General features: G+C 60.7%; 41 protein-coding genes and 2 pseudogenes (1 of these 43 only partly in view). 18 read left to right on the top strand and 25 right to left on the bottom strand.

From position 1 onward, the window contains the following. The 5 genes in view from ACXAG8_RS13665 to ACXAG8_RS13685 are tightly spaced (at most 8 nt apart) and all read right to left on the bottom strand, a layout consistent with a single transcriptional unit that may run on beyond the window. Nucleotides 1-743, bottom strand: the 5' portion of a protein-coding gene (locus tag ACXAG8_RS13665; protein ID WP_475226429.1) for a fumarylacetoacetate hydrolase family protein. It extends 112 nt beyond the left edge of the window; the window shows 743 of its 855 coding nt (coding positions 1-743); it begins with the start codon at nucleotides 741-743; its stop codon lies beyond the left edge, outside the window. Between the two features lie 3 nt (nucleotides 744-746). Then, entirely contained in the window at nucleotides 747-2,219 is a 1,473-nt protein-coding gene (locus ACXAG8_RS13670; protein ID WP_475226432.1) for an NAD-dependent succinate-semialdehyde dehydrogenase, read from the bottom strand. After that, the gene (hpaD, locus tag ACXAG8_RS13675) at nucleotides 2,216-3,199 is read right to left on the bottom strand and encodes a 3,4-dihydroxyphenylacetate 2,3-dioxygenase (RefSeq protein WP_475226436.1); all 984 of its coding nucleotides are present in this window, start codon (nucleotides 3,197-3,199) and stop codon (nucleotides 2,216-2,218) included. Before hpaD ends, ACXAG8_RS13670 begins: the two co-directional genes overlap by 4 nt. Continuing rightward, on the bottom strand, nucleotides 3,199-4,710 hold the full coding sequence (gene hpaE, locus ACXAG8_RS13680) for a 5-carboxymethyl-2-hydroxymuconate semialdehyde dehydrogenase (protein ID WP_475226440.1): 1,512 nt from the start codon (nucleotides 4,708-4,710) through the stop codon (nucleotides 3,199-3,201). The genes hpaD and hpaE overlap by 1 nt, the downstream gene beginning before the upstream one ends. Before the next feature lie 8 nt (nucleotides 4,711-4,718). Continuing rightward, entirely contained in the window at nucleotides 4,719-5,108 is a 390-nt protein-coding gene (locus ACXAG8_RS13685; protein WP_475226444.1) for a 5-carboxymethyl-2-hydroxymuconate isomerase, read from the bottom strand. Nucleotides 5,109-5,204: 96 nt separating this feature from the next. On the opposite strand from ACXAG8_RS13685, the gene hpaR reads away from it, so the two are divergent. Further along, nucleotides 5,205-5,669 (top strand): homoprotocatechuate degradation operon regulator HpaR, encoded by a 465-nt coding sequence (gene hpaR, locus ACXAG8_RS13690; protein ID WP_475226448.1) that lies wholly within the window; start codon nucleotides 5,205-5,207, stop codon nucleotides 5,667-5,669. On the opposite strand, the gene fahA is transcribed toward hpaR, so the two are convergent. The 10 genes from fahA to ACXAG8_RS13740 form a co-directional block, all read right to left on the bottom strand. Continuing rightward, nucleotides 5,666-6,904, bottom strand: coding sequence for a fumarylacetoacetase (fahA, locus tag ACXAG8_RS13695; RefSeq protein WP_475226451.1), 1,239 nt, complete (start codon nucleotides 6,902-6,904; stop codon nucleotides 5,666-5,668). The two genes, hpaR and fahA, sit on opposite strands and share 4 nt — an antisense overlap. A 13-nt stretch (nucleotides 6,905-6,917) precedes the next feature. Then, the gene (gene maiA / locus ACXAG8_RS13700) at nucleotides 6,918-7,547 is read right to left on the bottom strand and encodes a maleylacetoacetate isomerase (RefSeq protein WP_475226454.1); all 630 of its coding nucleotides are present in this window, start codon (nucleotides 7,545-7,547) and stop codon (nucleotides 6,918-6,920) included. Continuing rightward, nucleotides 7,544-8,893: a homogentisate 1,2-dioxygenase gene (gene hmgA / locus ACXAG8_RS13705; protein ID WP_475226458.1), complete on the bottom strand. Its 1,350-nt coding sequence runs from the start codon at nucleotides 8,891-8,893 to the stop codon at nucleotides 7,544-7,546. The genes maiA and hmgA overlap by 4 nt, the downstream gene beginning before the upstream one ends. Beyond that, nucleotides 8,890-9,087: a DUF2783 domain-containing protein gene (locus tag ACXAG8_RS13710; RefSeq protein ID WP_475226463.1), complete on the bottom strand. Its 198-nt coding sequence runs from the start codon at nucleotides 9,085-9,087 to the stop codon at nucleotides 8,890-8,892. Before ACXAG8_RS13710 ends, hmgA begins: the two co-directional genes overlap by 4 nt. Nucleotides 9,088-9,090: 3 nt before the next feature. Then, on the bottom strand, nucleotides 9,091-10,704 hold the full coding sequence (locus ACXAG8_RS13715; protein WP_475226467.1) for an FAD-dependent oxidoreductase: 1,614 nt from the start codon (nucleotides 10,702-10,704) through the stop codon (nucleotides 9,091-9,093). A 106-nt stretch (nucleotides 10,705-10,810) separates the two neighbouring features. Next, nucleotides 10,811-11,761 carry an MBL fold metallo-hydrolase gene (locus ACXAG8_RS13720; RefSeq protein WP_475226472.1) on the bottom strand — a complete coding sequence of 317 codons (951 nt, stop codon included), beginning with the start codon at nucleotides 11,759-11,761 and terminating at the stop codon, nucleotides 10,811-10,813. 29 nt (nucleotides 11,762-11,790) lie between these two features. Then, the gene (locus ACXAG8_RS13725; protein WP_475226477.1) at nucleotides 11,791-13,146 is read right to left on the bottom strand and encodes an aminotransferase class III-fold pyridoxal phosphate-dependent enzyme; all 1,356 of its coding nucleotides are present in this window, start codon (nucleotides 13,144-13,146) and stop codon (nucleotides 11,791-11,793) included. Continuing rightward, nucleotides 13,143-13,802, bottom strand: coding sequence for an HAD-IA family hydrolase (locus tag ACXAG8_RS13730; protein ID WP_475226482.1), 660 nt, complete (start codon nucleotides 13,800-13,802; stop codon nucleotides 13,143-13,145). The genes ACXAG8_RS13725 and ACXAG8_RS13730 overlap by 4 nt, the downstream gene beginning before the upstream one ends. Further along, entirely contained in the window at nucleotides 13,799-15,286 is a 1,488-nt protein-coding gene (locus tag ACXAG8_RS13735; protein WP_475226486.1) for an aldehyde dehydrogenase, read from the bottom strand. The genes ACXAG8_RS13730 and ACXAG8_RS13735 overlap by 4 nt, the downstream gene beginning before the upstream one ends. A gap of 148 nt (nucleotides 15,287-15,434) precedes the next feature. Next, a complete protein-coding gene (locus tag ACXAG8_RS13740; protein ID WP_475226490.1) occupies nucleotides 15,435-16,229 on the bottom strand; it encodes an IclR family transcriptional regulator in 795 nt (264 codons plus the stop codon). Between the two features lie 118 nt (nucleotides 16,230-16,347). Between ACXAG8_RS13740 and ACXAG8_RS13745 the strand changes: the two genes are divergently transcribed. The 7 genes from ACXAG8_RS13745 to ACXAG8_RS13775 all read left to right on the top strand — a co-directional run bounded on the left by ACXAG8_RS13745 (nucleotide 16,348) and on the right by ACXAG8_RS13775 (nucleotide 23,684). Next, nucleotides 16,348-17,283, top strand: coding sequence for a tripartite tricarboxylate transporter substrate-binding protein (locus ACXAG8_RS13745; protein WP_475226498.1), 936 nt, complete (start codon nucleotides 16,348-16,350; stop codon nucleotides 17,281-17,283). Nucleotides 17,284-17,390: 107 nt separating this feature from the next. Then, a complete protein-coding gene (locus ACXAG8_RS13750; RefSeq protein WP_475226506.1) occupies nucleotides 17,391-17,930 on the top strand; it encodes a tripartite tricarboxylate transporter TctB family protein in 540 nt (179 codons plus the stop codon). A 7-nt stretch (nucleotides 17,931-17,937) separates the two neighbouring features. Further along, nucleotides 17,938-19,437: a tripartite tricarboxylate transporter permease gene (locus ACXAG8_RS13755; RefSeq protein WP_475226513.1), complete on the top strand. Its 1,500-nt coding sequence runs from the start codon at nucleotides 17,938-17,940 to the stop codon at nucleotides 19,435-19,437. After that, nucleotides 19,430-20,707, top strand: a complete 1,278-nt coding sequence (locus ACXAG8_RS13760; RefSeq protein ID WP_475226522.1) for an aspartate aminotransferase family protein — start codon at nucleotides 19,430-19,432, stop codon at nucleotides 20,705-20,707. Before ACXAG8_RS13755 ends, ACXAG8_RS13760 begins: the two co-directional genes overlap by 8 nt. Further along, complete coding sequence (locus tag ACXAG8_RS13765; RefSeq protein ID WP_475226527.1) at nucleotides 20,704-21,654, top strand: homoserine kinase; 951 nt, start codon at nucleotides 20,704-20,706, stop codon at nucleotides 21,652-21,654. Before ACXAG8_RS13760 ends, ACXAG8_RS13765 begins: the two co-directional genes overlap by 4 nt. Before the next feature lie 3 nt (nucleotides 21,655-21,657). Next, complete coding sequence (locus ACXAG8_RS13770; RefSeq protein ID WP_475226531.1) at nucleotides 21,658-22,899, top strand: Tm-1-like ATP-binding domain-containing protein; 1,242 nt, start codon at nucleotides 21,658-21,660, stop codon at nucleotides 22,897-22,899. Beyond that, nucleotides 22,896-23,684, top strand: a complete 789-nt coding sequence (locus tag ACXAG8_RS13775; protein WP_475226536.1) for an SDR family NAD(P)-dependent oxidoreductase — start codon at nucleotides 22,896-22,898, stop codon at nucleotides 23,682-23,684. The genes ACXAG8_RS13770 and ACXAG8_RS13775 overlap by 4 nt, the downstream gene beginning before the upstream one ends. Nucleotides 23,685-24,044: 360 nt before the next feature. On the opposite strand, the gene ACXAG8_RS13780 is transcribed toward ACXAG8_RS13775, so the two are convergent. Beyond that, nucleotides 24,045-24,863: a sulfotransferase family protein gene (locus ACXAG8_RS13780; RefSeq protein ID WP_475226543.1), complete on the bottom strand. Its 819-nt coding sequence runs from the start codon at nucleotides 24,861-24,863 to the stop codon at nucleotides 24,045-24,047. A gap of 143 nt (nucleotides 24,864-25,006) precedes the next feature. Between ACXAG8_RS13780 and ACXAG8_RS13785 the strand changes: the two genes are divergently transcribed. Beyond that, nucleotides 25,007-26,584, top strand: coding sequence for a DUF5928 domain-containing protein (locus ACXAG8_RS13785; RefSeq protein WP_475226550.1), 1,578 nt, complete (start codon nucleotides 25,007-25,009; stop codon nucleotides 26,582-26,584). Nucleotides 26,585-26,623: 39 nt separating this feature from the next. Here the strand turns inward: ACXAG8_RS13785 and amaB are convergent, their stop codons facing one another. The 3 genes from amaB to ACXAG8_RS13800 all read right to left on the bottom strand — a co-directional run bounded on the left by amaB (nucleotide 26,624) and on the right by ACXAG8_RS13800 (nucleotide 29,615). Continuing rightward, entirely contained in the window at nucleotides 26,624-28,135 is a 1,512-nt protein-coding gene (gene amaB / locus ACXAG8_RS13790) for an L-piperidine-6-carboxylate dehydrogenase (RefSeq protein WP_475226556.1), read from the bottom strand. Between the two features lie 3 nt (nucleotides 28,136-28,138). Next, nucleotides 28,139-29,245, bottom strand: coding sequence for a saccharopine dehydrogenase family protein (locus ACXAG8_RS13795; protein WP_475226562.1), 1,107 nt, complete (start codon nucleotides 29,243-29,245; stop codon nucleotides 28,139-28,141). A 109-nt stretch (nucleotides 29,246-29,354) separates the two neighbouring features. Continuing rightward, nucleotides 29,355-29,615, bottom strand: a complete 261-nt coding sequence (locus ACXAG8_RS13800) for a hypothetical protein (RefSeq protein WP_475226566.1) — start codon at nucleotides 29,613-29,615, stop codon at nucleotides 29,355-29,357. A 483-nt stretch (nucleotides 29,616-30,098) separates the two neighbouring features. Here ACXAG8_RS13800 and ACXAG8_RS13805 point away from each other — a divergent pair, with 483 nt between their 5' ends. The 9 genes and pseudogenes from ACXAG8_RS13805 to ACXAG8_RS13845 all read left to right on the top strand — a co-directional run bounded on the left by ACXAG8_RS13805 (nucleotide 30,099) and on the right by ACXAG8_RS13845 (nucleotide 38,220). Beyond that, nucleotides 30,099-30,536, top strand: a complete 438-nt coding sequence (locus ACXAG8_RS13805) for a hypothetical protein (protein ID WP_475226572.1) — start codon at nucleotides 30,099-30,101, stop codon at nucleotides 30,534-30,536. A gap of 66 nt (nucleotides 30,537-30,602) precedes the next feature. After that, nucleotides 30,603-30,767: pseudogene (locus ACXAG8_RS13810) on the top strand (IS6 family transposase); the annotation flags it as partial. Between the two features lie 603 nt (nucleotides 30,768-31,370). Further along, nucleotides 31,371-32,438, top strand: coding sequence for an L-idonate 5-dehydrogenase (locus tag ACXAG8_RS13815; protein WP_475226581.1), 1,068 nt, complete (start codon nucleotides 31,371-31,373; stop codon nucleotides 32,436-32,438). Then, nucleotides 32,435-33,874: a mannitol dehydrogenase family protein gene (locus ACXAG8_RS13820; protein WP_475226589.1), complete on the top strand. Its 1,440-nt coding sequence runs from the start codon at nucleotides 32,435-32,437 to the stop codon at nucleotides 33,872-33,874. Before ACXAG8_RS13815 ends, ACXAG8_RS13820 begins: the two co-directional genes overlap by 4 nt. Beyond that, the gene (locus ACXAG8_RS13825; protein ID WP_475226597.1) at nucleotides 33,867-34,364 is read left to right on the top strand and encodes a TRAP transporter small permease; all 498 of its coding nucleotides are present in this window, start codon (nucleotides 33,867-33,869) and stop codon (nucleotides 34,362-34,364) included. The genes ACXAG8_RS13820 and ACXAG8_RS13825 overlap by 8 nt, the downstream gene beginning before the upstream one ends. Before the next feature lie 2 nt (nucleotides 34,365-34,366). Beyond that, complete coding sequence (locus ACXAG8_RS13830; protein WP_475226604.1) at nucleotides 34,367-35,659, top strand: TRAP transporter large permease; 1,293 nt, start codon at nucleotides 34,367-34,369, stop codon at nucleotides 35,657-35,659. A 29-nt stretch (nucleotides 35,660-35,688) separates the two neighbouring features. Then, nucleotides 35,689-36,690 (top strand): TRAP transporter substrate-binding protein, encoded by a 1,002-nt coding sequence (locus ACXAG8_RS13835; RefSeq protein WP_475226611.1) that lies wholly within the window; start codon nucleotides 35,689-35,691, stop codon nucleotides 36,688-36,690. Between the two features lie 127 nt (nucleotides 36,691-36,817). Then, complete coding sequence (locus ACXAG8_RS13840; RefSeq protein ID WP_475226618.1) at nucleotides 36,818-37,705, top strand: MurR/RpiR family transcriptional regulator; 888 nt, start codon at nucleotides 36,818-36,820, stop codon at nucleotides 37,703-37,705. A gap of 95 nt (nucleotides 37,706-37,800) precedes the next feature. After that, nucleotides 37,801-38,220 carry a hypothetical protein gene (locus ACXAG8_RS13845; RefSeq protein WP_475226626.1) on the top strand — a complete coding sequence of 140 codons (420 nt, stop codon included), beginning with the start codon at nucleotides 37,801-37,803 and terminating at the stop codon, nucleotides 38,218-38,220. A 70-nt stretch (nucleotides 38,221-38,290) separates the two neighbouring features. Here the strand turns inward: ACXAG8_RS13845 and ACXAG8_RS13850 are convergent, their stop codons facing one another. The 6 genes and pseudogenes from ACXAG8_RS13850 to ACXAG8_RS13875 all read right to left on the bottom strand — a co-directional run. Next, nucleotides 38,291-38,968: a class I SAM-dependent methyltransferase gene (locus tag ACXAG8_RS13850; RefSeq protein ID WP_475226635.1), complete on the bottom strand. Its 678-nt coding sequence runs from the start codon at nucleotides 38,966-38,968 to the stop codon at nucleotides 38,291-38,293. Nucleotides 38,969-39,005: 37 nt separating this feature from the next. Next, entirely contained in the window at nucleotides 39,006-39,485 is a 480-nt protein-coding gene (locus ACXAG8_RS13855) for a pseudoazurin (protein WP_475226644.1), read from the bottom strand. Then, the gene (locus tag ACXAG8_RS13860) at nucleotides 39,469-40,242 is read right to left on the bottom strand and encodes an ABC transporter ATP-binding protein (protein WP_475226650.1); all 774 of its coding nucleotides are present in this window, start codon (nucleotides 40,240-40,242) and stop codon (nucleotides 39,469-39,471) included. Before ACXAG8_RS13860 ends, ACXAG8_RS13855 begins: the two co-directional genes overlap by 17 nt. Further along, nucleotides 40,239-41,309, bottom strand: coding sequence for a FecCD family ABC transporter permease (locus ACXAG8_RS13865; protein ID WP_475226655.1), 1,071 nt, complete (start codon nucleotides 41,307-41,309; stop codon nucleotides 40,239-40,241). The genes ACXAG8_RS13860 and ACXAG8_RS13865 overlap by 4 nt, the downstream gene beginning before the upstream one ends. A 51-nt stretch (nucleotides 41,310-41,360) precedes the next feature. Continuing rightward, nucleotides 41,361-42,518 carry an ABC transporter substrate-binding protein gene (locus ACXAG8_RS13870; RefSeq protein WP_475226661.1) on the bottom strand — a complete coding sequence of 386 codons (1,158 nt, stop codon included), beginning with the start codon at nucleotides 42,516-42,518 and terminating at the stop codon, nucleotides 41,361-41,363. Nucleotides 42,519-42,838: 320 nt separating this feature from the next. Beyond that, nucleotides 42,839-42,997 (bottom strand): annotated as a pseudogene (locus ACXAG8_RS13875) (IS6 family transposase); the annotation flags it as partial. Between the last annotated feature and the right edge of the window lie 221 nt (nucleotides 42,998-43,218).

A 43,218-nucleotide genomic window follows, 5' to 3' on the forward strand; every position in this document is an offset into this window, starting at 1 on the left:
CCGGTGGGCGTGCCCGTGACGATGATGTCACCGGGCTGCAAGGTCATGAAGGTCGAGATATATTCAATCTCGCGCCGGATCGGGAACATCATGCGGCTGAGGACATCGTCCTGCCGCACCTCGCCATTCACGCGCGTGATGATCCGCGCGTCGTCCAGTTGCGCGGGATCGGTGAAAGGCACCAGCCACGGGCCCATCGCGCCGGAACGGTCCCAGTTCTTGCCCTGCGTGACGTTGAATTTTGCGTGGCGCACCCAGTCGCGGATCGTGCCTTCGTTGCAGATGGTCAGGGCCGCGATATGATCATAGGCGTCCTCTTGGCTGATCCGCCGCCCGGCTTTGCCAATCACGATCGCCACCTCGCCCTCATAGTCGAGCGTGTGGTTTTCCGGTGGACGGATGAGCGGGCGATCATGGCCGGTAAAACCAGAGGCAAAGCGTGGAAAGAGCGACATGTATTTCGGTTGGGCGCTGCCGTCATTGTATTCCGCGTTCCGGTCCGGGAAGTTCACGCCCACGCAGAGGATACGCGGCGCATTGGGCAGGACCATCTCGAACTGGACATCCGTATGTGTGTCAGAGCGGCCAGCGGCGGCCCTCTCAAGCGCCCCAAGCCCCTGGGCCTTGATCACATCAATAAGCGTGGGCCAGTCCGGGAAGGCGTCGTTCAGGGCGATCATGCCGGTCTCGGTGACCGCGCCGTAAAAGTTTTCGCCCGCGGATGAATAGGTAGCAAAGCGCATGATTCAGGCCTCCAACGCAGGGTCGATACCGCCCATGCAGATATATTTGATTTCAAGATAGTCATCGAGCCCGTGGCGAGAGCCCTCGCGTCCCAGACCTGACAATTTAACCCCGCCAAAGGGGGCTTCGGCGGTGGACACAAGCCCGGTATTCACCCCGACCATTCCGTAGTCCAGCGCCTCGGAGACACGCCAGACACGGGCATGATCGCGGCTGTAGAGATAAGAGGCGAGGCCAAACTCGGTGGCATTGGCTGCCGCGATCACCTCGGCCTCGGTCTCAAACCGAAAAAGTGGCGCGACGGGGCCAAAGGTCTCTTCCGTCGCGACGGCCATGTCCGATGTCACACCTGTCAGGATCGTGGGTTCAAAGAAGGTGCCGCCGAGCGCGTGGCGTTTGCCGCCCAAGGCCAGCGACGCGCCCTTGGAGGTCGCGTCGCTTACATGTTCGGCCACCTTCTCCACCGCTGCGTCATCGATCAGCGGGCCAAAGACAACGCCCGCGTCAAAGCCGTTGCCCGTTGGCAGCGTCCGGACCTTGGCGGCGAGCTTTTCGGCGAAGGCGTCGTAAATCCCGGCATGCACATAGATGCGGTTGGCGCAGACGCAGGTCTGGCCATTGTTGCGGAACTTCGCGATCACGGCGCCTTCGACCGCCGCGTCGAGATCGGCGTCATCAAAGACAATGAAGGGCGCGTTGCCGCCGAGTTCCAACCCCAGTTTCTTGATCGTCGGCGCGCATTGGGCGTAAAGCTGCGCCCCCACTTCGGTGGAGCCGGTAAAGGTCAGCTTGCGCACCACGGGGCTGTCAGTCATGGCGCGGCCAATCTCGCGCGACGGGCCGGTGAGGACCGAGAATATCCCGGGTGGAACACCTGCCTCTTCGGCAAGCACCGCGAGCGCCAGGGCTGAAAACGGGGTCTGCGCGGCCGGTTTCAGCACCATTGCGCAGCCTGCGGCCAGCGCGGGGCCTACCTTGCGGGTGATCATGGCGTTGGGAAAGTTCCAAGGCGTGATCGCGGCTACGACGCCGATTGGCTGTTTGACCGAGAGGATGCGATTGTCCGGGGCATGGCCCGGCGTGATGTCGCCATAGGCGCGGCGCGCCTCTTCCGCAAACCATTCGATGAAGGACGCGCCATAGGCAATTTCGCCCGCAGCCTCAGCCAGCGGTTTGCCCTGTTCAGCGGTCAGGATGCGGGCCAGATCCTCCTGATGGGTCATCATCAGGTCGTACCAGCGGCGCAGGATTTGGCTCCGCTCACGGGCCGTGCGCGCGGCCCATCCGGCCTGGGCCGCCTCAGCGGCGGCTATGGCCGTCTCGGTCTCCACCGCGCCAAGGTTCGGAACATACCCGATGGCCTCGCCCGTCGCCGGATTGGTGACGGCAATGCCCGCACCCTCTGCTGCGATCCACTGCCCGCCCACGAGGGCCGCCTCTCGCAGAAGTTCAGGCTTGGACAGACCCAGGCTCATGGCGCGATGATCGGGGTTGCGTTCAGGTCAGACTCCTTGAGGTCAACGCCCGCGAACGCGGTCCCATGCTTGAACCAGCTTTCGGGTGCTGGTGCACCCCAAAGGGTCTGGCGCTGCGGGTCCTTCAGGTCCCATTTGATGGGCTCAAGATCGGGATCGACGGTTTGGTAATCCGAGCAATAGATCTCAATCCGGTGCCCATCGGGATCGAGGACATAGAGAAAGAAGGCATTGGAAATGCCGTGCCGCCCCGGACCGCGCTCAATGTTGGCAACGTATCCGGTCGTCGACATCAGATCGAGCAGGTCGATGATGTTCAAAGGCGTCGGCACCCAGAAGGCCACATGGTGCATGCGCGGGCCGGTGCCGTTGGTGAAGGCCATGTCGTGAACACCACCCTTGCGGTGCATCCAGGCCGCCCAAAGCTTCTTGCTCTCTTCATCCTCGGTGTATTCGGTCACGCGAAAGCCGAATTCGGAGTAGAAGGCCACCGAGGCATCCACGTCATGGCTATAGACGTTGAAATGGTCGATCCGCAGGGGCTTCACCCCGCGATAAAGCGCGTATTTCTGGTGGATCGGCGCGAGCCTGTCCATCTTGTGATAGAATTCGAGCGGGATGCCCATATTGTCCGAGGTCAGGAGCGTGCGACCTTGATAGGCACGCTCCACCCATTTGGTGGGACGGCCCTTGGATTGGAAAAAGGCCTCTGCCTTGTCCAGATCGTCTTCGTCAAAGGTTTTGAAGCCCATGACCTCGACCGTGCCGGGCTGGTCGGATTTTTGCAGGATCACGCAATGGTGGCCCCGCTCTTCCATGGCGCGGAGGTAGACGTGGCTGTCCGTCTCGTCGGTGACCTGCAGGCCGAGAATCTCGGTGTAGAACTTGCGCGATGCGGCCAGATCGCTGACGTTCAGGCAGACATGGCTCAGCCGGATGGTGTTGAAATCGGGGTACAGGTTCGGTGCGGGGACAGGCATCAGAGGGCTCCCAGTTTGGTAATTTTGTGTTGACCAGTCGCAAAGCCGATATGCTTTTGCTCCATATAAAACTCGAAGGACCAATCCCCTCCGTCGCGGCCTATCCCGCTGGCCTTGACCCCGCCAAAGGGCGTGGGCAGGTGGCGGACATTCTCGGAATTCACCCAGATCATCCCCGCCTCCAGCTTGTCGGTAAAGCGCAAGGCCCGGGTCAGATCGTTGGTCCAGACGTATCCGGTCAGGCCGTAAGGGATGTCGTTGGCGATCTGCAGCGCCTCGTCCTCGGTGCTGAAGGGGATCGCCGTCAGGACCGGGCCAAAGATCTCCTCTTGCGCGATGCGCATCTGGTTGTTGGCGTTCGTGAACAGCGTCGGACGGACGAAGTAGCCTTCATCCCCCACTGTGACGCCACCGGCAGCGACGGTCGCGCCGTCCGCTTTGGCGATATCGAAATAGCTGGTGACTTTGTTAAAGTGCTCTTCGGTGACCAGCGGGCCAATCTCAGTCGCCGGGTCCAGCGGGTGGCCCACATTGATGGCGTTCACCCGCTCCACCAGCTTGGCCTCGAATTCCTCCCGGATGGTATCCTGCACCAAGAGGCGCGAGGAGGAGGTGCAGCGCTCGCCATTGATCGAGTAGATCATGAAGATCACCGCATCCAGAGCGCGATCCAGATCGGCATCATCAAAGACGATCACCGGGTTCTTGCCGCCCAGTTCGAGGTGATTGCGCTTGAGCGTATCGGCCCCTTGCTTGGTGATCAGGCTGCCAGTGCGGCTTTCACCCACAAAGGCGATGGCTTTGATCAGCGGGTGCTCGCAAAGCGCTTTGCCCGCCCCTTCGCCAAAGCCATTTACTGTGTTGAGAACGCCGGGCGGCAGGCCTGCCTCCTCGGCGACCTCAACAAGAAGCCGCGCCGTCACGGGAGAGGCTTCGGCGGGCTTGTGGACGACCGTGCAGCCTGCTGCCAGGGCTGGCGCGATCTTCCAAGTCGACAGCATGAAGGGCGTGTTCCAAGGCGTAATCACCCCAACCGGCCCAATGGGCACGCGGGTGGTAATGTTCATTAAAGTCGGAGATTTCAGGTGCTGACCGTCGCGGGCCTGCACGACCTGATCTGCGAAATAGCGGAAATTCTCGGCACCGCGCAATGCCGCCTTGGACATGAACTTGTAGGCCTGTCCGGTGTCCCAGCATTCGCAAAGCGCGATTTCCTCGGCGCGGGCTTCGATACCCTCGGCGATGCGGATGAGAACCTTACGTCGCTCGGTGGCAGGCATATCGCGCCAATCGGCAAAGGCGGCGTGCGCGGCTTTGGCTGCGGCGTCGATATCCTCGGACGCGCCATGCGCCACATCGCAGATCACGGATTCGTCGACCGGAGAGGTGGATTGGAACACTCCCGCGCTGCCGGCCACATCTTGACCACCAACGCGGTTCAGAATGCCGGTATCGCGGAACCGGGCGAGGTAGCCGTCAAGCTTTGCAATATTGTCGTCGAGTGCAGTCATCTTGTGCCTCAGGGTTGGCCCGACAGGCGGGCATGGATGGGCGTGTCTTTCCAGCTGAGCTCCGGGTCGATCACCCGGATTTCCAGCGAAAGGGCAAAATGTGGGATCGAAAGCAGGTCGCTGAGGTCCGCTTGCGCGGCAGCAAAGAGCGCATCACCCGCCGCCTTCAGCGCGGCGGTGTCGCGCCCTGCCCCCACGCTCAGCGTCAAGGCGACAAAGTCGTTCTCTGGATGCCCGTCCGCCACGATGGCGTGATCGGCCTTGTGCGCGCGAATGCGAATGCCGGCGTTTGGGAAGGTTTCGATCTCGAGCAGCACCTGATGCAGCGCACGGCATAGCCCTTCAACATCTGCGCGACGCTCAAGCGTCGGTGAATACTCGATGGACAGATGCGGCATGAATTACTCCCCCTTTTAAAAAATAACATGTTAAATAAAACGACGCTTGTCAATCCATAACATGTTAATCATTGTGCTGGTGAAACGGAGACACTTATGACAACCGATGCCCGTGCCTTGCTCAGAACCGACCGCTCCCTGCCCATCGCGCTCTTGCGCGCGCGGGAAAAGGTGATGGACCGCTACCGGCCATTGCTGCAAAAACATGACCTTACAGAGCAACAATGGCGTGTGATCCGGGTGCTGAATGAGGCCCCCGGGTTGGATATGGGCGCACTTTCGACAGCGGCGAATATCCTTGCGCCGTCGCTATCGCGCATGACCAAATCGCTCGAAGAGCGCGGGCTATTGGACATGCGCCGGGCGCCCGGGGATGGCCGTCGCGCGAGCCTGTCCCTGACGTCAAAGGGCAAAGCTCTGATCCAGACCATCGCACCGGAAAGTGCCGCAATCAGCGCCGAGATCGAGGCGCGGGTCGGCCCGGTTCAGATCAAATCCCTGCTGGACGATCTTTATACGCTGATCCGTGATCTTGACGGCCCGCCCGCGACCGAGAGTTAACTGCGCGCTGGCAGCAACATTCCGGTGCAGTCGCCAAAGCCCACCCGATAACCGTCGCCCTGCGCCGCACCGCGCAGGGTCAAAGTATCGCCGTCTTCGATGAAGCTGCGGGTTTCACCGCTGTCCAGCGTCAAAGGCTCTTTGCCTCCCCAGCTGAGTTCCAGCAGGGAGCCGCGATTGTCCTGCTCCGGCCCCGAGATTGTGCCCGACCCCAGCAGATCGCCGACCCGCATCGGGCAGCCGCTGGTGGTGTGATGGGCCAGTTGTTGCGCCGAGGAATAGTACATTTCGTTGTAATTCGTACGCGCGATAATCGTTTCGATCCCACCCTGCGGCGCAAGCCCGACCTCGAGCGCGATGTCATAGAGCATCGGGCCGGGTTCCGTGAGATAGTCCAAAAGCGGCTTTTTCCGTTCGGGGGTAGACGTGCGGAACGGCGCCAGCGCCGCAGCGGTGACGATCCATGGGCTGATCGTGGTTGCCGTCGCCTTGGCTTGGAACGGACCAAGCGGCTGGTATTCCCAGGCTTGGATATCGCGGGCGGACCAGTCGTTCAAAAGGACATAGCCGAAGATGTTCCCGAAGGCTTCGGCGACGCTGATCGGTCCGGTGGACGGCTGGCCGACGATGGCCCCCATTTCCAATTCGATATCAAACCGCTGCGACGGGCCAAAGCGGGGCGCGTCGTCGTTCGGGCCTTTGAGTTGGCCATGAGGACGGGTGATGTCCGTGCCGCTGATCACCACGCTCGACGCCCGGCCATTGTACCCGATGGGAATATGCAGCCAGTTCGGCGGTAGCGCGTTTTCCGGCCCCCGGAACATTGTGCCGACATTCACCGCATGATGCTTGCCCGCGTAGAAGTCGGTGTATTCGGTCACGTCGAAGGGCATCAGCAGGCTGAGGCCCGCGCGCGGGAGCAAATGCGGATCCACCATCGCCTGCGCGTCGGACCCTTCGCGCAGCATCTCGGTCAGGGTCTGGCGCAACCGCGCCCATTCGGTCGGGCCCAAAGCCATGAAGGTGTTCCAGCTGGCTGTCTTGAGCGTGCCCCCAAACTCCAGCGCACCCGCCTCTTCCAAGGCGTGCAAGTCAAGAACCATATCCCCAATCGCCGTCCCACAATGGGGGGCACCATCTGCGGCGACAAACACGCCATACGGCAAATTGTTAAGCGGGAACTCGGTCTCGGGCGCGTTCGCCCCTTGAACCCAGGAACGGATCAGATCGGACATGGAGTGGTCTCCTTCAAACAGCATCAGGTTGGGCTTCGGGGCGGGCGGCGTCGAAGGCAGGCAGGGCAAGGCAACGCGCCTCGATCTCGGTGAGGCGCGCAAAGGGCCCAAGATCACAGCCCCAGCGATGCGCGTTGTAAAGCTGCGGTACGAGGCAGAGATCGGCGAGGCCGGGTGCATCGCCAAAGCAGAACGCCGTGTCCGGCTCGATGAGCTGCGCGAAAGCCGTAAAGCCCCGTTTCATCCAGTCATTCATCCAGTCGGTGGCCTCGTTCTGACTATGGCCCATGGCCTTCAGTTTGCCGACCACACGCAGGTTGTTCACCGGGTGGATATCCGTCGCAATCGTCAGCGCCGCGGCCCGCACGCGCGCCCGCGCCACCGGGTCGGCAGGCAAGAGTGCCGGCTTGGGGCAGATCTCTTCAAGCCAGTCGAGGATCGCCATCGACTGGGTCAGGACGGTGCAGTCCTCGGTCACCAGCGTCGGCACGCCCTGCCCCGGGTTCAGCGCCGTGTAACCCGGCGCCTGCTGATCACCGGCGACCAGATCAACCGCGACCGCCTCATAGGCGATCCCTTTCAGATGCAGCGCGATCCGGACCCGATAGGAGGTGGTCGATCTCCAGTAGGTGTAGAGCTTCATTTCTTGCCCGGGGTGCCGTCGAATTTCTTCTCGAGCGATGTCCAGCAGTCGATGTAGTCGTCCTGCAAAGGTGCTTCTTTGCCGGCGAATTCGGTCAGGTGCTGGGGGAAACGGGTCTCGAACATGAAGGACATGGTGTGGTCCAGTTTGTCCGGGCCAAGGTTCGCGTTCGAGGCTTTCTCGAACGCGTCCCGGTCCGGGCCATGTGGCAGCATCATGTTGTGCAGGCTCATGCCGCCGGGAACGAAGCCCTGCGGCTTGGCGTCGTACTGGCCGTAAATATTACCCATGAGCTCGGACATGATGTTCTTGTGATACCAGGGCGGACGGAAGGTATCTTCCATGACCATCCAGCGCTCGCGGAACAGCACGAAGTCGATATTGGCCGTCCCGGGCACGCCCGATGGGGCCGTCAGCACGGTGAAGATCGACGGGTCCGGGTGATCAAACAGGATTGCGCCGACTGGGCAATAGTTCCGCAGGTCGTATTTGTAGGGCGCATAGTTGCCGTGCCAGGCCACCACGTCCAGCGGGCTCTGCCCGATCTGGGTCTCGTGGAACTGGCCCGCCCATTTCACGGTCAGGGTGGATGGCACCTCGCGGTCCTCAAATGCCGCGACAGGGGCCTTGAAGTCGCGCGGGTTGGCCATGCAGTTCGCACCGATAGGTCCACGGCCCGGCAGATCGAACTTCTGGCCATAGTTCTCGCAGACAAAGCCACGGCAGGGTCCTTCCAGAACCTCGACCCGGTAGACCAGACCGCGCGGGAGGATGGCGATTTCCTTTGGTTCGATGTCGATGATGCCCAGCTCGGTTGCAAACCGCAGCTTGCCCTCCTGCGGCACCACCAGAAGCTCGCTGTCCGCGCTGAAGAAATAGGCGTCTTTCATGCTCTCGGTGACAAGGTAGATATGGGCGGCCATTCCCACTTGCGTGTTCACGTCGCCCGCGGTCGTCATGGTCCGCATGCCCGTCAACCATGTGAGGGCTTCATCGGTATAAGGAACCGGATTCCAACGATATTGCCCGAGGCTGGTGACATCCTCGGGGATGTGCGGGGCCGATTTCCAATAAGGCAGGTCGATCCGCTCATAGCGCGCGGAATGTTTGACCGAAGGGCGGATGCGATAGCACCAGGTCCGCTCGGGCCTTTCGGCGGTGAAGGCGGTGCCGCTCAGCTGCTCGCCATAAAGGCCATAGTTGCACTTTTGCGGGCTGTTCATGCCCTGTGGCAAGGCGTCGGGCAATGCCTCGGTCTCGAAGTCATTGCCCCAACCGGGCATGTAACCGGGTTCGCTGAGGCTTCCATCGGCTTGAATCAGATTGCTTGTCTGCGGGACATTCATGATGCGTCTCCCTTGGTTGCGGCGGCCAGCGCCTCGGTCAGCACGGTGCGGTCGCCGATATGATTGGCAAGGATCAAAACCAGACGGGCATTGAGTGCTGTGCTCGCCTCGTCGCTCAAGCCCTCGTGGGCGCCGAGCAGTTCAGCATAGAATCCGTCCGGGTCGGGGATGTTTGGGGCGGCGTTCAGAGCCATGGGTCAGTCCTTTCCAATGGCACGGGCAACAGCGGCAGCCACCGCCGCGTCGTCAAAGTCAGGCCAGCGCGCGGCCACGTGCTGATCGGGGCGGATCAGGTAGACAGCACCCTTCGCCTCTCCCAGATACCGGTCCGCGATGTCGCCCTCCGCAGGCACATTCAGGCTGCGCAGCGTCAGCCCTTCAGCCTCCAATTGATCGGGCACATCAATGCCCACGCCCAAAAGCACAAAGTCCCCACCCAGATGATCCAGCAGGAACCCGTCCTCAAAGGGCGCATCCGGGCAAGGCGCACCGGGGCGCGTGCGGGCGGGACCATCCGGCAGCGCATCGGGTGTGTTCAGCGGTAGGCCGTCATAGACGCAAGGCATCGACAGCCGCCCGGAATTGACCAGCGGCCGGGCAAAGGCGTGATCTTCGGCCAGATCCAGCACCGCGTTGCGGAAGACATGGCTGATCTTCGACTTCGGGGTGATGAAGTCCGTCGAGCGCGAGGAATTCAGGATGTTCTCGTCGGCGCCATGGCGACGTTCAAGGTCATAGCTGTCGAGCAGGCTCTCGGGAGCGGTGCCACTCAGAACCAGCCTCAGCTTCCAGCCAAGATTGTCCACATCCTGAATGCCGGAATTGGCCCCCCGCGCGCCAAAAGGCGAGACCTGATGGGCGGCGTCCCCGGCAAAGATCACTCGGCCATGGCGGAATTTCTTCATCCGGCGGCACTGGAAGGTGTAGATCGAAGTCCAGACAAGGTCATAGTCCACATCCGGCCCCAGCATCGCATCGAGACGGCGGCGGATGTTTTCCTCTTTCAGCTCTTTCTTGCGGTCGATATCCCAGCCCAACTGGAAGTCGATCCGCCAGACCCCGTCGGGCTGTTTGTGCAAAAGCGCCGAGTCGCCGGACTTGAAATGCGGCTCGAACCAAAACCAACGCTCGGTCGGGAAATCCGCTTTCATGGTGATGTCGGCGATCAGGAAATTGTCCTCGAACACCCGGCCTTCGAAATCGAGGCCCATCATCTTGCGCAGCGGGCTGGAGGCACCGTCGCACCCGATCAGCCAATCAGCCTCAATCTGGTAAGGGCCATCCGGAGTGGTGATGTCGATCACCACGTGATCGTCCTTCACATCGACAGCATCCACCCGGTTCTTGCCGCGCAACTCAATCGGCGCGCCCTGCGCTTGCGCCTCGCGTACGCGTTCCACAAGGAACCGCTCGAAATAGGGCTGTTGCAGGTTGATAAAGGCCGGACAGCGGTGACCGTCTTCGGGCAGCAGGTTGAACTCATAGACCTGCCGGTCGTCATGGAACACCTTGCCGACATTCCACAGGACCCCCTTGTCCAGCATTGGCTGGCCGCAGCCATAGCGATGGGCGATCTCCAGCGTGCGCTTGGCAAAACAGATCGCGCGTGACCCCTGCCCCACCCCTTCGTGATCGTCGAGCAGCACAACCGGAATACCCTGCAACCCCAGGTCCAGCGCCGTAGCGACCCCGATCGGGCCGCCGCCCATCACCACCATCGGATGACGCACCGGGGCGTTGGCGTCCTGATCAGAGGAGCGCTCATAGGGATAGAGCTTGAAGGCAAGCTGATACCGGTCGTCGAGTGGCATGGTTCATCCTCCCAGATTGATGTCCCGTTCGTTTATTTTCCGGGCTCCGCCGGTTCGCTCCTCAAAAGGTCCGCCGGACCTTTTGTTGCCTTCGGCAAACCGGACCTCACCCCTGCAGTGCCTCCCACATCTCCAGATCGCGCTTGTCGGTCCAGATGCGCGGATGGGCGATCCCGCGGGCCTCGTCATAGGCGCGGGCCACATTGAACGGCAGGCAGTGTTCGTAAATGGCGTAGTCCTTGAACTTCGGATCGCAGGCCGCGCGCACCGCGTCCCATGCGTCCTTCAGCGAGCCGCCTTTTGCGGCAATCGGCTTCACCGCGTTATAGGTGCTGTCCACAAAATCGCGGGTGTTGGCCAGCGCCGCATCCACCATCTCGCGCCCCACCAGCGCGTCACCACGCCCCGGTGCGATAAACTGCGGATCATAGGCTTTCACGTTGTCGAGGGTCTGGCCCCATTCCTCATAATGACCATCGCCGCAATAGCAGGCCGAGTGATATTCCACGATATCGCCGGTAAACATGGTGGCCGCGTCGGGCACCCAGATCACGCTGTCGCCCGCGGTATGGGCGCGCCCGATCTGCTTGATCACCACTTTGCGCTGACCCAGATAGACGGTCATTTCATCGCTGAAGGTCGTGGTGGGCCAGGTCAGGCCCGGGATACTCTCGTGCCCTTCAAAAAGACGCGGGAAACGCTGGAACTCGCTGTCCCAATCCTCTTGTCCGCGCTCGACCACCATGGACCGCGCCGTGTTCGACATGATGATCTGATCGGCGTTGAAGGCAGAGGCACCAAGGACGCGGACCGCATGGTAATGGGTCAGAACCACATGAGAAATCGGCTTGTCCGTGACGGAACGCACGCAGTCGATCACCTTCTGCGCAAGACGCGGCGTCGCCTGCGCCTCGACAATCATCACGCTGTCATCACCGATGATCACACCGGAATTGGGATCCCCCTCAGCAGTGAACGCATAGAGACCTTCGCCCACTTCCGTGAACGACGTTTTCTTTTCGGTCATGTCGCCTTGCGATGCGAATGCCTTGGCCATGGTGGTTCCTCTCTGTGGTGTTCAGTTACTCAGCCGTGGGATGCAAATCCGGCGGCGAGCGCGGTCAGAATTGTATTAACATCGGCCTCGGTCAGAACCAAAGGCGGAGACAGAATGATATTATTGCCAGACACCCGCACCATCGCGCCATTCTCATAGGTGGTGCGGTGCACCTTGCCGATTGTCTTCTTGTCGATCGGGGCCTTGGTGGCGGGATCAGCGACAAGCTCCAGCGCGCACATCAGACCATGTCCACCGCGCACATCGCCGATCAGGGCATGCTTTTCCTGCAACGCCAACAACCCTTGATAAAGCTGCTTGCCGCGCGCGGCGGCGTTGTCCTTGACCTGAAGGCGCTCGGTTTCCTTCAGGCAGGCGATGGCGGCCGCAGCCCCGACAGGATGCCCGGAATAGGTATAGCCTGACCCGATAGCAGCCTTGCCGCTGGCATCGCTTTCGAACACCTCTGCAACCGCGTCCGAGATCATGACGGCACCAAAGGGGAAATACCCGTTGGTGATCGCCTTGGCGGTGCACATCATGTCTGGCTGCACACCCCAATGGCGCGACCCGCTCCAGCTACCCGTGCGGCCAAACGCGGTGATGACCTCATCCGCGATAAGCAGGATACCATGTTTCGAACAGATCTCGCGCACCCCGGGCATGAAGCTTTCGTGGGGCGGGATCACACCGCCAGCCCCAAGGATCGGCTCCATGATGAAGGCGGCGATCGTGTCTGCGCCTTGAAACTTGATCTCGTCCTCCAGCGCAGCAAGGCACAGCTGCGCCAGCCGCTCAGGATCGGTTTCATTGAACGGGTTGCGATAGGTGTAGGGCGCCGGGATGTGGTAGCAGCCCGCCATCAGCGGTTCGTATTGGGTGCGAAAATTGGCGTTCCCGTTGACCGACGCGCCCAGCGTATGGGTGCCGTGATAGCCCTTCTTGAGGCTCAGGAACTTCACCCGTCCCGCTTCGCCCCGCACCTTGTGGTACTGGCGTGCCAGCCGCAGCGCGATCTCGACGGAATCCGACCCGCCGGAGGTGAAAAACGCGCGGCTCAGCCCATCGGGGGCGAAGAACTCTTGCAGCATATAGCTGAGTTCGATCACCGCATCGTTCGAGGTGCCGCGAAAGATCGAATAATAGGGCAGCTTGTTCAGCTGCGCCGAAATCGCCTCTTTCACCGGGTCGCAGGAGTAGCCCAGATTGACGTTCCAGAGCCCGCCGACAGCATCGACTGTCCGGTGTCCGTCTACGTCAATAATTTCCACGCCTTCGCCTTCGGTGATGATATCGGGCGGATTGGCGAGGCTGTCAGCGGGATGCGCCATCGGGTGCCACAAGTGTCGGGCGTTGTTTTCCTTGAGGAAATTCATGTCTTTCATGGCAGCACCTTTTCGCTTTGCAGCATCTCCAGCGCCTCGGCATAGCTCTCGCCCGGCTGGGTAACGTCAAAATGGACAAAAGGCATGCCGACGGCTTCAGCGCCCTTCAGGTTTTTCTGCTGGTCGTCAACAAACACGCAGTCGGGCGCGGGCATCCCAAGGCCATCAGTGACAAAGTCAAAGGCCCGCGTGTCAGGTTTCAGGATTCCGGTATATGTCGCATCCACGATCAGGTCGAAATCGGCGAGGAACGGCAGCTTGGCGCGGAAATCCTTTCCGTAAAAAAGGTCGAGCTCATTCGACAGGATCGCGAGGCGGTGGCCCTCGGCCTTGGCCTGCGCGATGGCGGCAAGCGCCTCGGGACGGATCACCGCCGCTGGATCAGCCCCGCGCACACGGGCGATGAACTGCGGGAACTCTGTCCATGTCTCGCCCACCAGAGCGCCGGTCTCGGACATGCGCAACGTCCAGTAGTCGCGCTCGGTCATCTCGCCGGCCTGCATCGCCCGCCAAGGTGCATCGTTTTCGGGATCAAACGGCCCGCGCCAGTCCAGCGTGCCGGGTGCGAGGCCAAGCGCCTTTTCGGACAGGTCGTGGGTCTCGAACAATGTCTTCGAAATCACGCCGCCAAAATCGAGGACAAGGGCCTTCGTCATAGCTTGATCCACGCGGTTTTGAGGTCAAAATACTTGTCGAAGGCATGCAGCGACTTGTCATGCCCATTGCCGGATTGTTTGACGCCGCCCAAGGGCACGGTCACGTCCGCGCCGCCATAGGTGTTGACATGGACAACGCCCGCTTTGATCGCCCGCACCATCCGGTGCGCACGGCTGAGGTCGGCCGTCCAGACTGCCGCAGCCAGACCGAAATCGGTGTCATTGGCGATGCGCACGGCCTCGTCCTCGGTATCGAAGGGGATGACCGCCAGAACCGGCCCAAACACCTCGTGCTGGGCCACCGCATCCTCAGGCTGCACCCCCGCCACGATTGTCGGTGCCATGTAGAAACCGCCGGTCTCTTGAAGGATCCGGTCACCGCCTGTCACGATCTGCCGTCCTGCGGCTCGGGCCTCTTCGACAAAGCGCAGGTTCTGTTCCAACTGCCGTTCTGAGTTGATCGCGCCTGCGGAGGTCTTGGGATCAAGCGGGTCGCCCACCTTCATCGCCTCGGCGTGCGCTTTCAGTTTTTCAACAAAGGCGTCGTGAATGCTGCGCTCGACCAACAAGCGCGAGCCGGCGACACAGACCTGCCCGGAATTGCGGAAAATCCCTTGAGCCGACACTTTCGCCGCCTCATCGAGATCCGGCGCATCAGCAAAGACGACATTGGGAGACTTGCCGCCCAGTTCCAGATAGACGCGTTTGAAGTTCGACCGTGCAGAGGCTTCCAGCAAACGCCGCCCGGTTCCACCAGAGCCGGTGAAAACCAGCACATCCACATCCATGCTTTCAGCGATGGCCGCGCCGACCACTGCCCCTTCGCCCGTGACGACGTTCAGCACGCCAGCGGGCAGGCCCGCCTCCAGCGCCAGCTCGGCAATCCGAAGAAGCGTCAGCGAGGCTGTTTCGGCAGGTTTCAGCACTACACTGCACCCGGAAGCGAGCGCTGGCCCCAGCTTCCATGCGCCGATCATAAGTGGGAAATTCCAGGGCACGATGGCCCCGACAACACCCACAGGTTCTTTGTGGATCAAGCCAAGGGTGCCGGGCGCAGTCGGCGCGATCTCACCATAGATCTTGTCGATTCCTTCGGCGAAGTAACGAATCGTTCCGGCGGCCGACATCGGCTCGGCCTTCAGCGCCATTGAGATTTCGGTGCCGTTGTTGCGTACACCGAGGACTGCCAGCTCAACCGCGTGCGCCTCGATCAGGTCGGCCCATTTCAGCAGGACCTTCTTGCGCGCGGCGGGCGCCAGACCCGACCAGCGGCCATCGTCGAAAGCGCGCCGCGCTGCAGAGACCGCAGCCTCTGCGTCGTCCTGCGTACCGCGCGGCATCGTCGTGAGCACCGCGCCGTCCAATGGCGAGATCACATCCATCAACGCGCCATTACTTGCCGCGCGCGCTTCGCCATCGATCAGATGAGATGCCGGCGGCACAGGTGCCGAGGACAGATTCTGGAGCAGTGCTTCGTTTAACATCGGTTCATTTATCTCACCATCGTTTCATATAGCGTTCCAGATGCCTGCGCTTATGTCAATCTGAATCTGAAACAGAACAACCAACCCCAAGCACCGGAGCGCCGACACTTGGGGCAATGACAGGTAAGACTGACTGAAATTCGTGGACTTAGCCTTCAGCCAATAGAGGCGCGATCAAGTCGACATAGGACCGGGGCCGCTGTCCGCCCAGCCCGTCCGTAATTGCCGAGGCTGCGCGCAAAACCGCACCTATGGTGAGCTGACGTTGCGCATCTTTCATTCTATGGGAAGGCGTCGACACCGACACAGCGCCACAGGCCACGCTGGCCCTGTCAAATATTGGCGCGGCGATGCCGTGCACGTCCTCCTCATTTGTCTGGTCCGATTCGGAGAAGCCTTTTCCCTGCGTCACGTCCACCCGTGCGCCCAACTCCGATGCTTCGGTCACCGTGAACCTGGTTTTGGCCTCAAGAGCGGAGGAAAGAACACGCTTCAACAAAGCGTCGCCGCCAAAGGCCAAGACCGCGAGACCCGACGCCGTGCTGTGAAAGGGCAGAACCTCCCCCGCGACCAGCGAGACCCGACTGCCCTTCTTGCTTTCGCAAGTGGCAATGTTGGCCAGTGCACGCCCGGAGATGAGCGAGGCATGCGCCGTCTCGCCAGTCTCTGTAGACAGGGCATCCAGAATGGGCTGAACGATGGAACTGACAGGAAAGGCAGTCTCCCTCACACGCGCCAGGCGCAGGACCCCTGCACCTAATCGGTAAAGCCGAGAATCAACCTTCTGTTCAACCAACCCGGTTTCCGCCATCGCCCCCAGCATCCGATGAACGGCCGCCTTGTCGACGCCTGACCTGCGCGCCAGCTCTGACAGGCCCAATTCCGGCTCATCCTCGGAAAAATGCTCCAGCAGCATCAGGGCTTTCACGACAGTGGACGACATGTGTTCTCCTTTTGACTGTGGCGGCGCAACCGCCTCGATACTGGATCGTTGACAGGAAACAGTCCATTACGTTAATATCACCAGTGTTGATAATATAACACCAATAGGGAAGTCGTCAATGACCAAAACGAAATTCATCCTCGCCAGCGCGCTGCTTGCCGCAGTCGCGGCTCCCGCACTCGCAGAATATCCTGAGAAACCCGTCAGCTTTGTCGTCCCCTTCCCTCCGGGTGATCTCGAAGACGTACTGACGCGCATGATCGCCGAAGATTTCGAGGCCGAGTACGGCGTCGCGGCGGCCGTTGTGAACCGCCCGTCTGATGGTGGCCCGTTCCCCGGTGCGGCCTCGGTGGCCAACGCGCCGGCAGATGGCTACACGATCGGGTCATTCGTCGTGGATGTGCCCGTCGTTGGACCGCACGTTGGTGTTCCCGGTCTAAACCCCGACCCGTTCGAGCCGCTGGGCATTTTCCTGACCTATCCCTTCGTGATCGCCGCCAGCGCCGACAAGCCTTACGCGACGATGGAAGAGTTGGCCGCCCAATCCGCCGACAACCCCCAGATCCTTGGCCATTTCGGGTCCTTCCTTCTGCCAACGCAGGCGACCTTTGCCGCGGCAAAGGAACTGGGCTTCGAATGGGGCGGTGAAGCCTCCGCTGGCGCACTGGATTGCAACTCGCTCGCCTCAGGCGATTTCGACGTGATCAATACGACGATCCAGCAGATCATGCCCTGTCTCGACAACGTGAACATTCTGGCGACGATCACCGAGAGCCCGATCTCGGTTGTGCCGGACGCGCCGACCCTGTCGTCGATCGCGCCCAGCCTGAACATTTCGCTTTGGAATGGACTGTTCGTGCACAAGGACACGCCTGCTGACGTGCGCGAAAAGATCATCGCCGTGGCCCAGCAGACCATGGCGTCTGATCGCGCCGTGGAACTGGCCGCGCAGACCGGCGCGATCATCTACTGGCAGGATGCCGATGCCTCCACTGCCAGGATCGCGTCTGATATCGCAGTTTCTGATGCCATCAACGCGATGATCGCGAAATAACCCGTCCAAACCGGCCGCGTCTGTACCCGGGCGCGGCTGAACTTCCAAACGACGCACCCCGCTTCGCACCAACCGAGGCGACTGGATGAGCTTTGCCCGGAGGACCGATGAGCACCCACGCACCAGACGAACCCCATGTGTTTCCCGAGGGCCGGAAGCCGGGCGAAATGCTGTTCAGCATGCTTTTGCTGATCCTGGCCGGCATCCTGATCGCCGCCCTTCCCTGGCAGACCACCTGGCTCGATGGTAAAGGCCTCGCAGCGCAGCCGCGGTTTTGGCCCGCCTTGTCGCTCGGCGGCGTGATCCTGTTCGCAGTGCTTCACAAACTGTCTCGTCGCAAAGTCGACAGAACCCCCGGGCGCTGGAAAGAGGGGCTGACCTGGGTCCGGTCGCTCGAATTCATCGGCTGGTACATGCTCTATGTCGCGGCGATCCCGGTCATCGGATATCTGCTCGCCACCGTCGTCTTCTGTACGCTGCTGACTCTCCGGGTTGGTTATCGTGGCAAGGCTGTGCTCTGGGCCGCGCTATTCGGACTCTTCGTCGTGCTGTTCTTCAAGACCGCCATGAACGTGAAAATCCCCGGCGGGGCGATCTACGAACTCGCGCCCGAGGGCATTCGCTACATTCTCCTGCGCTACTTCTGAGGGCCCTATGGAACTTCTCGCTTCAAGCATAGAATTGATCGCGCGGTGGGACGTCATGGCCGCGCTCCTGATCGGCTCCATTGGTGGAGTGATTGTCGGCGGACTTCCGGGCGTTGGCGCGGCTGTGGCCATCGCGATCGTTCTGCCCGTGACCTTTGCGCTGGAACCGATTGTCGGCCTCACCGCGCTCCTCGGCATCTACGGCTCGTCGATGTTCGGGGGGGCAATCCCGGCCATCCTCGTCAACACGCCAGGCACGCCGGTCAACGCGTTGACCACCTATGACGGCTACCCGATGACCAAACGAGGTGAGGCACGGCGCGCGCTCAGCCTTGCCTATTCCGCTTCTTTTTTCGGCGCGCTCTTCTCCATTGTGGCGCTGATGCTTCTCGCCCCGGTCCTTGCCAAGGTCGCGCCGATGTTCGGTGCGCGCGAGATTTTCCTTGCCGCCTTGCTCGGCATCCTGCTGGTGATCATCACCCACCGCGGTCAGGTTCTGGCTGCCGCGATGCTGGCCTGCGTCGGCATCTTCCTGCAGACCATCGGCATCGAGAGCACCGCCTACACCCAACGCTATACCTTCGGCATGGGCTGGCTGCAGTCGGGCATCGACCTTATCGTCGTGGTTCTGGGCCTCTTCGCGGTCAGCCAGGCACTGATTCTATTCATGGACCGCGACAAGAAGATCACTCTGCCCCATGTCGAGAAGGTCGGCTTTTTCGACCAGATGAAGGACCTCTGGGTGTACCGCCGGATTGCCGCCGTCGGTTCCTCCTTTGGCGTCTTTTGCGGCATGATCCCCGGCGTCGGCGAATTCATGTCGCAGTTCATGTCCTATTCCTACGCCCAGCGGACCTCCAAGACGCCGGAGCTTTTCGGCAAGGGCAACCCCGAGGGCATCGTCGCCTCGGAAGCCGCCAACAACTCGGTCCCGGCCGCCGCGATGATCCCGCTGCTTGCCTTGGGCATCCCAGGCGAGGAACTGACCGCGATGATGCTCGCGGTATTCTACGTGCACAACGTCATCCCCGGCCCGCAGCTCTTTGCCGGGCAGATGGATTTCGTGCTCGCGCTCTATCTCTGCCTTCTGCTGCTCAACATCATCGTCGTGGTCTTCCTGTTCTTCGCGACCGACACGCTGATGAAGGCGATGACCATCCCGAACCGGTTCCTCGGCATGATGATTCTCACCTTCAGCCTGATCGGGGTCTATTCCCTGCGCAACTCGCTGACCGACGTGGCCATCGCTTCGGCCTTCGGGGTGTTCGGCTTCATCCTGAAGCGGCTGGACTACCCGACTTCGCCCATCATCCTCGGCATCGTGTTGGGCAAGCTGATGGAGGACAAGCTGCGCACCGCGATGGCGCGGGTGCGCGATCCCTGGGATTTCATCGACCGGCCCATCGCCTTCATCCTGTTCTCGATGATCGTCATCGCGCTGGCAGTTCAGGCGTGGACAGTCTGGAAGGGCCGGCAGGCTGAGAAGAAGGAGGCATATGATGCATGATCTCGTTGCACGCCGACGTGCGCTGCTGGGCCCGAATGTGTCTACCTTCTACGACGACCCGGTGCATATCGTACGCGGCGAAGGCGTGTGGATATGGGATGCGGAGGGAAACAAGTACCTCGACTGCTACAACAACGTGCCCCACGTTGGGCACTGCAACCCGAGGGTGGTCGACGCGATCTGCAACCAGGCGCGCACGCTGAACGTCCACACGCGCTACCTGCACGAGGGCATCCTGGATTACGTCGAACGCCTGACCGGCACCTTCGCCGATCCGCTCGACATGGCGATCCTGACCTGCACTGGGTCCGAGGCGAACGACATCGCGCTCCGCATGGCCGAGGCGATGACCGGCAAACGCGGCATCGTGGCCACCGACGCGACCTATCATGGAAACACCACGCTGGTATCGCACCTGTCGAAATCCAACGTGCCCGAAGTCGGGTTCGGCCTCGGCGGGTACCTGCGCCATGTCGAGGCCCCGGACAGCTACCGCATCGACGATCCGGACGGACAGCGTTTTGCCGCCAGGGTTCAGGAGGCGATTGACGATCTGGAGGCATCGGGCATTGGCTTTGCCGCGCTGATCGTCTGTCCCTTGTTCCTGAACGAAGGGTTCCCGGGTCAAGCGACCGGCTGGTTGAAGCCCGCCGCCGAGGCTGCACGCCGCGCCGGGGGCCTGCTGATCTGCGACGAGGTGCAATCGGGCTTCGGTCGCTGCGGCAGCCATTTCTGGGCGCACCAGAAACAGGGCGTCACCCCGGATGTCGTCTGCATGGGCAAGCCCATGGGCAACGGCCACCCTGTCGCGGGGCTGGTCACGACGTCCGAAATCATGGCCCGGTTCCGCGGCTCCTTCCGCTATTTCAACACCTTTGGCGGCAACCCTGTCTCCTGCGCTGCCGCCATGGCGGTGCTGGAAGAACTCGAAGCCCAGGACTTGCAAGCCAACGCCGCAAAGATCGGCAAGCTGGCGGCTGCGCGCCTGCAAGCCTTGGCCGAGAAATACGAAGTCATCGGCGATGTCCGCCAATCCGGCATGGTTTTTGGCGCGGAATTCGTGCTGGACCGCGCCACCAAGGAACCCGCAAGCGCCTATGCCGACCGCATCATCAACGCCATGCGCCATCGCGGCGTGATCCTGTCAAAACTGGGTCGCCACAAAAACACGCTCAAGATCCGCCCGCCCATGCCCTTTGGCGAAGAGCATCTGGACCTGCTGATCGACACGCTGGACAGCGTTCTTGCCGAACACACGGTGGCCGCATGACCGATCCTGTCGAGCAGGCGCTGGCTCTCTGGGGCATGACGGGCGCGGAGTGCAGCTTTGTCGCCGGGCGCGAGAACCGGGTCTACAAGGTCGTGCATGAAGGTGCCGCCTACGCCTTGCGCTTCAAACGTCCCGGCTATCGCGATCTGGAAGAGCTGACCTCGGAACTGGCATGGATGGCCGAGATGGCCCGGGCGGGCCTCTGTGTCCCCGCGCCGCGCCTGTCGCTTGATGGCCGCCTGCTCGAGGAGCTGGACGGCCATTATGTTGACCTGATCACATGGCTTGGCGGCCGCCCTCTGGGCCGTAGCCGTGACCCGCTGGCGCTCCCGGATGCGCCGGGAACCTTCCGCGACCTTGGGCGCATTATGGCTTTGATGCATGGCGCTTGCGACGCGTGGACGCCGCCGTTGGCCTTCACGCGCTGCTGCTGGGATGCCGCAGGGCTGCTCGGAGACGCGCCGCTTTGGGGCCGTTTCTGGGAAAACCCCACCCTCGACCTTTCTACCGCCACAATGCTGCGTGAGTTCCGCCAACAGGCCGCCCGCACTTTGGACGGACGCAACTTCGACACCGGACTGATCCATGCCGATCTGGTGCGAGAGAACGTCCTGATCGACGGCACAGACCTACGCCTTATCGATTTTGACGATGGCGGCTTTGGCTACCGGCTATTCGACGTGGCGACCGCCCTTCTCAAAAACCGCGCCGAGCCAAACTATCCAGTGCTGAAGCAGGCGCTGATCGACGGGTATCACAGCGTCCGGCCTCTCGACATGACTCATCTCGACCTGTTCCTTGCACTGCGCGCGGTCACCTATGTGGGCTGGATCGTGCCCCGCATGGAGGAGGCGGGATCGCCCATGCGCAACACCCGTTTCATCAAGGACGCACAAGAGCTTTGCAGCGCATGGCTCGCCCGGACCGCAGCACATCAGGGAGGCTGAGATATGAGCAAAACCATTCTGGTCATCGGTACGTTCGACACCAAGGACGACGAGCTTGGCTACCTGATCAGCAAAATCAAGGCGCAGGGTGGCGAGGTGCTGACCATGGATGTCAGCGTGCTGGGCGACACCGCCCAGCCCATCGACATCACCAAACACGATGTGGTCGCCGCCGCCGGGGAAACGATCGAGAGCCTGATCGCCCTCGGCGAAGAGGGCGAAGCCTTCGAGAAGATGAGCGCCGGGGCAGCCGCGACGACCCTGCGGCTCTACAAGGAAGGCCGCTTTGACGGCATGATCGCACTTGGTGGCACGATGGGCACCGACCTTGCGCTCGATTGCGCGCAGGCGCTGCCGATCGGGGTCCCGAAATACATCGTTTCGACTGTCGCCGGGTCCCCCCTGATCGGGGCCGCAAGGATGGCGGCAGATGTGCAGTTCATCCTTTGGGCAGGCGGGCTTTACGGGTTGAACCCGCTTTGCAAATCCTCGCTCAGCCAAGCGGCAGGCGCCGTGCTTGGCGCGGCAGAGGCTGTGGAGCCGCCTGCCTTCGACCGGCCTCTGATCGGGATGACGTCACTTGGCTCGTCTTGCCTGAAATACATGAAACGCCTGCACCCCGAACTGACCAAGCGCGGCTATGACGTGGCGGTGTTCCACACCACCGGCATGGGCGGCATGGCCTTTGAGAGGCTCGCGAGCGAGGGAGCCTTTGCCTGCGTCATGGACTTTTCGCTGCAGGAACTGGTGAACGTGCTGCATGGCTCGCTCGTCTCGTCAGGCGAGGATCGGCTCACCGGCGCGGGTCGCTCAGGCACGCCGCAGATGGTGGCTCCGGGTGCCTCCGACATCCTCGATCTGGCAGGCTGGCAAGAGATCCCCGCACGATTTAAGGACCGCCCCTTCCACCAGCACAACCGCCTGATCAAGAACGTGGCCTTCAACGCCCAGGAACGTGAGGCGCTGGCGACCGCCATCGTGGACAGGCTGGCCGAGGCCACCGGCCCCACGGAATACTTCCTGCCCCTCCACGGCATCGAAGAATGGGACAAACCGGGCGAGCCGGCGCATGACCCCGAAGGCCTCGCGGCCTTCACCTCTGCCAGCAAGAGCGCCGCAAACGTTCGGGTGCAGATGACCGCGCTGGACTGCCATATCAACGACTTGGCATTCTGCGAGGCGGTTCTGGCCAAATTCGACGCTTGGGTCGCCGAGGGCATCGTGGCCAAGGGCGCAACTTCTTGAACCGCTTTTCGGGCAAAACGGCCCTCATCACCGGTGCCGGTACCGGGATCGGGGCGGCAACGGCGCAGCGATTGGCAGAAGAAGGCGCACAGGTCATTTTGATGGGCCGCCGCGCAGAGCCTCTCGAGGCCATCGCCGCGCGGATGGGCGGCACCGTGTTTGTGGGTGATGCCTCCAGCAGCGTAGATTCCGCCAAAGCGGTGGCCTTGGCAAAGGACCGTTTCGGCAGTCTCGATGTGGTCGTCGCGAATGCGGGCGGGCACGGCTTCGGAACGATCCTTGAGACCGACGACGCCGAATGGCAGGCCTCGACCCAGGCCAATCTCGACACCTCGATGGTACTGCTCCGCGCGGCCCTGCCCGCACTTAAGGCCGCAAAAGGCGCGATCTGCGTCACCGCCTCCATCGCCAGCCTTGCAGCCCCCGCAGGTGCCTTCGGCTACACGGTCATGAAGCACGCCCAGATCGGCCTTGTACGCGCCATTGCCCGGGATTTCGGTCGCGACGGCGTGCGTTGCAACGCGGTCTGCCCCGGATGGGTCACAACAGAAATGGCCGATGCGGAGATGGATGAGTTGATGGAACGAACCGGCCTCGCGACGCGCGACGCCGCCTACGCCCACGTCACCAAGGATGTCCCCCTCGGTCGACCCGCATCCCCCGACGAAGTCGCCGCCGCCATCGCGTTTCTTTGCGCGCCCGAGGCCTCGGCCATTACAGGCGCTGTGCTGACAGTGGATGGTGGATCGACGATCGTGGATGTACCGACGCTCGCATTCGGATAGCACACCCTGACCTCTGTTCTATTGGGCGGGAGCAAGACTCAAGCTGATGTGAGCGGAACGGAGATCGCTCCCCTACAATCGATACGCGCCAGGGCGAAGCTCGTGCGATGTAGTACGCCATTCTTTGATTGTCGCATGAACAAATACTGCACACGATATCAGCTAAGCATTTGACTTTAATAATAAACCAATACCTTCCATCACGGGACGAAGGCAAATGGGATCTTTCAAAGACCGCTCTTCAATTTTTCAGACTTTGGTGCAGAATGCAGCATCTGGAACTCTGGGCTGCGAAGCAGACACTCACCTGCAAATCATGTTTCAATCAGATGCATCTTTTCCACCGGCACCTATTGCCGCTCAGTCACCCAGCTTGGCGTGCACCTCGTCCAGATCGATCTCACCCACGGGCATCTTGTTTCCGGGGTTCCCGAAATCATATTTGAACAATTCGAAATCCTGTTTGTAGATTTCATAGACCAGATGCATCGACAGATCGTCGAAATAGTCCTCGACCGGGTGCGCCCGCTTGGGGCCGTGGCCTTCGGATTCGTTGAAACGCGGAATGTCCGACAGCGTCACCGCGTGCTGGGCAGAGATGTTGTCCAGCACATCCTGCATCCCTTCGTTGAACTGCTCGGTCCAGAAAATCCGATCGTAACGCCCGCCATTCACAATAAAGGTCGAAACGTGGCCAGACATCGCAGACCAGTGAATGTCAGGGTCCATTGGCCGCCGCCAGCGGATCGTGTCGCGGGCAAACAAAAGAAACCGGCGAAAGCTGGCGATCTGATCGAACTCGCCCTTTCCATCATCGCCGCCAACTTCGATCCCGTAATTGTAGATCAGCGATGGAACCAGGTTCCCGCGATACCGCTTGCCGTTGCGTTGTATGCCGCAGATCTTGTCGAAGAACGAACTTAGGATGCGCGTATACGGGTTGCGGACGCAGGTGAACGAATAAGACGCATGCGCCCGGACATTGGACGAGATCGGGTCCTGGCTGGTGGGAAAGGCCCACTTGTGCATGCCTTCCTTGGCGTCGTGGATGTCGCCGTCAAAGAACCGCCCGTGGTCCGAGTAATACATGATCTGGCCAATCGTCGAACACGCGCATTTTGGCACCACACGGTAAACCATGCTTTCGCTTTCGGTCATCCATGTACCGGGAAAACCCATCTGCAGTGCCTCCTTCGCGGGCCGTTACTTGGATCGACGGCGCAGCTTTTCAAACCAAAGAACCAAAAATATTCTGTTTATTCAATCGCCCATCCTCATTATCACAGGTGGAAACGGGCAGAAACGGGAAGTGCATAACGCGAATGGCAAAGATTGCCTATATATTGCTGTGCCACAAAGGCCCCGATGCGATCATCGCACAGGCAGAACAGCTTACCGCCACCGGCGATTGCATGGCGATTCACTTTGATGCCAGCGCCAGCGCGCAGGACTATGCCACGATCCGCGAGGCGCTGAAGGACAATCCCAATGTCACCTTTGCCGCAAAGCGGATCAAATGCGGCTGGGGGGCATGGTCTTTGGTACAGGCCACGCTGAACGCGTTGCAGGCCGCCGTCGACACCTTTCCGCGCGTCACGCATTTCTACATGCTGTCCGGCGACTGCATGGCGATCAAGACCGCGGAATACACCCGGCGGTTTCTGGACGAAAACGACAGGGATTTCATCGAAAGTCACGACTTTTTCGAAAGCAACTGGATCAAGACGGGGATGAAGGAAGACCGGCTGATCTATCGCCACTTTTTCAATGAAAGAACCCAAAGCGGCCGTTTCTACGCCTCTTACGAATTGCAGAAACGGTTTGGCCTGACCCGCGAAATTCCGGCCGATATCCAGGTGATGATCGGCAGCCAATGGTGGTGCCTGCGCCGCCGCACGGTCGAGATGATCCTGGATTTCCTGCGCCAGCGGCGCGACGTCATCCGGTTTTTCTCGACGACCTGGATCCCGGATGAAACCTTTTTCCAGACCCTTGTTCGCCACCTGATCCCGAAAGAAGAGATTGATAACCGAACGCTCACCTTCCTGATGTTTTCGGATTATGGGATGCCGGTCACCTTCTACAATGATCATTACGACATGCTGCTGGGCCAGGATTATCTTTTTGCCCGCAAGATCAGCCCCGAGGCGCTGGATCTGAAGGAAAGGCTGGGCAAGCTTTATGCCAGCGAAGGCGTTGAATTCACAATCTCGAATGAAGGGCGCAACCTTTACGGCTTTTTGGCCGGGCGCGGGCGCGTAGGCCGCCGGTTCGGGCAGCGGTTCTGGGAGGCCGGAAACACCGTCGGGGCCGGGCGCGACGTGTATCTGATTGTCTGCAAGAAATGGCACGTGGCCAAACGCCTTGTTGATCAGATCATGTCTGAAACGGACATTCCTTGCGTCGAATACCTGTTCAACGAGGCCGATACGCCGCTGCCTGACCTTGGCGGTATCGAGACAACCGTGACCAAACGGTCGCGGCATCGCCGTGCCGTGGTCCGCATGCTGTTCGAACATTTCGAAACCGACCGGCTTGTTCTGTGCCTCGACCCGGCGAACCTTGAGATCGTTCAGGACTTTTGCGCCGACCAGGCCGTCACCCACATCCTTGAGATCGAATGTGACTATTCCGACGACTACCTGATCGGACACGCGCGCCGCGTCGGGCTTGCGGGGGAAAACAGCCCCGCCGAAGCCGTGGCAAACCTGTTGCCCGCGATCCGCAACTCGTTTTCCTATGAATCCGAACTGATCCGCGCCAATAGCACGGACCAGTATTTCCGTATCTCGGAAGGGGCGCCCCGTGCCGAAAACGAAGCGGCGGTTGCCGGTTTCCTGAATATCTCGACGGAACAGGCTCACGCCATCATGGCGCTGGATTACCTGTTCGCGGATTGACCGGCAGGCCACGCGCCCGCCGGCCCGGTGGGAACAGGGTCAAATATCGAAGCGGACGCCCTGCGCCAGCGGCAATTCATCCGAATAGTTCACGGTGTTGGTTTGCCGCCGCATATAGGCCTTCCAGGCATCCGATCCGCTTTCACGTCCGCCACCGGTTTCCTTTTCGCCGCCGAAAGCGCCGCCAATCTCGGCGCCGGACGGGCCGATATTGACATTGGCAATCCCGCAATCAGACCCTGCAGCCGTCAGGAATTTTTCCGCCTCGCGCATGTTCAGGGTGAAGACGCAGGACGACAGCCCCTGCGGCACGTCGTTTTGAATCTCCAGCGCCTGGTCGAATTCGTCATACCCCATGACATAAAGGATCGGTGCGAAGGTTTCCGTTTTGACCACCGAACTCTGGCCGGGCATTTCGACAATCGCCGGTTCCATGTAAACGCCAGCCGGGACGTTTTCGGTGACGCGGTTGCCGCCAAACACGACCCCGCCCTGTGCCCTGGCGGTTTCCAACGCGTCGGCCATGGCCTGCCCTGACGCTTCGTCCACAAGCGGACCGATCAGCGTGCCCTCGGCCAACGGGTTGCCGATGGGCAACCCGGCATAGGCTTTTTTGAGCCGCGCGACCAATTCCTCGCGGATTTCGTTGTGGACAATCAGCCTGCGCAGCGTCGTACAACGTTGACCGGCTGTACCAACGGCCGAGAACACGATGGCCCGGACCGCCATTTCCAGATCGGCCGAGGGGCCAACGATCATTGCGTTGTTGCCGCCCAGTTCCAGAATGCACTTGCCAAACCGCTGCGCCACGATCGGGGCGACGGCCCGGCCCATGCGGGTCGATCCCGTGGCCGAGATCACCGGAACATCCTCGCTGGCCACCAGGGCCTGACCCAGATCCGCCCCGCCGATCAAGGTTTGCAACAAACCCTCTGGCGCGTCCCCGAACCGCGCAAGCGCCCGCTCAAAGATTTTCTGGCAGGCCATCGCGGTCAGCGGCGTTTTCTCGGAGGGCTTCCAGATCACCGGATCGCCACAGACCAATGCCAGGGCGGCGTTCCAGGACCAGACGGCAACCGGAAAGTTAAAGGCCGAAATCACGCCGACCGGGCCTGCGGGATGCCAGGTTTCCATCATCCGGTGGCCCGGACGCTCGGACGCGATGGTCAGACCATAAAGCTGGCGCGACAGCCCAACGGCAAAGTCGCAGATATCAATCATCTCCTGCACTTCGCCCAGACCTTCCGAGGTGATCTTGCCCGCTTCCCAACTGACCAGCGCGCCCAGATCATCCTTGGCCGCGCGCAGTTCTTCACCCAGCAGGCGGATCAACTCTCCGCGGCGCGGGGCCGGAACGATACGCCATACCTTGAACGCGGTCTTGGCGCGGTCGATGATCGCGGGCATGTCGGCGGCCGGGGTTTCGTGAGGCTCGGCCAAAAGCCTGCCATCAATCGGAGAGGTCACGCGCAATGTGCCCCCGGCCAGTTCAGCCGCCGTCAGGCCCAGGTTTGTCAGGGTGTTTTCTGCTGTCATCACTATGTCTTTCATGTCTCAGGCCGCCTTGTTCTGTTCGGTGACATCTCCGGCGCGGTAAAGACGGCCGAATTCGGTGTTCAGGAAATCGGTTAGCTTGACCTGCTCTTGGCGAATGAACCCCTGTGCAGGCAGGACGCCTGTCCGCATCAGGTCCACAACACCCAGGACGCCAGCCGCCGTGGTGATCTGGATCGCGCTCCAGGTGGTTCCATCGATGGTCCGGGCAAAGGATTTGTTGATCAGGGATTTTTCACGCAAGGCCCCGTCGATCATGCCTTTGGCCGTGCAATAGACCAGAACCACATCCTGATCCGTGCGCGGCAGCGCCGTTTCAAAGATCTCTTTCAACAGGTCCCGACGCCGTTCAAGACCCAGGTCGTTCAGCAGCAACCGCAGAATGTCCCGGTGCCCAGGATACCGGATCGAGCGATAGGACACCGCCCGCGCCTTGCCGTCCAGCGTTTCCGGCAGCGTGCCAAGCCCGCCCGAGGTGTTGAAACATTCGTATTCGACACCGTCATGCCCGATGATCTCGTGATCTTCCAACGGCGCGGTCTTGGTGCGAACGCCATTCACAATGGCGTCGCACGGGTTGCAGTATTCGTTGATCAGCCCGTCAGTCGACCATGTCAGGTTGTATTTCAACGCATTCGTCGGATAGAGCGGCAACGCTCCGACACGCATGTGCAGGCTGTCAATCGTATCGAACGCCTCCGCCAGCGCAGCACCTGCAATGCCGACAAATCCCGGTGCCAGCCCGCATTGCGGCATAAAGGCGGATTGGCTGTTTTGGGCCAACTCACGCACGGCCTCGGTCGCGGCGACATCCTCGGTCAAATCAAAGTAATGAACGCCCGCATTGGCCGCAGCCTGGGCAATTCTCGGCGTCAGAAAAAACGGAGCCGCAGAAATCACCGCATCGAACCCGCGCAACGCTTGGGCCAGGTCGACCGGGTCGGCGACGTCGATCTGATTGGTTGAAATTCCCTGCCGGTTCAACACCGCCAACGCCGCCAGGTCCCGGTCAGCAACCGTCACGGTATAGTTGGTCGATGATTTCAACAGCGCGGCAATCATCTGTCCGATCTTGCCCGCGCCCACAACGCATATGTTCCAGCTCACTGCATGCCTCCATTCGCTTGTCTTTCAAGCATGAAGGCGAAACTGTCCGGCACACAGGGTACGAGTTGACGAAGACGCCGGGATTTTCGTTAATTTGTCGGGCCCGCCGTCAATATGACGCTGATCCTTGGCGGGACTGCTTGGCGCTTGGCCCCTTGCGTTGGGCGCAGGGCGTGTCCTGCAAGGGTCCGCAGTGGCGCAGCAGGTCGCGCTGTTTCTCATCAAGCACGTTTTGAAACAGCACCGTGAGTTCGGATCGTTGCAGACGCGTGGGCATGTGGGCCGCGTCCATATCATCGGTAACGCTGTCCATATCCGCGCCTTTCGCTCCGGCGTCGAAGACGGTGTTCAGAAATGACTTGATGAGCATATCTTAACTCCCCCATTGGCAGACCGTATTGACCGAGTCGCTGCGGACCGCGTCCGAACCCTTTGGTCGAGAGCTCAAGGACGACCATTCCGTGAGTGCCGATCCGCAGCGACACGGCGGATTTAGGCACCCAGCGTTCTGAGGTTAGGGGGAAGAATCCGGTGAAAATTGTCATAAATTGACCAACAGATCAAAAAACCAAGTCAATTCTTCGATTTATCCCCCATTCCTAATGGCGCCCCCCCGGAAAAGCGACGCGACGTCACAACGGCGCAAGCGGGGGCGTTATGCGGAAAACAGGCCCAATGCGGCGCAAAACCGGCGCGCTGCCGCGGTAATTCCGGTGGGTTTTTGGCGCTCGGGCCGGCTGTTGAACGGTTGATTGCGCGACGGCTGCGCGCCCTGACAAGCCCAAGCGGTTGACATGCCAGCCAAAGCATTGAGCATCCCACAGCGTGCATGGGGCACCTCGCGGAGGATCGAATGAACCTTGACCGGCTTTCCGGGCTTGCTGACTGGCTGGACGAAGGCGCGCCTGGGGTGGCTTTCAACATGTTCGCAATCCGCCAGCCGATTTCATACGTTCTCGGGCCGGAAGGTGATCCGATGGACGCCCGGATGATCCTGCGGCAAGTCGCCGAGAAAGACCTGACCCAAACCGACATATGCTGCGGGCTGGATGGCGCTGCTGTCCAATTGTTTGACCCCGGTTTCCCCGTGTATGCGCCTGAGCTTTTTGAACAGGTACAAGAGCGCGCCCTTGAATTGCTTGGGTTGCCGCGGATGGATAAGGGCCCGCGATGGGATTGCGCGCATGACCTATTCGACCCGACCAACGCGCCCGATGATTGCAGCCCCCGGCAAGCGGCCCAGGCAGTTCGCCGGTTGATCGCAGGGCAAGCCCCCTGGCCCGGGCTTTGACGTGTCTTCCGGCCAGGAACGACCCGCAAGGCCACCGGCTCGGTCCTTGGGGAAAGTCAGGTAAAGGCAGCCATGAAGCGGCTACTCGGTTACCGTCAAAGCTTTCGGTCTTTCCGCAGCGCGAAAGCGACCCTCAGCGGGATCGAGACAATCCGGACAATCAAACGCGGACATATCCACAACAAACAACCCGGCGTCAGCGGCGAGATCCAATTCATCGATGAACTGTTCACAGCCGCTTGGTTGACGCTCCGCATCTGTGATGCAACCGGTCACGGCAAACGAATGCAACAGTCCCCCAGCGACAAAACAAAAACGATTCTTTTCACTGCTTACCCTCGGGTTGCGACGCCACTGTCGGCAGGCACTGGTTGCCAATCCGGCCAGCAATGCACAATCGGTTTTTGTCGTCGGAAATGACACGGCCCGACCCATTCGGGCGAATCCATTTTGCCACCTGTCAAACTGCACGCCCCGGATAGCCAAACCCCGTGAAACCGGCCTTTTCGCAAGGCATCACGCCCACAAAGCGGCTCAACTGAGCCTGGCGCGCATCCAAATCGCCAAGGGGCACGCAGGTTGACCAGCCGATGGTAAAGCCACTTCGGCGGTCGTCGGGCGCATCTATTAAATCGATATAATACAACGACATAAAGGATAGCGAAGGTATTTCATCGCTGTTTCCTCCGTCAGTTTCCCAATGCTCCTCAAGTCATCAAGCCGCGCGACAAACAGGTCGCACAGCGGACGCCCGGACGCGGGCCGGGCGAAAGCAATTATCAATTTTCATCTTGCGCGAAAATGATCAATGTGTTTCAAAATTGGAGACCGCCGGTGGAGGAGCCGGTAAAGATCGGGGAGGGATCGTCCGTGAAAGCCTGTGTGGTTCACGCCGCTCGCGACGTGCGAATTGAACATCGCGATACCGGCAGCGCCGGTGCCGGAGAGGTGATGGTAGGCTTTGCCTGGGGCGGGATCTGCGGATCGGACATCCACTATTTCGAACATGGGCGCGTCGGCGACTCGATCGTCCGCAACCCGATGATCCTGGGTCACGAGTTTTCGGGAACGGTGATCGCGACCGGCGAGGGCGTGACCGGGCTCGTCCCCGGTGACAAGGTGGCCGTCAACCCTGCAAGCCCTTGCGGGCACTGTTCGTATTGCAAAAGCGGCGACACCAATCTGTGCACCGACATGCAATTCATGGGAAGCGCCGCGCGCCAGCCGCACCGTGACGGTGGGTTTTCCGAGGTGGTCCGCGTCAAGGCCACGCAATGCGTCAAAGCACCCGCCGATGCGGACCTTCAGCATCTGGCGATGGCGGAACCGTTTGCCGTTGCCCTGCACGCCGTCGCGATGGCCGGGGATGTGTCGGGGCGCACGGTGCTTGTCACCGGTGCGGGCGTGATCGGCCAGATGGTTGCGGTGGCTGCACGCCGGGCCGGGGCCCAGCGCATCATCATGAGCGACGTTTCCCCCGAAGCCTGCGACCGCGCAGTTCAGTTGGGGATCGACGAGGTTGTAAACGCCACCGATGCCTTGGGTGTGTCGGCCCTAACGGCCACGCCGCGCTGCGATATTGCGCTTGAGGCCTCGGGCGCGCCGCAGGCCCTTGATCTGGCCATTGAGGCGATGAAACCCCGTGGCCGGTTGGTTCAGGTTGGATTTCTGCCGCCAACTGCGCCGCTGCACCTCGCCAAGCTGCTGACCCGCGAACATACGATCACCGGGACCTATCGGTTCTCAGATGAATTTGAAACGGCGGTACATGCGATCACCACGGGCGAGGTGGATTTGCGTCCGATGATCTCGGCCGAGCTTCCTCTGGATGCGCCAGAGGCGGTGTTTGAACGCGCGCTCGACAAGGCGCGGACGCTGAAGGTGATGGTGGCCTTCCAATGACCGAACCCTTTTCACTGCCCTATGCCCCGGACCTGCTGAAGGTCACTGCCGCCCATATTGGCGTCGGCGCCTTTCACCGGGCGCATCAGCAGGTCTATTATGATGATCTTGCCCGGCAGGGCGTTCAGATCGGCGTAATAGGGGTAAACCTGACGCCGCCGGACATTTCCGGTGCGCATGGCGCGCAAGGTGGACGTTATGCGGTGCTTGCCGAAGACGCGGCACATTCCGAATGCCACGGGGTCGGCACCCTCAGGCGCCTGTATGACACATCACAGGCTGCAACCGCGTCCTGGGACGACATTACCTTTGTCACGCTGACAATCACCGAGAAAGGGTATTGCCACCATCCGGGCACGCAAGATCTTGACCTTGACCACGTCGCGGCCGACCTGGCCACACCGGACAGGCCGCGCACGGCCATCGGCTATCTGGCCTGGATGCTTGAACGCCGCCGGCGTTCTGGTGGCGCGCCGATTACCCTGGCAAGCTGTGACAACGTTCCGCAGAACGGCCAACTGCTGAAAGGCGTCCTGCAGCATTACGCCCGGCACGCCTTTCCGCAGCTTTTGCCCTGGATGGAAAGCCATGTGCGGTTTCCTGTCTCTATGGTCGACCGCATTGTGCCCGCGATGACAGCCGAGGCGCGCGACCGGCTGGAGACCGCGCTGGGGCATAAGGATGCGATCGGAGTGGTGGCTGAGCCATTCCGCCAATGGGTGATCGAGGACAACTTTGCCGCCGGTCGGCCGCCGCTGGAACGTGCGGGTGTTCAGATCGTCCGGGACATCACCCCTTATGTGCGCATGAAATACCGCCTTTTGAACGGGCTGCAATCGGCCTATGCCGAGCTTGGCAGGCTCTGCGGTTGCGCCAGTTCGTACCAGGCAGCAACGCAACCCGACCTTGCCGCATGGGCAACGGTATTTCATGCGTCGCAGGCCGCGACCCTGGAATGCCCGGCGGGCGAAGATCTTGCCACCTATGGCCGGACCAGCCTTGAGCGTCTGCAAAACCCGCGAATTCATCACCCGCTGAACCAGATCGCATCGGATGCCAGCCTGAAACTTCCGCAGCGGATCGCTGAACCGGCCGAGACCCTGATCGCGCGCGGTGATACGTCGCGGGCCGCGCCGCAGGCAATGGTTCTTGCGGCCTGGGCGTTGAACGGCGGCAACACCGCTCCCGACGCAGAAGGGTTCCGCATGAGCGACCCGCTGGCCCAGAAAATGGCGGCGTACAGGACGCAGTTTGACGCCGACGCAGCCGGGCTTGCCGCTGCGGTGCTGTCGCTGCCGGTCTTGCCGCAGGCGCTTGCTGCCTCGGACGATTTCCGCGGGCTGGTGGAACACTGGATTTCTCGCTTTGGCAAGGCCGAGCCCAAGGCAAGGGCGGCGCTGATCGGCGAGTGTGCAAGGGAGAACATGCATGCGTAAGTGGCTGGCAGGCCGAACGCCCGAGGAATGGCTCGGCGCGGGCCTCATGACGGTCGTGGTGGCCCTTTTGGGGTTTCAGGTCATAGCACGGTTCGGCTTTGGCCGATCCTTCAGTTGGCTTGAGGAAGTAAGCCGCTTTGCCTTTGTCTGGTCGGTCTATTTCGGCTTTGTCATCGCTGCCGAAGGCGACCGCCATATCCGCGTTGCGCTGCAACTCGAACTTCTGCCCGAACGTGCAAGGCTGGTCGCCTATACCCTGGCCGATACGCTTTGGCTTGTCTTCAATGCCATCGTGATCTGGCACGGGTACTGGTTCACGCTTTCGATGTTCGAGTTCCCCTATATCTCGCAGACGACGGGCATCAACCTGGTCTGGGTCCAGATGATCGTGCCGCTTGGCTTTGCCTTCATGTCGGTCCGCGTGTTCCAGGTCATGCTGCGCCGCTGGCAGACCGGCAAAGGCCCCGCAGATAGCCGGATGGGAGACTGATCATGGATCCGACGCTCTTGATGGCGCTGTCCTTCGTCATCTTCCTGGTGATTGGCGTGCCGGTCGGCATTTCGATCGGTTTGTCAGCGGTCATCGCGATGGCCACGGCGAACATGCCGATGTCCTATCTTGTCCAGACGGCCTATTCCGCCGTTGACGAGTTCACGATCATCGCCGTGCCGATGTTCATCCTGGCGGGAACGCTGATGGAGAAAGGCGGCCTGACCCAGCGGCTGATTGATTTCTCTCGGGCCATTGTCGGCCCGGCGCCGGGCGGGCTTGCCAGTGTCACAATCGTTGCCTGCACCATCTTTGCCGCGATCTCGGGCTCGGGGCCCGCAACCACCGCGGCCATCGGGTCGATCATGATCCCCGCCATGGTGCGCGACGGGTATGACAAGGGGTTTGCCTCGGCTGTTCCATCATCCGCAGGCGGGATCGGCGTCGTCATCCCGCCCTCTATCCCGATGATCATTTACGGTATCACCTCTGAAACCTCGATCAGTGCGCTGTTTATCGCGGGCTTCGTGCCGGGCCTGATGCTTGCCGCCGCCCTATATGGCACCAGCCGCTTCATTGCTGGTCGTCGCGGGTACACATCCGGCGATAGCTCGGGCCGGGAACCGGGTGCTATTCGGCGCACCGCGTGGGAGGCAAAATGGGCGCTCGCCGCCCCGGTTATCATCCTCGGGGGTATCTATACCGGCGTATTCACGGTGACCGAAGCGTCGGTGGTGGCCGTTCTTTACGCACTGTTCGTCGGCATATTCGTCTATCGCGAAATCCGGCTGTCCACCTTTATCGACGCCATGGTCTATTCGGTTCGGATCACCGGAACCGTGATGCTCGTGCTGGTCACCGGACGGATCATTGGGCGCATGCTGACGGTGTTCCAGGTGCCGCAACTGGTGTCCAACGGGCTGATCGGCGCGGTGTCTGACCCGACATTGCTGATCCTGCTGATCCTGCTGCTGCTGATCTTCATCGGCATGTGGATGGAAACCCTGACCCAGATCATCATCTTGACACCGCTTTTGCTGCCTGTCGTCAGCTCTGTCGGAATCGATCCGCTGCAATTCGGGATCATCTTCGTCATCGCCTGCGAGATCGGCTACTCGACACCGCCATTGGGAGTGAACCTCTTCGTTGCCAGCGAAATAGGCGAAACAACGGTGGAAAAGGTCTCGAAGGCCAGCATCCCGTTTCTGATCGCCGAGGTCACGGTGATGGTGCTCGTCGCCTTTATCCCGGAACTCACCCAATGGCTGCCAAGGCTGCTCGGATTCATCAACTGACAAGACCATTTACCAAGGAGGAGACCCAAATGAATATCTTCAAAACGGCAATTGCCGCGGCGGCCCTGTCCGCAATCGGCGCCCTGCCCGCACTGGCGGCAGACTATACCCTGCGCCTGAGCCACGGCGACAATGAAAACAACCCGACCCATATCGGGGCGGTCAAGTTCAAGGAACTCGTCGAGGAATATACCGACGGCCGGATCGAGGTGCAGATTTTCCCGTCAAACCAACTCGGTTCGGAACAGGAAGTCGCCCAAGCGTTGCGCATGGGATCAATCGAAGGCGAAATCCTTTATACCGGCAACCTCGTGCCGTTGGCCCCGTCCGTCGGTGTGATGATGCTGCCCTATGCCTTCACCTCGACCGAAGAGGCCCACGCCGCGATGGACGCGCTCAAGGGTCCGCTTAACGAACGTCTGCCGCAAGAGGCCGGCGTCCGCGTTCTGGGGTATTTCGAAAAAGGGTTCCGCGTCCTGACCAACAGCGAACGCGAGGTGAAAACCCTCGAAGACCTGCAGGGTCTGAAAATCCGCGTGTCCAAGAACAATATCGCGATCAAAACGTTCCAGTCCTGGGGGCTTGACCCGATCCCGATGGCCTGGGCTGAGGTGTTCCCGGCATTGCAACAAGGCGTGATCGACGGTCAAGAGAACCCCTATACCACTGCAATTTCGTCGAAATTCTACGAAGTTCAGAAGTACATCACCGAAATTCACTACTTGATCTGGTCCGGCCCGATCATCGTGTCCGAACGGTTCTATCAAGGTCTGCCCGAAGACCTGCAAGAGGCGTTGAACCGGGCAGGCGAAGAAGCGGCCCTGCACGAGCGTCGGGTTTCCGCTGAAGAAACCGCGGCGGCCAAGGAAGAACTGGTCGAACTTGGCATGGTTCTGTCCGGCGCACCCGAAGACGAGGCCAAATGGCAAGAGGCCGCCAAGGCGCTGTGGCCAAGCTTTGCCGATGACATCGGTGGTGCCGAATGGGTCGAACAGGCCTCGCAGATCATGCAGGACGCGATCTCGAAGTAACGCCCGCAGCATCCGCACAAACAAAGGCGGCGTCGGTTTCCCCCCGGCGCCGCTTGGCACATCAACCCTGGGCCAGGGTGTGAACAACCCCATTGCCTACGACAGCCAGCGCAGCAATACTCCTCTCATGCCACAAGAAAATCCCGGTTCCCGCTCTGAAATCGCGAATTTCGATGATCTGGTCGCGCGTCTGGGCGACCCGGACCTTCGTCTTCCCAAGCGCCTGAAACAGGTGGCCAAATTTGTTCTGAACAACCCCGAAGACACCGCGATCTACAGCATCGTCGAGCTGTCGCGCATGGCCGAAGTTCCCAGTTCGACCTTCACACGTTTTTCCAAGGAACTTGGGTTTTCCGGGTTCTCGGATTTCCAGTCGGTGTTCCGGCAACGCCTGCTGGGCCCCAAGGCGACCGATACTGACCGTAGACGGGCTTTGGCCGACACCCCCCTGCGCGATGCGACCAGCGGCGTCGACCTGGATGATCCGAACGCGGTGTTCGACGCCTTTATCCACGCGGGTATCGACACATTGCTGCGCCTTGAGGAAGAGGTCGACCGCGCCGTTCTGAACGACTTTGTTACAACCCTCGCCGAGGCCCGCACCATTCACATCGTGTCAGCCCGCGGGACGTTCGGCGTTGGCGCCTATTGCTTTTACGGCTTTTCGCAGGTCGGAAAGCACGCGAACCTGATCGACAATACCGGGGCAATGCGGGCCGAGCAGGTCCGCTTTATGCAGCCCGATGACGTCGCCCTGGTAATCACGTTCGACGATTACACCCCCGAGACCCTGGAGATCGCGGAAAAGGTCCTGGCCAACGGGCATCGGCTGCTGTGTATCACCGACAATGAGATGAGCCCCGCAGCGCGGATCGCAAACCAGGCGCTTTATGTCCGCGAAGGCCATCTTGGGCATTTCCGCCTGCAAATCCCCGCGATGGCGCTTTGCCAATCCATCATCGTAAGCGTCGGCAGGAAAGTCAGCCGCGCCAGCCGGAAAAACCCCAAGGCATAGCCCGCCGAGGCCGCTTCCGTCACCGGCATGTTCTGAATATGGTACCAGCACCCGGTCAAAACGCCCGTCGGTATGGTCATCAAGGTGTTGCACGTATGAGAATTTTCGCGCTTTCGGTATTTGGCATCCACATGGTTTTCGAACTCGCCTTTGGTGCAAATGCGTTCCTGACCGGCGCATCTTCGTCGCAAAGTGCGGAAGAAATTGCACAGCAATCGGTGCAGTTGACCATTGCGTTCCGGTTTCTGGGCAGCGCCCTGATTGCCCTTGGGGTCATGGCGGCCATCGTCATTTTCGTTGTCGGTCTGCAATCACGCACAACGCTTTATACTGCCATGGGATTTGCCATATTCCACGGCCTCGGTGCGATTGGCAGCATCTGGTCCGCAGCCCCCGCATTCGAGGTTTACCAACAGCCATTGGCCTTGGGTGCGTTGATACTGCACATGCTGCTTGCCCTGGGATTTGCTTTCGTGGCGATCCGCTTTCCCGCGAACCGGGCTGGCACCGGTTAAAGGCGGGCCCAAAACCGCCCGTTTCGGTGGCCGTTACACTGCGGCCATCCGCGCCGCGCCTTGCGCCGCGTCAATCGTCACGGGTGCAGCGGAACAGTATTTTCCACCGGGTATAGACATCCAGCCGATCCAGGTGTGAGGGGAAAAAGCTGCTGGGGGCATCGGCGGGTATCGGTGCGCTGGCCAGGAAACGGCTGACATCCACCCTCAACCCCGCTTGACGGAATGCCTCGACATAATCGGAAACCGAATGGTTCGGAACGGGAATGTTGGAAAACTCCGAGATGGCCGGGTGCCAGCTGGACCACAGCGGGTTATCGCGATGGCAGCAGGTCACGGCATGGTAGCTTCCGCCAGGCCTCAGCGCTTGGGCAACCTGCCGGGCGTGATCCGCCAGATCCTGGATGAGGTATATGACCTCGTGGCTGAAAGCCAGATCGAACCCCTGCCCCGCATCGGCCAGCCGCGGCGTCGCAAGATATTCGATCGGGCGCGCCCCTTTGCGTCCATTGGCCATTTGAACCGCCGCGCGGGCCAGATCGACGCCAACACCGGCCTTGAAAGGGAGCGTGTCGTAAAGCATCCGCAAGAACCCACCCTGATTGCAGCCGAAATCAAGCACCTTGGCCTGCGACAGATCGGGATTTCCCAGAAAGGCAATCATCTCGTGCCAGATCCACGCGTGATCATCGGTCATGGTGTCTTCTTCGCTGGCATCGCAAGACCAGGTGTCGATCAAGGCTGACATGGCGCTATCCTTGTTGTGAAACAATCGCGTTAAGGGCTTAGGCTTGGGTTTCCAGGTCTTTCAGCAGGGCCCTGAAATTGCTGCGCGCGGTGCCGGGGTGGCGGATTTTCTTGACCGCCTTCAGGTTGTGCAGATCACCGCCCACAACGATCAACCCGACCATCCCCCATTCGTAATGCGGCAAACAGATATGGCCATAGATGCCGGGCACCGTGAATTCGACCGTCAATTCCTGGTCGATGGCCCCGTTCCAATGGTCGGCCCCGTCGGGGATCATTCCGCGCTTGGACGCCGAATTGTGCCCCTGGTCCGTGGCCAGGAAGGTTACCGTATCGCCGACATCCACATGCAACAGCGCGGGCGCGAACACATTGGGCGTTTCGGGGTCGCCGCAGGCAGCGTTCAGCATAAGGACCGAGTGGGCCTGCCCCACGGGCGCGGGGGCCGGGCAGGCCAGCGCGCTGCCGGTTCCGGCAAGCGCCCCCATGGACAAAACAAAATTACGACGCGTAAGCATGAACAAGCAGGTCCTTTCTGGGGCCAGACGTGATTTCGATATCAACGCCGTAGGTTTCGGAAATGGCCGGCGACCGAAGCACCTCGCCGGGGGTGCCCTGGGCCAGAACACGGCCCTGACCCAACAGCACCAGATGATCGGCGAAACGGGCCGCCAGGTTCAGATCGTGCAGCGCCACGATGCCAATCGTGCCGCGCGCGGCCATTGCTGTCTTGATCTGGCTCAGCACCTGCAATTGATGGCGCAAATCCAGCGCCGAGGTCGGTTCATCAAACAGATAGACATCCGAGTTGCGCACCAGGGCCTGGACGACCGAAACCATCTGCGACTGACCACCGGACAGCTCGCTGACATAGGCCTCGGACAGATGCCCGATCCCGGCTTGATCCAGCGCCTGCCCGACCGCCAGCATATCCGCCTCGCTGACCCGCCAACCGCGCAACTGCTTATGCGCCATCATCACCACGTCGAAAACGGTCAGCGCGGCATTCGCGGTAAAGAACTGGGGCATGAAGCAGACCCGTTTCAACCGCTCGCGCGAGGACAGCGTGGCAAGATCGGTTTCGCCCAGATGTACGGTGCCCGATTCCGTTCGGTGCAGCCCCGCAATCAGTCGGAACAGGGTCGACTTGCCCGATGCGTTCGGTCCGATAAGCGCGGTCAGGGTTCCGGGTGCGATGGCGTCAAACCCCACGTCGCGCAGGACCCGGCGCTTGCCATAGGAAAAGGCCAGGCCGCTTGCTGTCAGTTCGGTCATTGCCAATGCCTCTTGCGTTGGCCCAGAATGAGCAGGATGAAAAACGGAATGCCGATCAGCGAGGTGATCATGCCGATGGGATAGACGATGCCCGGCGTGATTGCCTTGGATGCAATGGATGTGCCCGACAGGATCAGCGCGCCGCACAATGCGGAAAGCGGCAGGAACCCGCGCTGATCCTCGCCCACGATCATCCGCGCGATATGGGGACCGACCAACCCGACAAAGGCGATTGCCCCGACAAAAGACACCGCCACCGCGGCAAGGACCGACACGCCGCCAAGAACGGTGATGCGCAGAAGCGAGACGTTGATGCCCAGGGCCGCGGCCTTGTCTTCGCCCATGCGCAGCGCGGTCAGCGCCCAGGACCGGGACAGGAAATAAGGCAGGATGACCACCAGAACGGCGGCGCAGACACCGACCTTCGCCCAGCTGGCACGGGCCAGCGACCCCATCTGCCAAAAGATCAGCTGCGCCAGCTGAAACTCTGATGCGCCGTATTGCAGAAAGGCCAACAGCGCGTTGCAGGTAAACAGCACGGCGATGCCGACCAGGATCATCGCCTCGGGCGAGACCCCGCGCAACCGGGTGAACAGGAACAGCAAAAACGACGTGCCCATTGCGAACACAAAGGCATTTACCGTCACCATCAACCCACCGACCCACGGGATCACGGACCAACCCAGCACAATCGCCAGCGCCGCGCCGAAACTTGCGGCCGAACTAAGGCCAAGTGTAAACGGGTCGGCCAGCGGGTTGTTCAGGATCGTCTGCATCTCGGCCCCCGCCACGCCCAGCATGGCGCCAACGCAAACGGCCATCAGGGCCACGGGCAGGCGGACCTGCCAGATGATCACGGTTTCCTTGTTGCTGGCGACCGAAGGGTCAAGAATTACATGCAACGTGCGCAGAAAGCTCAGGTTCGCCGGGCCGGTATTGATGTCCACGACAACCATGGTCGCCAAAGCCAGAACAGCAAATCCAACAAGAGCGGCGCGCCACATTGAACGGCGTTTATAGGCAGCAACAAGCGTCTGCGCTTCGGCAGAAATTGTCAGGTCGGACATACGCGAAACCTTCTTGTGGCCCGCAGGGTTTTGTCCCTGCGGGCTGTTTTCTTAGTTGGTCGCCGGGGTCGACATCCAGAATGTGCCTGACGGCTCGAAGGGCAGGAACCGGTCATGCAGTTCAGTGAAGGTCGCCCAGGGATCGAGATCTTCGAAATCGTCAGGGTGGAACCATTTCGCCAATTGCTGGATGGCAACGAAATGATAGGGCGAGTTGTAGAACTGGTGGAAAATGGCGTGGTAATTGCCGTTCTTGACCGCATCAAGGTCCGCAAAGCCTGCGCGCGCGGCCAGGGCCTGAATGCGTTCGTTGTTTACGGCGTCATCCGCCTCATATCCCAACAGGACCGAGGTCACCTCGGGCTTGGATTCCGCCCAATTTGCACCGGTGGCGACAATATGTTCGGGGTCTGCTTCGATGACACCTTCCAGGTTCAGCGTGACCGAATAGGCATTCGCCAGGGTCGAGGCATAGTTCGTCCCCCCGGCCAGTTCGACAAAACGGCCATAGTTATAAGGGCCAAACGACCAGCAGCAGAAATCATTCTGCCACCCGGCGGCGTTTTCAACCACGACCATCGGACGTTCTTCGGCCGGGATGGTGTCGATGATATTGGTCACCTTGCGCATCTGCGCGATGTAAAAGTCGATGAACTCGGCGGCGCTTTTTTCCTGGCCCAGAATGCGCCCCAGAGCCAACAGCGACGGCACGACGTTTTCGGTGGCATTGCGGCGGAAGTCGATAAAGGCCACCTGGACACCGGCATTGCCCAGCTTGTCGATCAGGCCGGTTTCCTCGGCTTTGAACAGGCTGCCCGATTCCAGAAGAACCAGATCGGCTTCGGATTCAAGCACCGCCTCGATGCTGAAATCCCCTGCGTAAGGGTTACCAAAGTTGATCATGCGGGCGGTGTCTTCGGGAAATGCGCCCTCGAACTTGCGGAACCCGTCCGGGTCATAAAGAACCAGGTCATTGTTCCAGCCGACGATCTTTTCGAACGGGTTTCCATCCGTGACGGCGCTGATTGCGTACATCATCCGGCCCTCGCCCAGGATGATCTTGTCAGGCATTTCCGGCAAAGTGACCTCGCGGCCTGCAATGTCGGTAAAGGTCAAGGCTTCGGCTTGAGCATCGGTTGCTGACACGAACAGGGTCGCGCTGGCTGCAATAGCACCAAGGAAGCCGCGCGGGAATGTCGGGAAAGACATGGGCGGTCTCCAAATTGGTTGTTTACAAGGCGTCTCTTAGGGGCAAGAGATGCAAAAGCCAAGTGTTTTTGTAAGTTATTTTTGCCCGGGTGACTTGACCATTCCAGCAAAGGCCAAGTCATGGGGGTTTTGTCGCAGAAGGGCCTGCGGCCCAGAACCCAGCAAACGAGATCAAAGGCACGAGACCTGGAAGATTTGGCGCGGTATAGCCAAGTTGTTGACATGAGCCTGTGAGAAATTGGCGAAGGCCGGTTCAGGCCGTCATTTCCGCAGTTTTATCGTCCCAGAGGTTGAGCGCGTCTGAACGCGCGTGGCGGTGGCCGAATGGCTTCCCGGCTGACGATAACACCCCGCGCGGCCAACAGATCCTCGACGTAAGCTGTGCTCAACACAAAGCGATGGAAAGTTCAATCCGCATAGGCAATGATCTCACGAGGAAAGCGAAAGCCCTTCAGGGGCGCCTTAACCGGATCACTCAGCTTCAATAACTTAACAAAACTGCCTGCTGAGGAGGCGGCGTTAAGCGACCGTTCCCTTGTACTGATTTCTGATCGCATGTGTTGCTTTGGCGTTGGTTGCGGGAGCGGGATTTGAACCTCTGACCTTCGGGTTATGAGCCTGCTGAGGTTTGATCGTTAAGCAAACAGTTCAGTGTACTGTTTGTAGATCGAACGGTTTTTTTGGGATTTGGTTGCGGGGA

This window comes from Ruegeria sp. ABD4_443, assembly GCF_056160865.1.

Coding starts and splice junctions, on each gene's coding strand:
- hpaD (WP_475226436.1), bottom strand. CDS start 3,199: ATGCCTGTCCCCGCACCGAACCTGTACCCCGATTTCAACACCATCCGG.
- ACXAG8_RS13825 (WP_475226597.1), top strand. CDS start 33,867: ATGCGTAAGTGGCTGGCAGGCCGAACGCCCGAGGAATGGCTCGGCGCG.
- ACXAG8_RS13735 (WP_475226486.1), bottom strand. CDS start 15,286: ATGTTAAACGAAGCACTGCTCCAGAATCTGTCCTCGGCACCTGTGCCG.
- ACXAG8_RS13850 (WP_475226635.1), bottom strand. CDS start 38,968: ATGTCAGCCTTGATCGACACCTGGTCTTGCGATGCCAGCGAAGAAGAC.
- ACXAG8_RS13835 (WP_475226611.1), top strand. CDS start 35,689: ATGAATATCTTCAAAACGGCAATTGCCGCGGCGGCCCTGTCCGCAATC.
- ACXAG8_RS13740 (WP_475226490.1), bottom strand. CDS start 16,229: ATGTCGTCCACTGTCGTGAAAGCCCTGATGCTGCTGGAGCATTTTTCC.
- ACXAG8_RS13770 (WP_475226531.1), top strand. CDS start 21,658: ATGAGCAAAACCATTCTGGTCATCGGTACGTTCGACACCAAGGACGAC.
- ACXAG8_RS13870 (WP_475226661.1), bottom strand. CDS start 42,518: ATGTCTTTCCCGACATTCCCGCGCGGCTTCCTTGGTGCTATTGCAGCC.
- ACXAG8_RS13685 (WP_475226444.1), bottom strand. CDS start 5,108: ATGCCGCATCTGTCCATCGAGTATTCACCGACGCTTGAGCGTCGCGCA.
- hpaR (WP_475226448.1), top strand. CDS start 5,205: ATGACAACCGATGCCCGTGCCTTGCTCAGAACCGACCGCTCCCTGCCC.
- ACXAG8_RS13750 (WP_475226506.1), top strand. CDS start 17,391: ATGAGCACCCACGCACCAGACGAACCCCATGTGTTTCCCGAGGGCCGG.
- ACXAG8_RS13845 (WP_475226626.1), top strand. CDS start 37,801: ATGAGAATTTTCGCGCTTTCGGTATTTGGCATCCACATGGTTTTCGAA.
- ACXAG8_RS13670 (WP_475226432.1), bottom strand. CDS start 2,219: ATGAGCCTGGGTCTGTCCAAGCCTGAACTTCTGCGAGAGGCGGCCCTC.
- ACXAG8_RS13755 (WP_475226513.1), top strand. CDS start 17,938: ATGGAACTTCTCGCTTCAAGCATAGAATTGATCGCGCGGTGGGACGTC.
- ACXAG8_RS13785 (WP_475226550.1), top strand. CDS start 25,007: ATGGCAAAGATTGCCTATATATTGCTGTGCCACAAAGGCCCCGATGCG.
- ACXAG8_RS13710 (WP_475226463.1), bottom strand. CDS start 9,087: ATGGCTCTGAACGCCGCCCCAAACATCCCCGACCCGGACGGATTCTAT.
- ACXAG8_RS13855 (WP_475226644.1), bottom strand. CDS start 39,485: ATGCTTACGCGTCGTAATTTTGTTTTGTCCATGGGGGCGCTTGCCGGA.
- hpaE (WP_475226440.1), bottom strand. CDS start 4,710: ATGACTGCACTCGACGACAATATTGCAAAGCTTGACGGCTACCTCGCC.
- ACXAG8_RS13820 (WP_475226589.1), top strand. CDS start 32,435: ATGACCGAACCCTTTTCACTGCCCTATGCCCCGGACCTGCTGAAGGTC.
- fahA (WP_475226451.1), bottom strand. CDS start 6,904: ATGTCCGATCTGATCCGTTCCTGGGTTCAAGGGGCGAACGCGCCCGAG.
- ACXAG8_RS13860 (WP_475226650.1), bottom strand. CDS start 40,242: ATGACCGAACTGACAGCAAGCGGCCTGGCCTTTTCCTATGGCAAGCGC.
- hmgA (WP_475226458.1), bottom strand. CDS start 8,893: ATGAATGTCCCGCAGACAAGCAATCTGATTCAAGCCGATGGAAGCCTC.
- ACXAG8_RS13765 (WP_475226527.1), top strand. CDS start 20,704: ATGACCGATCCTGTCGAGCAGGCGCTGGCTCTCTGGGGCATGACGGGC.
- amaB (WP_475226556.1), bottom strand. CDS start 28,135: ATGAAAGACATAGTGATGACAGCAGAAAACACCCTGACAAACCTGGGC.
- maiA (WP_475226454.1), bottom strand. CDS start 7,547: ATGAAGCTCTACACCTACTGGAGATCGACCACCTCCTATCGGGTCCGG.
- ACXAG8_RS13715 (WP_475226467.1), bottom strand. CDS start 10,704: ATGCCACTCGACGACCGGTATCAGCTTGCCTTCAAGCTCTATCCCTAT.
- ACXAG8_RS13840 (WP_475226618.1), top strand. CDS start 36,818: ATGCCACAAGAAAATCCCGGTTCCCGCTCTGAAATCGCGAATTTCGAT.
- ACXAG8_RS13720 (WP_475226472.1), bottom strand. CDS start 11,761: ATGGCCAAGGCATTCGCATCGCAAGGCGACATGACCGAAAAGAAAACG.
- ACXAG8_RS13730 (WP_475226482.1), bottom strand. CDS start 13,802: ATGACGAAGGCCCTTGTCCTCGATTTTGGCGGCGTGATTTCGAAGACA.
- ACXAG8_RS13830 (WP_475226604.1), top strand. CDS start 34,367: ATGGATCCGACGCTCTTGATGGCGCTGTCCTTCGTCATCTTCCTGGTG.
- ACXAG8_RS13780 (WP_475226543.1), bottom strand. CDS start 24,863: ATGGGTTTTCCCGGTACATGGATGACCGAAAGCGAAAGCATGGTTTAC.
- ACXAG8_RS13725 (WP_475226477.1), bottom strand. CDS start 13,146: ATGAAAGACATGAATTTCCTCAAGGAAAACAACGCCCGACACTTGTGG.
- ACXAG8_RS13800 (WP_475226566.1), bottom strand. CDS start 29,615: ATGCTCATCAAGTCATTTCTGAACACCGTCTTCGACGCCGGAGCGAAA.
- ACXAG8_RS13865 (WP_475226655.1), bottom strand. CDS start 41,309: ATGTCCGACCTGACAATTTCTGCCGAAGCGCAGACGCTTGTTGCTGCC.
- ACXAG8_RS13760 (WP_475226522.1), top strand. CDS start 19,430: ATGCATGATCTCGTTGCACGCCGACGTGCGCTGCTGGGCCCGAATGTG.
- ACXAG8_RS13805 (WP_475226572.1), top strand. CDS start 30,099: ATGAACCTTGACCGGCTTTCCGGGCTTGCTGACTGGCTGGACGAAGGC.
- ACXAG8_RS13745 (WP_475226498.1), top strand. CDS start 16,348: ATGACCAAAACGAAATTCATCCTCGCCAGCGCGCTGCTTGCCGCAGTC.